Consider the following 50,274-nt stretch of genomic DNA (forward strand, 5'->3'; position numbering starts at 1 on the left):
TTCCATTTGTGACAGTTTTTTGACAGTTTCGTGACAGAGGGGGGGTCCGCTGTCGTTTTCGCTGTCAATCGGCTGTGCATTCCGGCCTTATCCATCCGTATACGGATGGTTCTTTCTCGGTCACGGCGCCTTCTTCAGGCCGCCCATCTGGCAGACGCGTTTCCACTCCGCGGCCGTCACCGGCTGCACCGAGAGGCGCGAGTTTTTCACCAGCACCATTTCGGCAAGCGCCGGCTCGGCCTTCACCTGCGCCAGCGTTACGGGCTTCAGCATATCCTCGACGGCTTCGATAACGACAAGGCCGAACTTGCCTTTCTCGTCGGTCGGGTCGGGGCGGTGTTCACCGATCACGCGGACAATGCCGACGACGCTCTTTTCGTCGCCCGAATGATAGAAGAAGCCGAGATCGCCCTTTTTCATCGCCTTCATGTTGTTGTTGGCCTGGTAGTTGCGCACGCCCGTCCAGGGTTCGCCTTTGGCGCCCTTCTTCTTCTGTTCGTCCCACGACCAGGTTTCGCGTTCGGATTTGAAAAGCCAGTAGGCCATTGCGCTCACTCCTTCGCGTTTATTCCTTGGGGCCGAGCAGCCATTTCCAGGCGCGCACATCGGTATGCGCGAAAAGGCCGGCCTTGTTGTAGGGATCGTTCTCGACAAGTTTCTCCGCCGCGGCGCGGCTTTCGACATCGATCACCAGCATCGAGCCGTTCATCACGGTTGCCTCGTCATTGGTGAAGGGGCCGCCGATTTTGACGCAAGCGGCCTCGCCCCAATATTTCAGATGCGCGTCGCGATTGGCGAGGCGGAGGTCGAGCGCGTTCGGCTTGTCGGTACAGATCAGGCAAAAGAGCATGGGCGCGATTCCGTTTCGTTCTGTTTGCTGTTTCAGGTTTCGCGGCCGATCGGGCGGGCAAGCAGCGCCGCAATCGCCTCGTCGACGCTTGCCTTGCCGGTGACGATGGCGGTGACCGCTTCGGCGATCGGCATGTCGGCCTTGTGTTTCTTCGCCAGCGCGACGACGGCCGAGGCCGAGAAGACGCCTTCGCTGACCGAGTTGCGCGCGCCCATGATTTCGTCGAGCGTCTTTCCTTCGCCCAGCGCCATTCCGAGCGACATGTTGCGCGACTTCGTCGAGTTGCAGGTCAGGATCAGATCGCCGAGGCCGGACAGACCCGTCAGCGTTTCGGCGCGCGCGCCCATCGCAAGGCCGAGCCGCGTCAGTTCGGCAAAGCCGCGCGTCGTCAGCGCGGCGCGCGCGCTGTCGCCGAATTTCTTGCCTTCGACAATGCCGCAGGCAATCGCGAGAACGTTTTTCACGGCGCCGCCGATTTCGGCGCCGATCAGGTCGGCGGAATAATAGGGCCGGAAGGTCGGCAGGCCGATCGCGCCGGCGAGCGCTTCGGCCATTTTCTCGTCTTCGCAGGCAAGCGTCACCGCTGTCGGCAATCCGCGTGCGACTTCGGTGGCGAAGCTCGGGCCCGACAGCACGGCGGCCAGCGCATGGGGCGCGGCTTCGGCCAGCACTTCGGTCAGGAGCTTGCCGCTTTCCTGTTCGATGCCCTTGGCGCAGAGAACGACCGGCGTGCCGGCGGCGATGAGCGGCGCCAGTTCCGTCAGTACACGGCGCATATGCTGGGCGGGCGTCACCATCAGGAGCGCGTCGGCGGTCGCGACCTCCGCCGCCTCGGTCGTCGCCCGGATGCCCTTGTCGAGCGCGATTCCCGGCAGGAAAAGCGCGTTCTCGTGGCGCGTATTGATCGCCTCGGCAACCTCGGCCTCATGCGCCCAGAGCGTCACCCGGCGGCCGGCCTTCGCCGCCACCTGCGCCAGCGCCGTTCCCCAGGCGCCGGCGCCGATGATGCCGATGTTCTCTATACTCTTGATCGGATTGGATTTTTTCTCGGCCAACAGGGCCCTCCGGCCCGCATTCTGTTGCAGGCGCTAACGATTGAACGGTTCGTTGATTATTTACTCGATCGCATTATTATCATTTGTATGACCGCACAGGACGCCACGCACCAGAAAATCATCGAGGCCGCCAAACGGCGCTTCACCCATTACGGCTACACCAAAACGACGATGGCCGAACTCGCCGCCGATTGCGAGATGTCGCCGGGCAATCTTTATCGCTACTTTCCGGGCAAGCTCGACATCGCCGAAGAGATTTGCCGCGAAGCCTCTATGCAGACGGCCGAAGACCTGTCGCGCATTCTGACGACGCCGGGCCGCAGCGCCGCGCAGCGTCTCCACGATTTCCTTTTCATGGATCTGCGCGAGACCTTTCACAAGCTTGAAGAGGATCGGAAGATCGTCGAGATGGCGCAGATCGTCACCGCCGAGCGGCCGGAGTTCCACAATGAGGGACTGAAACGCGAACGCGAGGTGCTGGCCCGCATCGTCGAGCTCGGCAACATGTCCGGCGAGTTCAAGGTGCCGGAACCCGAATTCGCTGCCGAGATGATCCAGGCGGCCACCCTGAAGTTCAGCTACCCGCAGCTTTTCACGCGGTTGCCGCTCGAAAAACTCGAAAGAGAACTCGAGGGCGTCTATCAGTTGGTGGTTGCGGGCTTGAAGGGCGGCGCGGCCTGTTGCGATCCGATGAAGCTGCTCGCGGAAGCTTGAGCCGCTCTAAATCTTCTCTCAACTCATTAGATTTATTGCGCTGCATTGTTTTGTGTGGCGGGGCAGTAGGCCGCCTAGCCTGCTGATTTTATTAACAAAACACACGATATGGCAGTGTTATGTGTTGCAGCGCGGCAACATAAATCCTGACGATTGAATATTTTTTATTTTGTTCATTGTTTTTTGCTGAAGGCCTCCTAAATCCCCTCTGTCAGCGGGACACCGGACCCGAACCGCCGACAAGGAACACAGGAGAAAGAGCCATGATCAACCTCACCAGCAAGCTGACCAACCGCGCCATCACCCTCGCTGTCGCCGGTTACTCGCTCGCCTTCCTGGCTCAGATCGCCTCCCAGTACGCGGCCTGAGCGGGAACGGTACCCCCATCAAGGGCGGCTCGGCCGCCCACCATTCGAAAGACTGTCGCCATGACGCAGAACCGGAAAGTTTTCCCCCTTGTGGAGCGCGTCGCCGCCAAAGCCATCGCCGCGCTGTTTGTGGTCTACACAATCGCCTTGATCGTGCAGACCTCGGGCGTCGCCACCATCGTCTGATTTGATTTCCCCGTCCGGGCTCCTCTCCCTCCCCTCAGGAAGCCCGGCGATCCCAAGGCCCTTGCCCCCCAAGGGCCTCTTGGCCCCGCCGCCTCCCCCGCGGCGGGGTCCTTTTTTGAGCCCGGCCCAGATAGTTCAGCCGAGGTGCTGGCGCGCGAAACGCACAATATGCGTGATCGCCTCGCGGGCTTCGGGAAGCATATCGGCGTTGAGCTGCCAGACGTGCCAGACCTTCGGCCATACTTCGAGCGTTGCTTCGGCGCCGGCGGTTTTGAGCGCGGCCGCCATGCGAACCGAATCGTCCCTCAATATCTCACGTTCGCCGACCTGAAAAAGCGTCGGCGGAAAACCTGATACGTCGCCGAAAAGCGGCGAAAGATACGGATTTTTCGTGTCGGCGCCCGGACAATAGGCCGGCATCAGGCTGGCCATGATCTCGGGCACGAACATCGCGTCCGCCTCGGCATTCGATTGCAGCGAAGCACCGCCGCCGGTCATGTCGGTGGAGGGCGACAGGCAGATCAGCGCTGCCGGCAGCGGCAGGCTCTCGGCCTTGAGACGCAGGGCGAGGGCCAGCGTCAGGTTACCGCCGGCCGAATCGCCGCCAACAACGATGGATTTCGAGGGCAGCCCCTTTTCCAGAAGCGCGCGATAGGCCGTCACGCAGTCGTCGAGCCCCGCCGGAAAGCAATATTCGGGCGCCAGCCGGTAATCGATCGCATAGACCGGTACGCCGATATCCTTTGCAAGGCGCCAGGTGAGCGGGCGATGCGTGCGCGGCGAACCGGCGACAAAACCGCCGCCATGAATGTAGAGAAGCGCCGCATCGCTGCGGGTATCCGGCGCCGACAGCCTTTCGGCCGGGACGCCGCCGAGGTCCAGTGCCTCACAGGCGATATCCGCCGGCAGTTTTGCGGCGCGTGGCTCCATCTGCAGCATCAGCGGCCGCAGCAGATTCACGTCGGGATTCTTGCGGAAGCGGCGTTTCACCTGCCAGCGGATCATAAGATTGATCAGGGGGAGCTGCAGACTCATTGGCTTTGTTCCTTTCAGGCCTTGGCGCCGGCGGCGGCCGCTTCAGGGTCGAGCGGCCAGCGGGCACGCGGGCCGACCGAGATCGGATCGACGAGACCGAGCGCAAGCCGTTCGGCGCCCGCCCATGCGATCATTGCCGCATTGTCGGTGCAGAGCTTCAGCGGCGGGACGACGATTTCATAGCCGCAGGCATGGGCCGAAACCTTCAGGCGCTCCCGCAGCAGGATGTTGGCCGCGACGCCGCCCGCCACGACGAGGTGGCGGTGGCCGGACGGAATCGTTTCCGAAGCAAGGGCCATTGCGTTTTCGGTGCGTTCGGCCAGCACATCGGCGACGGCGGCCTGAAACGAGGCGGCGATGTCGGCGCGGTCCTGGTCGCTCAGAGGGCCAAGATTTTCGGCTGTCTGCCGCACCGCCGTCTTGAGGCCCGAGAAGGAAAAATCGCAACCCGGGCGGCCCAGCATCGGCCGCGGCAGGGCGAAGCGCGTCGCATCGCCCTCCTGTGCCGCACGCTCGACCGCGGGTCCGCCGGGAAAGCCGAGACCCAGCAATTTTGCGACCTTGTCGAAGGCTTCGCCAACCGCGTCGTCGATCGTCGTGCCGAGGCGGCGATAGCGGCCGACGCCCTCGACCGCGAGGAGCTGGCTGTGGCCGCCCGATACCAGCAGCAGCAAATAGGGAAAGGGCAGGCCGTCGGTCAGCCGCGCCGTCAGCGCATGGCCTTCGAGATGATTGACGGCCAGAAGCGGCAAGCCACGGGCCGCCGCGATCCCCTTGGCCGTCATCAGGCCGACAATGACGCCCCCGATCAGGCCCGGTCCCGCGGTCACGGCCACGCCATCGAGATCGTCCCAGCCGGTGCCGGCTTCCTTCAGCGCGCGGGCGACCAGTCCGTCGAGATGTTCGACATGGGCGCGGGCGGCAATTTCGGGGACCACACCACCAAACGGCGCATGCTCTGCAATCTGGGAAAAAACGACGTTGGAGAGAATTTCACCCATGGCATCCGCGCCCGGCGCCCGGCGCACCACGGCGGCGGCGGTCTCGTCGCAGCTTGTCTCGATACCGAGCAGGGTGAGCGATTTCGTCACGGGTTTCCTTATCCCAAAAGGTCTGGCTTTCCCTCTGACAAAGGGCACAAACGGGCTATAAGAGCCCCAACGGCAAACTCGCCGCCCGAGAATTTCCTCGCTGGCATACAACCTTAGAGACCCCGCATGCAACGGCGCTACCGCATCGGCACCAGAGGATCCAAGCTCGCGCTTATCCAGGCCCATGAGGTCGCGCGGCGGATCGCGCAGGTCCAGCATCTGTCGGTCGAGCATGCGGCCGAGATCGTCGTCATCAGCACGCAGGGCGACCGCGTGCAGGATCGGGCGCTGTCGGAGATTGGCGGCAAGGGGCTCTTCACCGAGGAAATCGAGGAGCAGCTCTTCGACGCCAGGATCGACATTGCCGTTCATTCAATGAAGGACATGCCGACCCAGTTGCCAGACGGATTGACCATCGACTGTCTGCTGGAACGCGCAGATCCGCGCGATGCCTTCCTCTCGACGAAGGCAGCGACGCTGGCAGCACTTCCTCAAGGCGCGGTTGTCGGCACCTCGTCGCTCCGGCGTGCGGCGCAGGTCCGGGCGCTCAGGCCCGATATTCGCGTGGTGCCGTTTCGCGGCAATGTCGAGACGCGGCTCAAGAAGCTCGCCGACGGCGTTGCCGACGCGACGCTGCTTGCAATGGCCGGTCTCATCCGTATGGGATTTCAGGACAAGGCGACGGCGCCCCTTTCGCCGGAAGAAATGCTGCCAGCCGTCGCGCAGGGCGCGATCGGCGTCGAACGTCGCGCCGGCGATGACGAGGCGGCGCATCTTCTGGCCAAGATCCATCATCAGGAGACGGGTTTGCGCGTTGCCGCCGAGCGCGCCTTGCTCGCGGTGCTCGACGGTTCCTGCCGCACACCGATCGCGGCGCTCGCCGACATTTCGGGTGAGCGGTTGCAGCTTCGCGCCATGATCCTGACGCCGGACGGTTCGGAGGTCCTCGAAACGACGCGTGAAGGGTTGGCTGTGGATGGTATTGCCCTCGGCCAAGAAGCGGGGCTCGAACTCAAGTCGCGCGCGGGGCCGCATTTCTTCAGCGAGGTCTGAAGCAGGATGCGGCTTCTCGTCACCCGGCCCGAAGAAGATGCGGCGGCGCTTGCATCTGTTCTTGCCGCGCGCGGCCATGAGGTCGTGATGTCGCCCGTGATGTCGATCCGCTTTCTCGATGAGGCCGAATTCCCGCAACGCGTCTGGCAGGCATTGCTCGTCACCAGCGCCAATGGCGCGCGTGCGCTGGCGCGGCGGCGGGAGGCGGCGGCGTTGAAAAATCTGCCGGTCCTCGCCATCGGTCCGGCCACCGCGCAGGCGATGGCGGATGCCGGCTTTCGCCGAATTGAAGCGGCGGGTGGCGATGTCGAGACGCTGGCAGCCCTGGCTTGCCTCAGGCTTTCGCCCGATGGCGGGCCGTTGCTTCACGCGGCGGGCAGCGTGGTGGCCGGCGACCTCAAGGCGGCGCTGACCGCTCAAGGCTTCGAGATCGAACGCGCGGTTCTTTATGAAGCGGTGGCCTCCGATGCGCTGCCCGGTGCCGCGCACAGGGCTCTTGCCGAGAATCGTGCCGACGGGATTCTCCTCTATTCGCCGCGCACGGCACGGATATTTGTGTCGCTTGCGCGGGCAGCAGGTCTGGAGGCGGCCCTTGCCGGGATCACCGCCTATTGCCTGTCGCCAGCCGTCGCCGATGCGCTCGAAAACACAGCCTTTCTTACGGTGAAAATAGCAGAGCAGCCCGAACAGGCCGCGCTGCTGGCGTTGCTCGATGGCTGATTTCAGCGAAACTCGTCCTGACCGGGCGTGCGCGAGCCTCTATAGTGTCCGCCGGACCGGCATGACCCCCCAAGATGGTTCCTTATGACTGATTCAAACGACGCGGATGCGGGCAAAGGCCCCGAGCCAGAATTCCTCAAGCCCGATGCGGAGGCGCGCCATCATAATGAGAAGCCGCGCAAGGAGCCCCGTATCCTCGAGGGCACGGCGGAAGAGGTGGGCGACGGGCGCGCCGCCGACGAAGAGGCGAGCGAGCCCGAAGCGTCCGTGAAAACAGCCGCCGGGCCGTCAGGCGCGGGGATTGCGCTGGCCGCTGCAGCCGGTTTCAGCGGTGCCGCCATCGCCCTCGTCGCTGCCTGGTTTCTGGGTTTGGGCGCACCTGCGGCCGACACAGAGACCGCCGGCCGGCTGGCCGATCTTGCGGCACGGATCGAGGCGGTTGAAGACGGCAGCGACAGCGCGCGCAGCCTTGACGAGCGCGCGCAATCTCTTTCCGCGCGTCTCGATGCGGCGGAAGGAAAAATCGCCGCAGCCGAAAGTGCCGCGCCGGATGCGCAACTGGCTCAGCTCGCCGAAGAGCAGCAATCGCTGAAAGAAGCGCTCGACGATACAAGGCGCATGGCGCGCGCCGCAGAGAACAGGATTGACGCGCTGGCCGCCAACCTGCCGCCACCGGGCATTGCCGATCGCGTCGGCAGTCTCGATACGCTGGTGAGGGCGCTGGACGCTCGGCTTACAACGCTCGCACCGCAGATCGAGGCGATGGAATCGCGCGTGGTCGCGCTCGAAGAAAAGAAAGACGATCCCGACGCGGCCGCACGCGCGGCGCTCGGGTTGGCGCTCGCCAATCTCGCACGCGTCGCCGAGACGACGGGTCCGTTCAAGGCCGAGCTCGATGTTGTGGAGAGCTTCCTGCCCGGTGAGGCCGGTCTTGAGGCCTTGTCCGGCGCGGCGACGAGCGGCGTTGCAACGCGTGCCTCGCTCAAGGCGCGTTTTCCTTCGGTTGTCGAAAGCGTATTCGATGCGGAGCGCCGCGCGGATGAAGAGGGTCTCTGGTCGCGCTTTGTCGCCAATGCGAAATCGCTGGTGACGATCCGGCGCACCGGTGAAATTTCGGGCGAGACGACAGAGGCCGTTGTCGCGCGCATGGAAGAACGCCTGAAGACCGACGATCTGGCAGGTGCGGTCAGCGAAGGGGAAGCGTTGCAGGGGCCGGCGCGTGAAGCGGCATCGACGTGGCTTCGCGACGCACAGGCGCGGCTCGAAACCGAAACCCTGTTGCGCGATCTATCGGCCCATGTCGCGACGCAGCTTTCTCCGGATAAAGGGTAACGCCTTCCATGTTGCGCGCGCTTTTCATTTTTATCGTCATTGCGCTTCTGAGCGCGCTTGCGATCTGGCTTGCCGACAATCCCGGCGATCTGACGATGCATTGGCGCGGCTACGAAATCCGGACCAGTTTCGTCGTCGGCGTTGGCGTGATGGCGCTGGCGGCCTTTCTGGTGCTCCTTGCCTATCGCATCGTTTCGAGTTTCATTGACACGCCTGCCAGTGTTTCGGCCTTTCTCGAAAAGCGGCGCCAGCACAAAGGCTTTCTGGCGCTGTCGCGCGGCATGGTGGCGGTTGCCGCTGGCGATGCCGCCGATGCAAAGCGTTATGCGGCCCAGGCGCACAAGCTTCTCGATGCGCCGCCGCTGACGCTGCTGCTCGCCGCGCAGGCCGCCCAGCTCGAAGGCGATGAGACATCCGCCACCGGCTATTTCGAGCGCATGCTCGATGCACCGGAGACCGAGTTTCTGGGTTTGCGCGGCCTCTTCATTCAGGCGCGGCGCGCCGGCGACCGGGAACAGGCGCTCGCCCATGCGCGGCGCGCCTTCGAGCTCAGGCCGCAAACCCCCTGGGCGGCGCAGGCTGTCTTCGAGATCGAAGCTGCCGAAGAAGATTGGGATGCGGCGCTGAAGACGCTCGATCGCGAAGTGTCGGTACGGGTTATTTCGCGTGACAAGGCGCGCCGCCGCCGCGCGGTACTGCTGACCGGCAAGGCGATGACTGCGGTCGAAGCGGCGCATGGGCAGACAGGCGAGGCACGAAAGACGGCACTTGAAAAGGCCGTCGCGCTGGCGCTCGACGCGGCGGCGCTTGAGCCGGCATTCGCGCCGACGGTCGCGCTTGCGGCGCGGCTTTGCGGCGAGACCGGACGTGCGCGAAAGGCCGCACGTTTGGTCGAATCCGCATGGAGTGCATCACCTCACCCCGAACTTGCGGATGTCTGGCTCGACATAATCGACGGCGAGAGTGGTTATGATCGCGCCGCGCGCGCGCGTTTGCTTGCCGCGCGTAATCCGGATCATATCGAAAGCCGTATTCTCGCCGCGCGCGGTGCCATCGGCGCGCGCGACTGGCCGGCGGCGCGCGAAGCGCTTGGTGCTTATGTCGGAGCCGATGCACGTGAAATGCCGACGCAACGCGTCTGCGAGCTGATGGCTGAAATCGAGGAGGGCGCGTTCGGCGACCGGGGCGCGGCACGCGGCTGGCTTGCCCGCGCGCTTCACGCGCCGGAAGACCCGCACTGGACAGGCGAAGGCTATCGCTCGTCGCGATGGTCGCCGATCAATCCAATGACGGGTGCTTTCGACGCGCTGGTCTGGACAACACCTGTCGTCGCGCTTGCCCGTGAGGAACGGCAACCAGTGGATCCCGAGATCGGGGCGGCCGGTGCCGAAACGCCGAAGGCGCAGACGGCGGCGGTTGTTTCGCTGCCTGAGCGAGCCGCCAGCAAGGAGGCGCTTGCCTTTCAGCCGCCTCTGCCCGACGATCCGGGTCCTGACGGTGCGGCCGAAGAGGCGCAAGAGGGGGAACGCAAATGGTGAAGCGGATATTGCTTGGTATACTGACGCTGGTCGTGCTGGCGTTTGTGGTGATCGTCGTTTCGGTCGTGCGGTTCGATGTGCCGCGCGAGGAGCTTGTCGGGAAATATGCCGGCGGCGCCTCGCAATTCGTCACACTGCCCTCCGGCGCCAGTGTTCATTTCCGCGATGAGGGCAATCCGGACGGTCCCGCGCTGGTGCTGGTTCACGGCTCCAATTCCTCGCTGCATACATGGGAGCCCTGGGTCGCCGAACTCGGCGGCACCTATCGCATCGTCAGCATGGACCTGCCGGGCCATGGCCTGACGGGCCGGGTGCCTGGCGACGATTACAGCCGCGAGGGCATGGCGGCGTCGGTGCATGAGTTGACGGAGGCGCTGGGGCTGACCCGGTTCGCGATCGGCGGGAATTCGATGGGCGGCGGCGTCTCGGCGCTTTATGCGCTGGAACATCCCGAACGTGTGTCGGCGCTGATCCTGGTCGACTCGGGCGGTGTGCCGGTGGCGCGCGACGACACCGATCCGCCGCTGGCCTTCCGCCTCGCTCGGATGCCCGTTCTCAGCAAGGTCATGCGCTACGTGCTGCCGCGTTCTGTCGTTGAAGAGGGCGTGCGCAAGGTTTTTGTCGACCAGTCCAAAGTGACCGATGAAATGGTGGCGCGCTATTTCGATCTGTCGCTGCATGAGGGCAATCGCGACGCGACGCGGATGCGCTTTGCGAGCTACGCCGGGCGCAACGAGGTGGCTTTTGCCGAGCGCCTTGGCGCCATTGAAATGCCGACCCTGATCATCTGGGGCGACAAGGATCTGCTCATTCCGGTTTCTGCCGCCTCCACCTTCAAGGAACGCATCCCGCACGCGGAACTCGTCGTCTTTGAGAATGTGGGGCATGTGCCGATGGAGGAAGTAGCCGAGGAAAGTGCGGCGGCTGTGGCGGCCTTTCTCGGGGCGGCACTGGCCGAGCCGACGCCTGCCCCGGAGCCCGAGGCTGTTGCCGAAGAGCCCGAAGAGGCGGAATAGGGCTGTTGCCAAAGGGCGCGGGGCGGGGTATCTCAAGCCCTTGGGCGGCCGGGCTTTTTCAAGGCATCGGCCGCTCCGGCGCCGCTTTAGCTCAGTTGGTAGAGCACCTCATTCGTAATGAGGGGGTCGGGTGTTCGAGTCACCCAAGCGGCACCACACCCCCCTCTGTCACCGAACTGTCAAAAAACTGTCATAAATCTTTCGCGGACGGAATTCCGGCCGGGCACGAGATCGAGGCAAGTCATGGCGTCCGACATCAAACATGCCCGTTTCGAGGGGCGCATCGTCATTGTCGGTTTCGGCAGCATCGGGCAGGGCGTGCTGCCGCTGCTCTTGCGGCATATCGATGTGGCGCCGGCGCAAATCTCGATCCTGACGGCCGACGAGAGCGGGCGAGATGTCGCCGAGGCCTATGGCGTCGGGTTCGCGGTGACGCCGTTGCGCAAGGGCAATTACCTGTCGGTGCTCGACCCGCTGCTTGCGAAGGGCGATTTTCTGCTCAATGTTTCGGTCGATGTGTCGAGCCTGGCGCTTGTCGAGTTCTGCCGCGCGAAAGGTGTGCTCTATCTCGACACCTGCATCGAGCCCTGGAGCGGTCAGTACACGGATACGTCGCGGTCGCCGTCGCAGCGCTCCAACTATGCGTTGCGCGAAGGGGCGATGGCGTTGAAGGCGAAACATGCGGATGGGCCGACCGCGATCCTGACCCATGGCGCCAATCCCGGCCTCGTCTCGCATTTCGTCAAGCAGGCGCTGCTCAACATCGCGGCCGATACGAAGGCCGCAGTTTCAAAACCGGCAACGCGCGAGGACTGGGCGCGGCTTTCGGCGCGGCTCGGCGTCAAGGTCGTCCATATTGCCGAGCGCGACACGCAGGTCTCGCCGACGCCAAAGCGCATCGGCGAATTCGTCAATACCTGGTCGGTCGACGGTTTCGTCAGCGAGGGCTGCCAGCCGGCCGAACTCGGCTGGGGCACGCATGAGCGGCATTTTCCGACGGACGGGCACCGCCATCCGAGCGGGCCGGGCTGCGCGATCTATCTGGCGCGGCCGGGCGCCTCGACGCGGGTCCGGAGCTGGACGCCGAACGAGGGTCCCTATCACGGGTTTCTGATCACACACGGCGAATCGATTTCGCTGGCCGATTACTTCACCGTGCTCGAGAACGGCGCCGCGCAATACCGGCCGACCGTTCACTACGCCTATCACCCCTGCGACGATGCCGTTTTGTCGGTGCATGAATTTGCCGGCAAGAACTGGCAGCTCCAGAAGGCGAAACGCCTGATGATGGAAGAGATCAGCGCCGGTATCGACGAGTTGGGCGTGCTGCTGATGGGCCATGCGCGGGGCGCCTACTGGTACGGCTCGCAGCTCTCGATCGAGGAGGCGCGCCGCCTGGTGCCGCATAACAATGCGACCAGCCTGCAGGTGACGGTGGCGGTGCTGGCCGGTGTCGTCTGGGCGATCGAAAATCCCGAACGCTGGATCGTCGAACCGGAGGAGATGGATTTCGAGCGCGTGCTCGAAATCTGCCGGCCCTATCTCGGAAAAATGGTCGGTGCCTATAGCGACTGGACGCCGCTGCTTGATCGGGGCCTCCTTTTCGAGGAGGAACTCGACGAGAGCGATCCCTGGCAATTCCGGAATTTCCGCGTCGTTTGATCCTTCCGGAACGGAAAAGGCCGCCCCTCGTACAAGGAACGGCCTTGACCCGCCTATCGAAGCCCGCGCGCCGGATGCCTGTCGGGGACGGCAACCCTCCAACGGTGGCAGGGGCGGCGGTTTCCTCAGTCGTGCTGCGGAATGCCCCGATAGCGCAGACCGGTGTGGTTTGCCTTCGGCTTGTCGTGATGCGCGGCACGGTAGCTGGCGCCGCGATAACGCAGGGCCGCGCTGCCGGCGGGCCCGGCTGTCTTTTCACCGTGATGGGCGATGCCGCGGTAAGTGAGGTCGGTCATTTGAAGTCTCCTGTTGCCCGTCCCAGCCTTATGTCTTCTGCCTTAATATGAGTAAGATGTGTAAGTTTGTCAATATGCATAAAGAATTCACATACACATTCTTTGGACAGGTCCCCGGTGGCCTGTTACAAATGGCCGAACGGCTTGAATTTTCTCGCGTTTCGGGGCTCACCGGCAGCGGGCCTCGCCGCTTTCAGGTGGTGCCAGGAAGAGCGTAAAATATTATTATGGAAAAACTAGACCAGAGAATTCAGCTTGTTGCCTCGACCGAGTTCAACAATCTGGTTGATCGCTGGCGCCGCGAACAGGCCGATCTGCCTTCCCGGTCGGAGGCGATCCGTCGCCTCGTCCTTCACGGTCTCGAATATGAGAAGAGTTTTCCGATGCGCATGATTACCGCGATTATCCGGCCCCATAAATATGAGGAGCTTCGCGATGCGCTGATCGCGCTCGGCATCGAGGGGATCACGGTGACGCAGGTTTCGGGCTTCGGCCGCCAGCGCGGCCAGACCGAGATTTACCGCGGCGCCGAATACAGCGTCGCCGAAGTGCCGAAAGTCCGCATCGATGTGGCGGTCAGCGCCGCGCTTGTCGAGAAGGCGGTGCGGGAAATCGAAAGGGCCGCGAATACCGGCAAGATCGGTGACGGCAAGATCTTCGTACAACCGCTTGAACAGGTTGTCCGTATTCGCACCGGCGAGACCAACGAGACGGCGCTCGGCTGATCCTTTCCGCCATTAATTCCTCTGAAATCAAGGTTTCCGGCAACCTCCCGTTTACTTCCGGGCAAGGTGGCGGACCGTATGCTGCGGTTCGAACTTTTTCTCGGGCAGGATGCCGAAAACCGCAATGCACGGTCAGAAACACATAGCGCCGCCGCGCCGGAAGTCGCTGCTGGCGGATTACTCGACCGATCTCGGCCAGCTGATGTCGCGCCGGCAGTCGGAGGCCGCGCTGCGCGCCGCCAAGACCGAATCCGACGCGGCAAGCCGGACCAAGTCCGAATTCCTCGCCAATATGAGCCATGAGCTCCGGACGCCGCTCAATGCGATCATCGGCTTCTCGGAGTTCATCCAGCATATCGCCGCGACCGGCAAGCCGTCGGAGAAGACCGGCGAGTATGCCGAACACATCGCCGATGCGGGGCGCCATCTCCTCAACATCATTTCCGATATTCTCGATATCTCGAAAATAGAGAGCGGGACTTTCACATTGTCGCCCGAGCTCTACAGCCTGCGCGAGGTGATCGACGCCTGCACGGTGCTGATCGAGCCGCGCGTGCGCGAGAAGAACCAGATTCTCGAAATCAAGGCCGATAAGGACCTGCCGCAGGTGCCGGTCGATGTCCGGCGCGTCAAGCAGGTGCTGATCAATCTCCTTTCCAACGCCCACAAGTTTACGCCCGAAGGCGGGCGCATCGTGCTGGTCGCAACGCGCGCGCCCGATGGCGGCGCGACGGTCGCCGTGGCCGACAGCGGCATCGGTATGAGCGACAAGCAGCTTGCCTATGCGATGACGCCGTTCGGCCAGGTGCAATCGAGCTATGCACGCGGCCATGAAGGAACAGGCCTCGGCTTGCCGATCGCGGCGGCGCTTGCGCGTCTTCACGGCGGTGAGTTTCACGTTCACAGCGAGTTGGGCAAGGGGACGACCGTCTTCTTCACGCTGCCGCCGCTGCTTGCCGATGGTACAAATCCTTCCGTACAAGGTATATTGCAATGAGTGTCGCCGTTCCGCCGCCTGCATCGCAGGCCGAAGTCGTGCCGGCCGCATCCGTCGAACCGGAAGCGCCGCCCTTCGTCGAGCGCCGTGGCGTGCCGGCGGTGCCGCCGCGCCGGATCGCGCATATCGTTTCGGTGTCGGGTTCGCAGGCGATCGCCGTTCTCGAACGCGACAAGACGCCGGGCGCCGTGGCGGCGCGTGTCGAGATCGGCCAGCTTGTCAAGATGCCGACGCCGACCGCGACGGTTGTCGGTCTCGTTTCGGCGGTCAGCGCACCGTCGCCGACGATGGGCGGCGGAGAAGATATCGGCCTCATCGAAATCAATCTCGCCGGCGAGGTTGCGCCCGATCCTAAGGACGGGCGGCTCTCCTTTCACCGCGGCGTCGCCAGCCTGCCGTCGCTGGGCGACGCGGTGTTGCTCGCCGACCGCCACGACCTGACGCGCGTCTACACACAACCCAATGTCGCGACAATCGAAGTCGGGTCGCTCTACCAGGATTCGGCGGTGCCGGCGCGCCTGCTGACCGACGATCTGCTCGCCAAGCATTTCATCGTCGTCGGCACGACCGGCTGTGGCAAATCCTGCGCGCTCACGTCCATTTTGCAACGCGTACTGGCGCAGCACGATCACGCGCATATCGTCGTGCTCGACGTGCACAATGAATATCCGACGGCGTTCGGCGAGCGCGCGGAACTCATCAACCCGACCAATCTGAACCTGCCGTTCTGGCTCCTGAACTTCCAGGAACTGGCATCGGCACTGACCAGCGGCGACGCCGATCGCGACGCCGAGATCGAGATTCTCGGCGATGCCGTGCTCACCGCGAAACGGCGCTATTCGGACGCCTCGTCGAGCCGCCAGCTGGCGCGCCGGCCGGGCGATCTCAGCGGACTGACGGTCGATGCGCCGACGCCGTTCCGGCTTTCCGACGTGCTGGCCGTCATCGACGAGCAGCTCGGCAAGCTGGAGCGCACCCAGAAAACGCTTCCCTACCGGCGGCTCAAATCGCGCATCGAAACGCTGGCGAGCGATCAGCGTTACAGCTTCATGTTCGGCAGCCTGACCGTGCAGGACACGATGACCGACATTCTCGGCCGTTTGTTCCGCGTACCGAATGATGGGCGGCCGATCACCGTGATCGATCTTTCGACCGTGCCGCCCGAAATTCTCGATGTGGTGATTTCGGTGATCGCGCGGCTTGCCTTCGACCTTGCGGTCTGGAGCAAGGGCGGCTTGCCGATGCTGCTCGTCTGCGAAGAGGCGCATCGTTATGCACCGGCAGCGGCGGGAAAGGGCTTCGAGCCGACGCGCCAGGCGCTGTCGCGCATCGCCAAGGAAGGCCGCAAATACGGATTGTCGCTGGCGCTCGTGACGCAGCGACCATCGGAACTCGATACGACGATCCTTTCGCAGTGCAGCACGGCGATTGCGATGCGCCTGTCGACCGAGCGCGACCAGCAGGTGATGCGCGCCAATACGCATGACGGGGCGCTCGACCTGCTCGACTTCCTGCCGCTTCTCGGCGACCGCGAGGCGATCGTGCTGGGCCAGGGCGTTGCCATGCCGATGCGCATCCGCTTCAACGATATCGCCGACAAGGGCGTGCCGCGCAATCTCAACAGCGCCTTCTCCGATTCCTGGAGCCGCCCTAATCTCGACCGGGCGGGGCTTGAAGCCATCGTCACGCGCTGGCGCCATGCAGGCCGCGAACGGCCCTGAGCGGACCGCGACGGAATGTCGTCGGCGCTCGGGCGGCCTGCCGGGTGCGGTGACAGCAATTTGGCGCTAGGCTGAAGGCATCGCAGCCCTTCCGCCGAAAGCTCTTCCAATGACCTTGCCTGCCCTTCGCGCCACCGCAATCCTGTTTCTTGCCATTGCCGCTCTTGCTGCCCCTGCGCTCGGGGACGAGAAGGGTATTCGCGTCGACGATGCCTGGGCGCGGGCCAGCGTGACGGCGACGGGTGCCGCCTATCTGACCATCGAGAATACCGGTGCGAGCGACGACGCACTTGTCGAGGTGCGCTCGGATGTGGCGGAAAAGCTCGAGATTCACGACATGACGATGGAAGATATGGTGATGCGGATGCGCAAGCTCGACCGCCTCGCCCTGCCGGCCGGCGAAACGGTGCGGCTCATGCCCGGCGGCATGCATGTCATGCTGATCCGTCTTCGCGCGCCCCTTGCCGAGGGCGATGTGGTGCCGCTCACGCTGGTGTTCGAGAAGGCCGGCGCGATCGAGGTTTCGGCGGCGGTACGCGCCGCCGGGTATCGCGGCCACTAAAGGAACAAATCGATTCGCCGCCGTGAACCTGCTGCGCCGCATATAGTCAGTGTGCGGTGCAACAAATTTAACGTTATCCCGCGTTATACATTACACCCGTGTCATTATTGCAATAGTGCGCGGCAATGTTGCCTGCGGGCGCGCGCATGATCCCGGCCAGCCTTGACTCGAAGCGCCAATGAAGGTGGGCTAGCGCTTGAGGGATGCTGACTGGCCGGGGGGACCAGTCGGAACTCGTTCCGAACCACCTCCCGATCCAGCTGCAAAGTTAGTGAAGCCATCGAGGATCGAGGAGGATCGCTCCATGATAAGAGGAAGCTTGCGCACGGCGCTGCTCAGCAGCGCCGCGGCGACGATGCTGATCGCATCGGCAGGCACCGCCAACGCTATCGAATATAATTTCGGCAGCGTTCAGGTGTTTTTCGACACCACACTCAGTGCCGGCGTTTCGATGCGGACGTCGGAGACGAACACCGCCTATCTGCCGGCGTCGAACGGCGGCCCGGCACAGGTCACAACGAACAATGTCAATTTTGCTTTGCTGCCGACGAGTGCGTCGCCCGCTGGCGGCGATGGTCTGACGCTTCTTACCGATCCGACCACGCCTGCGGGTTCGATCAATGGCGATGACGGCCGCCTCAACTTCGATCAGGGCGACCTGACCAGCGGTATCGCCAAGATGACCAACGACATCCAGGTCAAATGGGAAAACTTCACGTTATTCTCACGCATCAATTCCTATTACGATGCCGTGCTGGACAGCGACAGTTCCTATGCCCGTTCGAACCTGGTCGACGGTCAGGCCGACGCGGCGCGCGACATTCGCCTGCTCGATCTTTATGTCGCCGGCAATTTCGATGTCGGTGGGCTGCCACTGACGGTTCGCGCCGGCAAGCAGGTCATCAACTGGGGTGAAGGCACGTTCCTCCTCAACGGCGTCAACGGCTCGATGCCGATCGACGTCGGCGCGTTCCGCCGTCCGGGCGCCGAGGTGAAGGAAGGCCTGTTGCCTGTCTGGGCGCTCGACGCCTCGATCGGCCTGCCCTTCAACCTGTCGCTCGAAGCCTTCTACCAGCTTCAGCAGGCCGAGTATCAACTCGACCGGCCGGGTACGCCTTTCTCGACCTCCGACGTCGTATCCTACGGATCGGGCGTCGGCGGTAACGAGAATGCCGTTTCGTTCCTGACCGGCAGCTATGGCGGCACGAACTGCAACACCAACAACGTCATCGCTGTGGCGATGCAGGGTGCGCTGCCGGTAGGCGATCTGCGCAATTGCGCCGATCTGACCGGCATCAATCAATATCTGCACTACGAGAACAAGATCCCGACCGGACAGACGGAAGCCATCCGACTTGCGCTTTCCGACTCGTCGATCGTGGCGCGCGATCAGGATCGCTATGCGAAGGATTCCGGCCAATACGGCATTGCCGCACGCTGGTATTCGGAAGAGCTGAACAATACCGAGTTCGGCTTCTACTTCACCAACACGCATTCGCGTCTGCCGATCGCCGGCGAGCGGGTCTCTGTCGATCCGACGGCCGCGGGCAACACCTGGGCGCCCTTCACGACCGGCGAGAATGCCTCTGGCACCGGTCGCGGTGCGGCGTTCTCGGGCTGTAACGGCCTTGCGGGCAGCCCCTTCGCTCCCGCCGCGACGTCAACCGACCCGTCGACCAACCTGTTCTACGGCGTTCCGCTCGGGCTGACGGCGGAAATGGTTGCACAGCTCAACCAGACCGTCGGCGGCGGCACCGATCCGGTGATGGATGCCATGGAAGCGCTGGCGGTGCAGTATTACCTCAACGAGGTGGGGGGTGACTTCGCGGCCTACACGATCCCGGCGCCGGTGGCCACGGGGTTTGATGCGCTTACGGGTGGTTATTTGACCGCCAACAGAACTTTCGCGGGCATGGATCTGTCGGCACTTGCCGCGACTCTGGCGCCCGCGGGCGCCGGTGCATTGGCCGGCGTCACGGTTGCCGCGAATTCGGGCCTGCAGGCGGCTCTCATCAACTGTGCGCTCGTCGCGCTTCAGTCCAACGCCGCCATCGGCGCCACCGTTCTGACCGACGGCGCGCAGGTTATGATCGCGTCAACCGGTTTTGGCGGACCTGCCTCGCTGGGGCTCTATCTCGAATATCCGGAAGATATCCGTATGTTCGGCTTCAGCTTCAACACGACGGTGGGCACCTGGGGCCTGCAGGGCGATTTCACCTATCGTCCGAACCAGCCGGTCCAGCTCGACACGGACCAGATCACCATTGCCGCGCTGAACAGCACCTGCCTGTTCCACGGCATTCTCGGGGCGACCACCATGTCCTCGCTGGTGGCGAGCGACACTTACGGTTCGTCGTGCGGCGATTTGGGCGTCGGTGCCAACTCGCTCGATCTCAGCGGTGTTGAACGTACGAAAATCTACACCGCTCAGGTCGGCACAACCGCAACCTTCACCAATTCGAACCCGCTTGTCGGTATGACGGGCGCCGATCTCGGTATCCTGGTGACGGAAGTCGGCATGATGTACGCGCCGGACGCACCTGAAGCAGTCGGCAACGCACGTCGTTGGGGCAATGTCTGCACCAATGGCGGTACGGACCTGCCTTTGGGCGGTTTCCTCTCGCTCGCCTCGCGTCAGGGCTGCCGTCCGACGACGACGTCCTGGGGTTATGTGCTGCTCGGCCAGCTCCAGTACAACAACGCCTTCGGCACGGCTTTCTCGCTGCAGCCGACGATTGCCTGGAACCACGGTGTGTCGGGCAACAGCCCGGCGCCGCTTTCCAACTACCGCGAGGGCGCCAAGTCGCTGAGCCTCCAGCTCAACGGCAACTATCTCGGCAACTGGCGTGGCGGCATTTCCTACACGGCCTTCATGGGCAATGAGAAGTATGTCGGCAACAACGACCAGGACTTCGTGTCGGCTAACATCTCCTACGCCTTCTGATCTTCAGAAACGCGTAACGCGAAACGAAACCCGGCGGTGGCGACACCGCCGGGTTTTTCTTTTCGGGGGCGTATGGGGAGGGGTGGCGGGCGATCGTCAAGCCCGGCAAAGACAAGTGAGAAGCGTGTCCCTCGCTATGCTGCACCGCAACGTAGCGATGCCGCGACCGGACCGCAGGCCGCCTGAATCATCCGTAGACGGATCAGTGGTCTTTCCGGCGGTGCCGCGCCCTCTGCGATCCACATTAAAAAGATTTAATGAAACCAAGGCGAAAAGGCCGTCAAAACGGCCTGAAAAGCGGCCCGGAAGACACACAATCGCACAGCTCGCGATTTGCGCGGGCAAGGCAATTTGGTATCATTCCGCGAGAGTAAGGCGGGGAAACCGGCCTCGGTGCGCAGTCGCAACGTGTCTTTTCAATATGAAAAGATTTCGGTCGTGCCTGACATCGAAAGCCCGATAAGAAATCCAGTGGAGGGAACGTATATGAAAAGGACGACCATGTTGGTGTCCGCCCTTGCGATCAGCGCTCTTGCAACGAGTGCGCTGGCCAAGGTTCCGGATGCCCAGGTGAACCGTCTCGGTCAGGATCTGACCCCGATGGGTTCGGAAAAGGCCGGCGATGGCGACATCCCCGCATGGACCGGCGGCCTGCCGACCGTGCCGAGCAATGTCACCTACACGCCCGGTGACAAACTGCAGAATCCGTTTGCCAGCGACTCGATCAAATACACGGTCACCGGCGCGAATCTGGGTCAGTACGAAGATATTGTCACGGAAGGTTACAAGGCGCTGCTGAAGACCTATCCGTCCTACAAGATGAATGTTTACGAGACGCGCCGCAGTTGCGCGTTCCCGGACCGTTTCTATGAAGCCAACAAGCGCAACGCGGCGGTCGGCGAACTTGTCGGCGGTGGCGCGGGCATCAGCCAGGCGATCTTCGGTTCGCCCTTCCCGATCCCGAACAACGCGCTCGAAATCATCTGGAACCACACGCTGCGCTATCGCTCGTTCAAGGCGGTACGCCAGTTCGCGGCAGCGCCGGTGACGCGCGGCGGCGATTACACGCTGCTGATCGTGCAGGACGAAGCCATCCTGCAGTGGTCGGATCCGTCGGCGACCAAGGCCGAAGATCTCGAGAACATCTCGATCTACTACATCGCCAACACGATCGCGCCGGCCCGTGCCGCGGGTAACGTGATCCTGGTGTATGAGGCCCTCAACGCGCAGGTTCAGCCGCGTCAGGCCTGGCAGTACAGCCCCGGCACACGCCGCGTGCGCCGCGCGCCGAACATCGCTTATGACAACCCGGGCACCAATTCGGACGGCCTGTCGACGTCGGACTCGTTCGATGGCTACAACGGCGCGCCCGACCGCTACGACTGGACCGTGCTCGGCAAGACCAGCAAACTCGTTTCGGCCAATGCCTATGAAGGCGAATCGACACCCTACAAGGACTATCTGGGTGCCCTTCACCTGAACCAGGACAAGGTTCGCTACGAGCTGCGCCGCGTCTGGGAACTGGAAGCCAAGCTTCGCCCCAATACGCGTCACGTCTATTCGCGCCGCGTCTATGCGAACGAGGAAGACGCCTACCAGATGTCGACCGTGGCGCTCTATGACGGCCGTGGCCAGCTCTGGCGCGTCCAGGAAATGCATCAGATCCAGCGCTACAACGTGCCGCTTTGCGGCTCGGCGGGCGAGATCGTCTACGACCTGCAGGCCGGCCGCTATCTGGCGCTCGCGCTGCAGAACGAAGAGCCGCCGGTCAACTACTTCGCCGACGAGCTGGACAAGAACCGCTACACGCCGAACTCGATCCGCCAGCTTGGCGTTCGCTAAAACGGCTGTCGTGTGAGTTTTGAGGCCGGGCTCCGGGAAACCGGGGCCCGGTTTCTTTTTGGCGGCTTCCCTGTCTCTTCCTTCCCACCCTCCCTCTGCGGGAGGGTCAAACGGTCGAAGACCGTTTGGGGGTGAGAAGCGTTTTGCCGAAGGCAAACGAAAAGGCCCGGTGGGCCTTTTCGAGCTTCGAACGCCCGGAGCGTAAGCGAAGGGCAATGCCACACGCTTTCGTTCGCGGTTCAAAAAGGTCCACCGGACCTTTTTGTTCGCTTTGCGAAGCACCCCGAACCCCCGAAAAATCTTTCGCTTCGCTCGAATTTTTCGACCCTCTCGCAGGGGGAGGGTGGGAAGAAGGGAGCGGTGGCGGTCCATCGCGCCGGCTTTGCTGCCCGTCTGTCGCCTTCTTGACCCTGATCCAGTGTCTTTCGCTCCGGATCACGTAGGCCAAGACCACGCTCGAAAAATGCGCTATAAGGAAAAAAACGTTATAAAAGACCATCAAAACAGGAGGCTCGCCGGGGGGGACCCATACGGCTCCGGCTATCCGCCGGAGCCCGGTTCCGCCACGACGATCCAAACGCCCGAGTGAGGAGCCAAAGGTAATGTCAGCGTCCTTTATCGAAACCCTTTCCAGCGGCATGCCGCGTCTTCGCAGCGCCGCGATCGCGCTCATCGCGACCGCTTTCGCGATCGTCATGCCGGCCGCCGCTCAAGACGAGATGGACGGCCCGAAAAAGCCCGCCTATGCAATGCAATCGGCGCTTGCGCCTGAATCACTGCTGCTCGATGCGACCTATGCCGATGGCCGCCTCGTTGCGGTCGGCGAGTTCGGACATGTCGTCTATTCGGACGATCGCGGCCAAACCTGGACGCAAGCCGCCTCTGTGCCGACACAGGCGACGCTCACCGGCGTCACCTTCATCAATGCCAAGCTCGGCTTCGCCGTCGGACACGACGCCACGATCATCCGCACGCGCGACGGCGGCGAGAACTGGGATCTCGTCTATCACGATCCCGAATCCGAAATGGCGTTCATGGCCGTCTATTTCGAAAACGAGAACCGCGGTTTCGCGGTCGGCGCTTTTGCCTTCATGGTCGAGACGCAAGAAGGCGGTGAGGAAGGAAGCTGGGAGGAGCGCTCGCTCAGCGAGGGGCTGCTCGACGACTATCACCTCAACAAGCTTTTCACGGACAAGGATGGGGATCTCTACATCGCCGCCGAATTCGGCATCGTCTACTACTCGAACGACAAGGGCCGCACCTTCACCAGCATACAGACGCAGTATGAAGGTTCCTTCTGGGGCGGCTTCGGCATGAGCGACGGCTCGGTAATGGTGTTCGGCATGCGCGGCAACGCCTTCCGCTCATGGGACAAGGGACAGAGCTGGACCAAGGTCGATACCGGCACCGACAAGTCGATCGCCGGCGGCGTTCAGCTCGGCGGCGGCAAGATCGTACTCGTCGGGCTTCAGGGCTATATCGGCTACAGCGACGACAACGGCAAGAGCTTCGTCGAAGTCACGCGCGCCGACCGTCTCGGTTATGCCGCGGTTGCCGATGGTCCCGAGGGACAGATTGCCGTCTTCGGCGAGCCGGGCGCCAAATTGATGCCCGACGATCCCGAGAAGGCGCGCGAGGCCGTTGGCGCGCGGATCACCGCCGCCTCGGAAGGCGGCAGCTAGAACGCCGATCTGTCTCCCGCAATCGAACGACCCCGGCCTTGCGGCCGGGGTTTTTCGTTTGGTGTGCGCCTCACGGCAATCGCCTTCTTTTCATTGTCTCTTTCCATTGCCCGGGGCGCGGGCCACAATCCCGGAAACGAAAACGGGAGAGAGAGCATGCCGGAGGGCGTCGATTTCGGCCGCTACAAGCGGATCAAGGCGAGCCGGCAGGGCCGCGTGCTGACACTCGCCCTCAGCAATCCGGCGCTGATGAATGCGGTCGATGGCGAGATGCATCGCGAACTCGCAAGCATCTTTCTCGACGCGGCCGACGATCGCCAATCGGATGTGATCGTGCTCACCGGCGAGGGTGCGGCTTTTTCGGCCGGCGGCGACCTCAACTGGATGAAGCGCAGCTTCGAGGCCGGCGACAAGGGACCCGATGCCGCCGAAGCCAAACGCATCGTCTTCTCGCTGCTCGATCTCGAAAAACCGATCATCGCCAAGGTGCGCGGGCCGGCGGTCGGTCTCGGCGCGACGATTGCCTTGATGTGCGACGTGATTTTTGCCGGCGAGAGCGCGCGCTTTGCCGATCCGCATGTGCGCGCCGGGATCGTGGCGGGCGACGGCGGCGCCATCATCTGGCCGCAGCTTGTCGGTTATGCGCGGGCCAAGGAATATCTCATGACCGGCGATCCCGTTCCGGCAGCCGAGGCCGAGCGCATCGGGCTCGTCAATCACGTCGTACCGGACGATGAACTCGACGCCCGCGTCGATGCGTTCGCGGCGAAGCTTGCCGGCGGTGCCACCCAGGCGATCAAATACAGCAAGGTGTCGGTCAATATCGGGCTGAAGCAACTTGCGCACACGATCCTCGATACCTCGATCGGCTACGAGATGCTGACCTTCACCACCGAGGATCACAAGGAAGCGGTCAATGCGTTTCTCGAAAAACGCAAACCGGCCTTCACGGGGAAGTAACCGGCATGGATGCGGCGATGAGCGACATGCCTCTCAATTTCGACGAGCCGGAGCATGTGCGGCTGTTGCGCGACAGCATGCGGCGTTTCGTGGAAGCAGAAATGCCGCGCGGCCAAGCGCGCGAATGGGACCGCGGCAATATTTATCCCGCCGAGGTGATGAAGAAGCTCGGCGCGATGGGCATGATGGGGCTGACCGTCGAGGAGCGTCATGGCGGCGCGGGTATCGACATCTATGCGACGATGGCCGTGATCGAGGAAATCGCCAAACGCTCGGTTGCGGTTGCCTGTCCCTACATCATGGCCGTCTGCTATGCCGGCATGAATCTCGGCGAGAGCGGTAGCCCGGCGCAGAAGCGCGATCTGTTGCCGAAAGTCGCGGCGGGCGATCTTCTTTTTGCCTATGGATTGTCGGAACCCAATGTGGGCGGTGATCTCGCAGCCGTCGAGACGACCGCACGGCGCGAGGGCGAGGAAATCGTCATCAACGGTGCCAAGCGCTGGTGCACGGGCGCGCATATTGCCGACTATATTTTCTGCCTGTTGCGGTCGGGTCCGAAGGAAGAGAAATACAAGAACCTTTCGATTGTGCTGGTGCCGCCGACGCTTCCCGGCATCGCGATCACGCCGCTCGGTCATCTCGGCATTCGCGGCGTCGAGACCAAGGATGTCACGTTCGACGATGTGCGGGTGCCGGCGGCCAATATTCTCGGCGGCGAGGAGATGTGGGACAAGGGCTGGCAACAGCTGGCGGGCCGCGCGCTCGAGGTCGAGAAGCTCGAGCTTTCGGCTTGCGCATTGGGGCTCGCCGAAGCGGCGGTTGCCGATGCATGGGCTTATGCCGAAGAGCGCGAACAGTTCGGCCGCGCCATTGCCGGGCATCAGGCGGTCCGGCACATGCTGGCGGAAGCGCGCACACGCGTTCGCGCGATGCGGCTGATGCTCTACAGCGCGGCCTGGCTTGCCGATCAGGGGCGTCCCTGCTCGGTCGAAACCTCGATGGCCAAGCTTTTCTGCTGCGAGGGCGCGGCGGAGGTGACGCAAACCTGTATGCGCGTCACCGGCGCTTATGGCCTCTCGGACGAAATGGATATGGAGCGCTATGTGCGCGATGCGATCAGCCTGCCGATCGTCGGCGGCTCATCGAACATGCAGAAAAACAATATCGCGAACCGGCTGAAGCTCGGCGCCTGAGAACCAGCGCCTGGAAGGAAAAATCATGAGCGATACGCAAACGCGATCAGGCACGAGCATCGATTCGGTTGCTGCGGCGGAGGGATTTGCTGAAGAGATTGCGGCGCGGGCCGCCGAGATCGAGGCCAATCGCTTTCTGCCGCAGGACATTGCGCGGCGTTTTGCCGAGGCGGGCCTTTACCGGCTCTGCATTCCAACGGTCTATGGCGGGCTTGAGGCGCATCCTTCGGTGCTGTTCGAGACGGTCGAGCGGATGGCGCGCGCCGACGGGTCGGCCGCCTGGTGCGTCTTCATCGGCGCGACATCGGGTGTCGTTTCGGCGTTTCTTGCGCCAGAGGAAGCGCGCGCCGTGTTCGGCGATCCGCTGACGATCACGGCGGGCGTCTTCGCGCCGCGCGGCAAGGCGGTGCATGCGGTCGAGAAGGGTGTTGCGGGTTACCGCGTCAACGGGCGCTGGCAATGGGGCTCGGGCTCGCGCAATGCGCAATATATTTCGGGCGGCGCAATGATCCTTGGTGCAGACGGAAAACCCGAAATGGCGGCTGAAGGCATCCCGCAGAACCGGATGATGATGTTCGATGCGAAAGATGTGGCGCTGCACGACACATGGGACGTGTCGGGCCTGTGCGGGACCGGCAGCACCGATTTCGAGGTGCAGGATCTTTTTGTGCCCGCGACGCGGGCGGTCAGCCTCATCAGCGACAAGCCGCTGGCGCGGCCGCTCTACTGTTTCCCGACCTTCGGCCTGCTCGGTATCGGCATCGCCGCCGTCGCGCTCGGCCTCGCACGCGGTTCGATCGAGACGCTGGTCGAACTTGCCGGCGGCAAGACACCGCAAGGATCGTCAAAGCCGCTGGCGCTTCGCGCCAAGGCGCAGCTCGATGTGTCGCAGGCCGAGGCGCTGACGCGTTCGGCGCGGGCCTGGCTTCTGGAGACGGTCGACACGGCCTTCGAGGCGGCCGAGAAGCACGGCGAGATGACGGTTGCTCATCGGCGCGACATTCGCCTCGCAACGACGCATGCGGTGCAGTCGGCGGCGCGTGCGGTCGATCTCATGTACACGCTGGCCGGCGGCAGCTCGGTCTATCGCGGTTCGCCCTTGCAGCGGCAGTTCCGGGACGTGCATGTCGCCACCCAGCACATGATGGTATCGGACGCGACCTATGAGCTGACGGGGCGGCTGCTGCTCGGCGTGCCGACCAACACGGCGATGCTCTAATATATTGATTTTGTTGTATTTCTGAGGAAAGAATCGAAATGAACGAAGAGAGAAAAGGCCGCGTCGCCGGCAAGATGGCTTTCGTCACCGGCGGCGCGCAGGGGCTCGGCAAAGCCTCCGCCATTATGCTGGCGCGCGAAGGTGCCAAGGTCACGCTTGCCGACATCAACGAGAAGGGCGCGCAGGCCGTTGCCGACGAGATCAACGTAGATCGTCCGGGTACGGCCTTTGCGGTCGGTCTCGACGTCACGCGCGAGGATCACTGGAAGGACGCGCTTGCCGAAGCCGACAAGGCGATGGGCGGCATCAATGTGCTGTTCAACAATGCCGGCATCGGCGGCGGCACGACGGTTGAGGAAACCGATTTCGAGACCTACAAAAAGGTGATGGCGGTCGATGTCGATTCGGTCTTTCTCGGCTGCAAATACGCGATCCCCTACATGGTGCCCCATGCGCCGGGATCGATCATCAACACCTCGTCGATCGCCGGGCTGATCGCCGGCCACAACATGGCCGCCTACAATGCGGCCAAGGCGGCTGTCTGGCTGCTGTCGAAATCGGTGGCGCTGCATTGCGCCAAGCGCGGCTACCGCATCCGCTCCAACTCGATTCATCCGACTTTCATCGACACGCCGATCCTCGACGGCATGGCGCGCGGCATGTCGAAGGAAGAGCTCGTCAGGAAGCTCGCCAAGCAGGTGCCGCTTGGCGTCGTCGGCGAACCGGACGATGTCGCTTATTGCGTGCTTTACCTCGCTTCCGACGAGTCGAAATTCATCACCGGCTCGGAAATCAAGATCGATGGCGGCATTAGCGCGATGTAAGGAGTTCTGTGCTTAAGCTTTCTCGTCGGGTCTTGCGGGAAGGCGGGACCGGTCCCATATCGGTCAGCAATCATGACCCGTCGTGTCCTCATCCTGCTCCATCAGGAGCGTTCGAATCCCGGCCGGGTGGCGCAGCAACTGCTGCGCCGCGGCTGCGAACTCGACATTCGCCGGCCCGCGCTCGGCGACCCTCTGCCGGAGACGATGGCGGCGCATGATGCCGCCATCATTTTCGGCGGGCCGATGAGTGCCAATGACGACCTTCCATTCATCAAGGCCGAAACCAACTGGATCGGCGTGCCGCTGAAGGAAGGAAAGCCCTATCTCGGCATCTGCCTTGGCGGGCAAATGCTGGCGCGGCATCTCGGCGCCCGCGTCTGGAGCCATCCGGAAGCCCGCGTCGAGGCCGGCTATTATCCGATCCGGCCGACAGGCGACGGGGCGTCTCTTTTCGACAATCCCCAATATGTCTATCAGTGGCACCGCGAGGGTTTCGACTTGCCGGAAGGCGCGGTGCAGCTTGCCGAGGGGACCGGCGATTTCCCGGTCCAGGCCATGCGTTACGGCGACAGCGCCTATGGCATCCAGTTTCATCCAGAGCTGACGACGCCGATGATGGACGCCTGGCTGACGCTCGCGGCCGAGCGGCTGACGCAACCCGGCGCGCAGCCCGCCGAGGCGCATCGCGAAGGCCGACAGAGCCATGACGGGGCGCTAAAGCTCTGGCTGTCGCGTTTCCTCGACCACTGGCTGCCGCCGGAAGATGAAGCCCGCCAGAGCGCCTGAAATCCGCCATACGTGAAATTGTGGGGGAAGGGATGCTCCGGAAATGGTGGAGCCGAGCGGGATCGAACCGCTGACCTCCTCATTGCGAACGAGGCGCTCTCCCAACTGAGCTACGGCCCCGGAGCCCGACGCTTTTCCAGCACCGGAGCCGCTTCTTAGGCGGCGGCGGGCGAGGTGTCAAGAGAGCGGGGCCGCCACGCCGCATTGGACGGAAACCCGTCCTTGAACGCCGTCCCGCGCCCGTTTACACCTTGAACAACGGATTCGTTGCGGCATCGTTCGCGCCGCTTTCCGGGCGGTCGGCCCTCCGGCCCCGAACAATCAAAAAGGGGAGGCCCCATGATTGCCCTGTTGAACCTGATCGCCTCGGCCATCACCATCTATGTCTGGATCATCGTGGTCGGCGTGGTGCTGAGCTGGCTGGTCGCCTTCAACGTCGTCAACACCCACAACCGCTTCGTCTTCACGGTGGTCGACACGATCAACCGGCTGACGGAGCCGGCGCTCAGGCCGATAAGAAATCTGCTGCCCAATCTCGGCGGCATCGACATCTCGCCGATCATTCTGATCCTGCTGCTCTTTTTCCTGCGCAATCTGATCGTCTATGACCTGCCGATCTGGCTCGGGCTCGGATACTGAGCGGCGAGAGCGCATTGAAGGCGGTCAAGGACGGTGTCTCGGTCCGGCTCCGCGTCACGCCGCGCGGTGGCGGTGACAGGGTCGAGGGGCTGGTATGTGACGCCAATGGTGGAAGCTTCCTCAAGCTGCGTGTTTCGGCTGTTGCCGAAAAGGGCCGAGCCAACGAGGCGGTGGTGAAACTGCTCGCGAAAACATGGCGGTTGCCGCGCACGGCGCTCTCGATCACCGCCGGCGAGACGGGCCGCAACAAGGTGGTGACGATTGCGGGCGACAGGGCGAAGCTGATGGCCGATCTCGGCGCTTGGCTTGCCGATATCGAAAAGACGTCATGATGAACCAAGCTGCGGTCTTGTCTTTGCGGGGGCGTCCTCACTATAGTGCCGCTATCCCGCGTGACTGGCGAGAAGAGGTGGAGATGACCACCGTGGAGCGCGGGACTTCAGCGCCGTTCGCCTGGGCACCCCTTCCAGACATCGAGGTGCCCTCATGACCAGAACCGCAACCATCATCGACGGCAAGATCATCGCAACGGAACTGCGCGCGCGCGTTGCCGTCGAAGTCGCGCGGCTGAAGAAGGAGCATGATCTCACGCCCGGCCTTGCCGTCGTTCTTGTCGGCAACGACCCCGCCAGCGAAGTTTATGTCCGCAACAAGGGCATAGCGACGCTCGAAGCGGGCATGAATTCCTTCGAGTACAAATTGCCTGCCGATACGAGCGAGGCGACGGTGCTCGCCAAGGTGCGCGAGCTCAATGCCGACCCCGCCGTTCACGGGTTTCTCGTCCAATTCCCGGTGCCCGATCACATCAGTCAGCAGGCGGTGATCGACACGATCGATCCTGCGAAGGACGCGGATGGCCTTCATCCGCTGAATGCCGGACGGCTTGCCAGCGGTCTCCCCGCGATGGTGCCGGCGACGCCTGAAGGCTGCGTCATCATGGCAAAGCGCGCGGGCGGCGATCTCGCCGGCAAGCATGCCGTCATCATCGGCCGTTCCAATCTTGTCGGCAAACCCGTCGCGCAATTGCTGCTGAAGGAAAACTGCACCGTCACCATCGCGCATAGCCGCTCGCGCGATCTCCCGTCGATTGCGCGGCAAGCAGACATTCTCGTCGCCGCTGTCGGCCGTCCCGGCATGGTGCGCGGCGATTGGGTGAAGCCCGGCGCCATCGTCATCGACGTGGGCATCAACCGTGTGCCCGCCCCGGAGAAAGGCGAAGGCAAGACGCGTCTTGTCGGTGATGTCGCTTTCGACGAAGCGGTCGAGGTCGCGGGCGCCATCACGCCGGTGCCGGGCGGTGTCGGGCTTATGACCGTTGCCTGCCTGCTTCGCAACACCGTCATCGCTGCCTGCCGCCAGCAGGGCATCGCTCTGCCGGAAGATTTCTGAGGAACGTCCATGGAAATACGCCAACTCGGAGCCCTGTGGCCGGTCAGCGCGCTGACGCTGGGTGGCGGTGGCCTCGGCCAGATATGGGGGGAGACGACACGCGACGAAGCGGTCGCCACGGTGCGCGCGGCGGCCAATGCCGGCATAACGCTTTTCGATATGGCGCCGCTTTACGGGCGCGGCGAGGCCGAAGCGGTCATGGGCGCGGCCTTCGACGGTAAATGGCCTGACGGCCTCCGCGTCACGACCAAATGCATGATCGGGCAGCGTCACTTTCCCGATGTCGGGGCGCGGCTCGAAACGTCGCTCGCGCGCAGCCTCGCCACGATGAAACGCGAGCAGGCCGATATCTTTCTGCTTCACTCCAACATCGCGCCCGAGGGATATGTCTATGAACGCGATCCCGATTTCGCGCAGCATGGAGTAGTCACGCGGACGCAGTTTGCCGATATCGTCGTGCCGACCTTCGAGAAGCTGAAAGCGCAAGGGCTGATCGGCGCCTGGGGCGTCACCGGCACGGGTTTGCCGCGCGCGATCATGGATGTGCTTCGCGATGGGCCGCGGCCGGCCGTCGTTCAGGCGGTCACCAACCTGCTCGATTCACCCGGCGGCATGCGCCGCTACGAGGAGCCGGCCGAACCGCGCAATATCATCCGCACTGCGAAGAACAACGATGTCGGCGTGATGGGCATCCGCGCCGTGCAGGCGGGTGCCCTGACTTCCGCCATCGACCGCAAGATGGACGATAGCGAACCCGAGATGCGGGATTATGCCAGGGCTGCGCCCTTCCGCGCGCTTTGCCGCGACATCGGCGAGGACCCGGCCATCGTCGCCCATCGCTACGCGCTGGCAATGTCGGGTGTCGACACGCTGGTGCTCGGCGTCAAGAACCGCAGCGAACTCAAAAGCATCGTCGATGCGGTCGCCCGTGGACCGATCGAACCCGATCTCGTCAAGCGCATCGATGCGCTGCGCCTGAACTTCCAGATGCCGCGCATGCCGATCGACGGGGAGGACATGCAGTGATGCCGCTCCCCGTGTCATCGCTACCGGTTGTCGAGCTGTGCCCGGACCGCATGAAGACCGTCACGCGTGATGCGATACGGGCTGCCGTCGCGCGAGGCGATCAGGCCACGTCTGCGCAAACGGCGGAAGGTTGCCAATGAGCAGTCGCTCAAAACCCAGCCCTCGCGTGTGACGCAGATGACGGTGCGGATTTTTCCCTTTTCATCTTTTTCGACGCGGATCGTACCGCCACGCGCCAGTGCATGGAGCGTGCGCTGCTCGAACTTCGAGACGTTCATTGGAAGATACCTGGAGAAAAGCCAAAGCGAGACAAGCGGCGCGGCGGGCGCAGGCAATCGCGCTGCGCTGGCGGCGGCCCGTCTTTTCAAATGGCTCGTCCGAGAAGGAAACCCCGTCTCAGCGGCCGTGCTTTTCTCCGGCGACAGACATCAACGCTCCCTTGGGCGTGGTGTCTTATCCCTAGCCGACAAGGCCGACAACCGTCAATCCGCTTGGACACTGCTGGCCGCGGCGCTGCTTGTTTTTGCCGCCTTGTTGCCCTCCGGCGACGCCCGCGCCGTCGATCACGAAATCGCCGGCGGCATGGTCGGCTGGCCGGAACACGAGATGGAGCGCGCGCTCGATTTCCTGATCGAGCGGCGAATGACGGAGCTCGACGTGCGCGGCGTCTCGGTCGCCGTTGTCACCGATGGCAGGCTCGTCTTCGAGCGCGGCTACGGGGTGGGCGATATCGGGGGTGACGTCGCCGTCACCGAGCACACGCTTTTCGAAGCCGCCTCGCTCGGCAAGCCCGTCGTTGCCTTCGGCGCGATGCTGCTGGCGCGGGAGCGGAAGATTTTTCTCGATGCGCCTCTGGCCGAGGCCTTCGGCGTGCCCTGGCTCAAGAATGCTCGCGACCGTGAGACGGTGACACCGCGCCACTTGCTGTCGCACCGGTCGGGCCTTTCCAACAATCTGCGTTTCGGCTCGCGCAGCACCAGCTTCGAACCCGGTTCGCAATTTTCCTATTCGGGCCTCGGCTACATGTATCTCGCCGATGCGATGGCCGGAATCGAGGAAACGGGATTCGACCGGCTGATGCGCGCGCGTGTTTTCACGCCGCTCGGCATGCATTCCTCGGGCTTTGCGATACCGGATGCGCTGGTCGACACGGTGGCGCGGCCGCATGTGCCGCTCTGGATGCCGATCGTCGCTCTTGTCGGGCCGACGCTCTGTTTTTTCGCGATCCTTGCATTTGCGACACTGCTGATCGTTCGCTTCGGATTTGAACGGTTGCGTGTCCGGCCGGTCGAGTTTCTGCCGGCGATCGTGCTGTCGCCCTTGCTGGCGGGCGGCCTTGTCTTCGTGACATATGGGTTCTGGGCCCTGTTCTTCAGCCTTGGCTATCTGCTCGTCTGGCTCGCGGCGCTCATCGTCGTCGCGTTTTCGCTGCAGTATCTTCGGGTGGTTCTCGATCAGGGCCGCAGCGACCGGGTGGTGTCGCGCGGCCGCGCGCGGCGGCACGGTCTCGATCCGGCGATGACCGGTATTGCCTTCGCCGCCAGCCTGATTTTCATGTTCTGGCAGGTGCCGGGGCCGATGCGCGACGGCGACGATCTCAACGCGGCCGCGTCCTTGCGCTCGAGCGCTCACGATCTCGGGCTCTTCATGGCGGGCTTCATCAATGGCGCGGTGATTGGGCCGGAATGGCGCGCCCGCATGGTTTCGGAGCGCGTCGAGATCGGCACGCGCGACGGCGCCGTCGTCGGCTGGGGCCTCGGTTTCGGCACGCGCGAAACGGCGACGAGCCTCACCGTCTGGCAATGGGGCTCCAATGTGGGTTCGAAAAGCCTGATGGTGATCGATCCGTCGCGGCGCGCCGGTGTCGTCGTCCTGACCAATGCCGAAAGCGGCGCGCGTCTTGCTCAGGATATCGCCGGCCATGTACTCGGTATCGATGGCGCGTGGCGGCTGCCCTGAGGCCGGGATAGGCTTTGGCACGGGAGGCTCGCATCATGGAAAAATTCGAGAAGATTTTTGCCCGCGCGGCTAGGCGCCATGGCGGCGCCAAAGCGGTGGAAGCGAACCTTTCCAGGCCGAAAGGCACTGCAGCGCTCAAAAGGATTTCCGACGATCGCTGGCTTGCCGGCATGACCAAGGCCGTCTTTCAGGCCGGTTTCGTGTGGAAGATCATCGAGAACAAATGGCCCGGCTTCGAGGAGGCCTTTGACGGCTTCGATCCGCACCGCGTCGCCTTCTACACTGACGAGAAGATTGGCCGCCTCGCCAGCGATGCCCGTATCGTGCGCAACGGGCAGAAAATCATGGCGACGCGCGACAATGCGCGTTTCATCGTCGAACTGGCGAAGGAGTACGGTTCGGCGGGCGCCTTCTTTGCCGGCTCGAAACCGGAACAATTTGCAGGCTTGCTCGAAATCCTGAAGAAACGCGGCAACCGGCTTTCCGGCGCTTCGGCACAGTTTTTCCTGCGTCAGATGGGCGTCGACAGCTGGGTCATGTCGCCCTCCGTCGTCGCCGCGCTCGTGCAAGCAGGTGTCGTCGACAAGGCGCCCACCTCGCGCAAGGCCATGGATGCGGTGCAGGCGGCTTTCACGCAATGGCGCAAGGAAAGCGGTCGTTCGTTGACCGAAATCAGCCGGACGCTGGCGCTGTCGGTGGACGGGTGACGTCTAGCCGGCGTTCTTCCCCGCCTCGATCGCTTTCATGATGAGGCCGCGTGCGACATCCGCGTCTTTCCAGCCGTCGACCTTTACCCATTTGCCTTCCTCGAGATCCTTGTAGTGCTCGAAGAAGTGCGTGATGCGCTTTATCAGAATGTCCGGCATGTCGGTGTAGCTCTGGACATTCTTGTAGTAAGGATTGAGCTGTTCGACGGGCACGGCGAGGATTTTTTCGTCCTGTCCGGCCTCGTCATGCATCATCAAAACGCCGATCGGGCGCGAACGGATGACGGCGCCCGGCACCACCGGAATGCGGCTCACCACCAGCACGTCGACGGGGTCGCCGTCGTCCGACAGCGTATGCGGCACAAAGCCGTAATTGCAGGGATACTGCATCGCCGTATGCATAAAGCGATCGACGAAGAGCGTGCCCGATTCCTTGTCCATCTCGTATTTCACCGGATGGCCGCCATGCGGCACCTCGACGATGACGTTGATGTCGTCGGGCGGGTTCTTGCCGATGGGGATGGCGTCGATACGCATTTACTTTTCGGTCCGTTTGTTGCGCGCGGCGAGCAGACGCAACCTGAGTGCGTTAAGCCTGATGAAGCCTGCCGCGTCCTTCTGGTCGTAGGCGCCGGCATCTTCCTCGAAGGTCACATGCGCCATCGAATAGAGCGAGTAGGGCGACGAACGCCCGACGACCGCGACGGAGCCCTTGTAGAGTTTCAGGCGCACGCTGCCCGTCACCATTTCCTGGCTCTTGTCGATCAGCGCCTGCAGCATCTCGCGCTCGGGGCTCCACCAGAAGCCGTTATAGATCAGCTCCGCATAGCGCGGCATCAGCTCGTCCTTCAGATGAGCCGCGCCGCGGTCGAGCGTGATCGATTCGATACCGCGATGGGCGGCAAGCAACACGGTGCCGCCCGGCGTCTCGTAGATGCCGCGCGACTTCATGCCGACAAAACGGTTTTCGACGAGGTCGAGCCTTCCGATGCCGTTTGCGCCGCCGAACTCGTTCAGCTTCGTCAGCAGCGTGGCCGGGCTCATCTTTACGCCGTCGATGGAAACCGCGTCGCCCTTCTCGAAGCCGACTTCGATATAGGTCGGCGTGTCGGGGGCGTCCTCGGGTCGGACACTGCGGCTATAGACATATTCCGGCGCTTCCTCGGCCGGATCTTCCAGAACTTTGCCTTCCGCGGAAATGTGCAGCAGGTTCGCATCGACCGAGAAGGGCGCTTCGCCGCGCTTGTCCTTCGCAATCGGGATCTGGTGCTTCTCGGCGAATTCGATGAGCCTCGTGCGCGAGGTCAGGTCCCATTCGCGCCAGGGCGCGATGATCTTGATTTCGGGGTTGAGAGCGGCATAGCCGAGCTCGAAACGGACCTGATCGTTGCCCTTGCCGGTCGAGCCGTGGCAGACCGCGTCCGCGCCGGTTTCGCGCGCGATCTCGATCTGGCGTTTGGCGATCAGCGGCCGGGCGATCGAGGTGCCGAGCAGATAGACACCCTCATAAACCGCGTTGGCGCGGAACATCGGAAAAACGAAATCGCGGACGAATTCCTCGCGCAAATCCTCGATGTAGATTTCCTTGACGCCGAACATCTCGGCCTTCTTGCGCGCCGGCTCCAGCTCCTCGCCCTGGCCGAGATCGGCGGTGAAGGTCACCACCTCGCAGCCATAGGTTTCCTGCAGCCATTTCAGGATGACCGAGGTGTCGAGCCCGCCCGAATAGGCCAGCACCACCTTCTTGACGGATTTGTCGGCGCTCATTGCGTCACCTTATGAAGGGTCGATTTTGCGGCGCACTATAGGGAAAAGCCGGGGTGACACAATGGATGGATTGCGGGCGGACCGAGGGCGCGGAAGCAATTTCCTTGATCGGGGGAGAGGCGTTCGTTATATTGAGTTTAACTCAATAAGGAGACGGACATGTCCGATGGGAAGCTCTTTCCGGAGGTCGAAACACTGGCAGCGCTGGGGAGCGACCTTGCCGGGACCTACAAGGCAAGCCGCAGTGAGGCGGCGGCGAAGGTCGACCCCGAGCAGCTTGCGCGGGACATGCGACAGCTCGAAGAAGACGGCTACCTCGTCATCGAATCGCTGCTGAGCGAAGAGGAGATCGCGGCGATCAAGGCGGCGCTGCTGCCGCTCCTCGGTCACACCGGGCGCAATGCCTTCGAGGGACACAGCACACAGCGCCTCTATGCGGTGCCGGAAAAGACCCGCGCGACCGACCGGCTGATCGAGCATCCCCGCGTGCTGGCGCTGCTCGATCGCCTGTTCCTGCCGAACTATCTTCTCTCGCAATGTCAGGCGATCAACATCATGCCCGGCGAGGAGGCCCAGTATCTTCATTCCGATGACGGCTTCTACCGCGTGCCGCGTCCGCGCCCGCCGCTCGGCGCGGCGACGGTCTGGGCCATCGACGATTTTACCGAGGAGAACGGTGCGACCGTCGTCGTGCCCGGCAGCCACACATGGCCGGACGGGCGCATGCCCGGCGCGGGCGACAGGCAGATCAAGGCCGTGATGCCGGCGGGATCGGTCGTCTTCTATCCCGGTACGCTCTGGCATGGTGGCGGGGCGAACCGTTCCGCGGCGCCGCGTCTTGCGGTCACCTGCCAATATTGCGAGCCCTGGCTTCGAACGCAGGAGAACTATTTTCTTTCGCTTTCGAAAGAGACCGCGCAGAGCGTTTCGGAGGATATGCGGCGAATGCTCGGCTACAGCATCTATCCCCCCTTCATGGGCATGGCGAACGGGATGCATCCGAAGCGGGTGCTCGAAGAAAGCGGGCTTTCGTGAACGCTCCGACGTCGCGGAAACGGCGATCGCCGCGCGAGGCACGCCGCCTCATCATCGATGCCGCGCGCGACAGGCTGCTCGACGGCGCGGGCGATCTGGAAATGGTGGAAGTCGCGAAACGGGCGGGCGTGTCCGAAGGGCTCGCCTATTATCATTTCGGCAGCAAATCGGGACTTCTCAACGCCGTGGTGAAAGATTTCTACGAGCGGCTCGATGAGGCCGTGCTGGCGGTGCCTTACGAAGGCGCGAGCTGGCGGGAGCGCGAGCGGGCGCGTACGCATGAATTCGTGCGCCTCATGTATGAAGATCCGGTGGCGCGTCTCGTCGTCGATGTGGTGCGTGCCGACCCTGCCTTCGCGGTGGAGGAGGCCGAGCGCCGCCGCCGGCTCAACCTGCTCGGCGCGCGGAATATCGCCGAGGCGCAGAAGGCAGGCGAGATCGACAAGTCCTGCGATCCCGGCCTCCTGGTTGCGATGATCCTTGGCGGCGTCACGGCCGGTGTCAGCCATGCGCTTGCGGCGAAGCCGCCCACACCGCTCGCCCAGGCGCAGAAAGAAATCTGGTCATTCGTCGAACGCGCGGCGGGGATCGCTCCTGGCTGAGGGCGGAGGTCGCCGTCTGCTTCCGTCCCGCCACCGGCAAGGGGGGACGGGACGCGATTTGCCTGTCATAATCGGCGGCAAGAGGCCATTTCGGGGGAGTATCATGGATTCATCGGTCGCCTTTCTCGTCCTGCTGGGGTTCCTGCTTGCGGGCGGCTATATCTGGTACGCAAGCCTCATCACGCGGCGCAACGAGGTGCGCGAGGCGATGGGTTCGATCGACGTCCAGCTCAGGAAACGTTTCGACCTCCTGCCCAATATCGTGGCGCTGGCGCAGAAATTCATGACGCATGAAAAGGCGCTGCTCAGCGAGTTGACGGCCCTCAGGGCGCAGGTCGAGGCGCCTTATGCGAAGGACGATCCGGCCGCGGCCGGCGCGCATCTCGACGCCTCGAAGAAGCTCGAGGCGGGCATGATGCGGCTCTTCGCGGTGGCCGAGAACTATCCCGAGCTTCGCTCCGCCGAAACGATCACGACGGCCCAGCACAGCTTCGAGGAAGTCGAAGGCAACATCGCGGCGGCGCGGCGCTTCTACAATTCGGCGGTCACGCGCCTCAACAATGCGGTCGAGATTTTCCCGGGTTCGATCATCGCCAACATCGCCAATGTGCAGAGCTTCCCGTTCTACGAGGTCGAAGACCCGGCCATGCGCGAGCCGGTCGACGTCAACAAGCTGATGGCGTGAGGCTGTCATGACGCCGGAGCCGGATGCTGGCTTCGAGAAATTCTTTGCGCGCGAAATCGCGCCCTGGATCGACGAAAAGGAAGCCGAGCGGAAGCTCGTCCTTCGCCGCGCGCTGTGGCGCGCCCTGCCGGTGATTGGTCTTGGCCTTGCCGCTTTCGGCGCTTCCTCGCAAATGATCGCGGATGAAGATATGCGCGGCTTCGCGCTCTTCGCGAGTGTCGCGGTGATGATCGTCGGCGCGTTGCTCCTCACATCGGTCCTCACATGGGGACGAAACTTCGCCGAGGAACTCTCCGCGAAGGTCTTCGGTCATTTCGGCTACGAATATGCGCCGGCGCCGCCGGAAGGCTTTCTCCTCCCCTTCGACCGTTGCCATCTTCTTCCCGGTCACGACCGCGTCTCGCTTGAGGATCACGTGCGCGGAGATGTGGATGGTGTGCCCTTCGAACTCGCCGAAGCCTTTCTTGAAAAGAAAGTCCGGCGCGACAAGCGCGACGATTACGATCTCGTCTTTCGCGGCCTTGTCGCGCGCTACCGCTTTCCGAAGCGGTTTTCCGGCCGTACCTATATTCTCGGCGACCGCGGGCTGTTCAATGCGCTCGGCCATGCAGGCGCCGGGGCTGAGCGCGTGCGGCTCGAAGACCCGCGCTTCGAAGAGCGTTTCGAGGTCTTTTCCGGCGACCAGGTGGAGGCTCGCTATCTCCTCACGCCGGCTTTCATGGAACGGCTCGTCCGGCTTTCCGACGTGAGCGGCGGGCCGATGCAGGCAGCCTTCGATGGCGACGAACTGCTCCTCGTCATCGACGGCCGGCGAGGCTATTTCGCGCAGCCCTCGCCCTGGCGCGATCTTCGCCGCAACGACCATATTCATGCCTTCGTGGAAGACATCGCCTTCATCCGCGAGATCGCGGAAGTGCTGAAGCTCGATACGGAAACCCGGGTCTAGGCTCCGCAGCATGTCTTGCGCGAATTGGCCCTAGGCGGCGGTCGCCGGCCGGGGCACCATCGCGCAATCCAAATCACGAGGACGTCATGAAGGTCGAGTTCTGGTACGAGTTTGCGAGCACTTATTCATATCCTGCGGCAATGCGTGTCGAGCGGGCGGCGGCCGAGGCGGGAGTCGATCTCGTCTGGCGGCCGTTCCTGCTCGGGCCGATCTTCGGCGCGCAGGGCTGGAACGACAGCCCCTTCAACATCTATCCGGCCAAGGGCAAGTATATGTGGCGCGACATGGCGCGCATTTGCGCGGCCACGGGGCTGACGTTGAAGACACCGCTCGCGCGTTTCCCGCAGAACGGCTTGAAGGCGGCGCGCCTCGCGCTTCTCGGGCAGGACGAGGCTTGGGGGCCGGCGTTCACGCGCCGCGTCTATCTCGCGAATTTTGCGGAGCAAAAGGATATTTCGGACGAGGCGGTGCTCACCGGAATTCTCGCCGCGCTCGGTCTCGATGCGGCGGCGCTCCTCGTACGTTCGAACGAACCCGCCAACAAGGACCGCCTGAAGACGCAGACGGCCTCGGCCATCGCGAAAGGCATTTTTGGTGCGCCCTCCTTCGTCGTCGGCGAGGAACTTTTCTGGGGCAATGACAGGCTCGAAGCGGCGCTCGACTGGGCGCGGCGCTGAGGACCAATTCCGGAATGCGTTCGGGGCCAAGCGCTGCGGCGGGTTGCATGACGCGGTCGCCGTCCCGATGTCGGGTCGAGTTCGATTGCCACCGCGGGAGTTTGCCGATGACCGAGATCGTTTTTCACTCGCAGCCCGTCAGCGTCTATCTTTGGACGGCGTCGCTCGTTGCGGCGGAGAAGGGCGTCTCCTGGTCGGTCGACCCGGTCGAGCCCGGCAGCGCCTCGCATCGCGCGCTCAATCCCTTCGCCAAATCGCCGGTGCTGCAGCATGGCGATGTCTATATCTACGAGACGCTTGCCATTGCGCATTACATCGACCGTGCTTTTGACGGGCCGGCGCTCCAGCCTGCCGATCCGCGCGGCCAGTCGCAAGCGCTGCGCTGGGCGAGCCTCGTCAACGCCTATATCTTCCCGACCATGACCAATGGCATCGCCAAGGAGCGGCTGCTGGTGCCCGCGCAGGGCGGCACGACCGACGAGGCGCGCGTTGCCCAGGCCGCAAAGGACATGGCGATGCAGCTCGGTGTCGTCACGCGCGATCTGGAAGCGCACCCGTTTCTCACCGGCGACACGCTTTCCATCGCCGATTGCTTCCTGCTGCCGCATGTTCATCTCGCTTCGATGACGCCGGAGGGCGCGTCGGCAATCGAAGCCGCACCGAAGGTCGCGGCCTGGCTCGAGGTGATGCGCGCCCGGCCGAGTTTCGCGGCGGCCGATCAATTCGCGCGGCGCGCGGCCTGAGTTACCTGAAACGTTCCGGTAGCTCGGCTTCGGGGATCAGCAGGTCGTCCTCGATTTCGAGCCAGATCTCTTCGATGAGTTCGGCGCGCCCTTCGCGTTGCGGCGTCGAATGCTTTGCCGAATAGTCGCTGAAGGCCTTGTCGCGCGCTTCCTTTGAAGGCCAGCGCGCATAGGCGACGAAGTCGCCGTTTTCCGCCCGGTGCAGCCGCGAGCCACCGCCGCCATGATCGCGCATGATGTCGAGGGTAATGTCGTGCCAGCGGCGCCTGAAGTCGTCTTCGTTTTCCGGCGCCACGCGCCAGCGATAGATGGCGGCGTGCATGGGAATTCTCTCCGTCGTCAGGCCCCTGCTTCCGCCCGCGCCTCTTTGAATCTCTCGCTTGCGCGCACCTTCACCGTCTCGCTCTTCAACTGCCCGCAGGCCGCCATGATGTCGCGGCCGCGCGGCGTGCGCACAGGGCTCGCATAGCCCGCGCGGTTCACGACGTCGGCGAATTTCTCGATCGTCTCCCAGTCGGAGCATTCGTAAGGCGAGCCCGGCCAGGGGTTGAAGGGGATCAGGTTGATCTTGGCCGGAATGTGCTTCAGCAGCCGCACCAGCGCCTTGGCATCTTCGAGCGAATCGTTGACGCCTTTCAGCATCACATATTCGAAGGTGATGCGGCGCGCGTTGGAGACGCCGGGATAGTTGCGGCAGGCTTCCAGCAATTCCTTGATCGGATATTTCTTGTTCAAGGGCACCAGTCTGTTGCGCGTCTCGTCGTTTACGGCATGCAGCGAGATCGCCAGCATGCAGCCGATTTCGGCACCCGCCTTTTCGATCATCGGCACGACGCCCGACGTCGACAGCGTGATGCGCCGCTTCGACAGCGACAGGCCTTCGCCGTCCGAGACGACTTCCAGCGCGTCGCGCACGTTCTCGAAATTGTAGAGCGGCTCGCCCATACCCATCAGCACGATGTTGGTGATGAGGCGATCCTCGGAGTTGCGCCCGCCATCCGGCCATTCGCCCAGCGCGTCGCGCGCAATCAATATCTGGCCGACGATTTCGCCGGCGGTGAGATTCCGAACGAGCTTCTGCGTGCCGGTGTGGCAGAAGCTGCAGGTCAGCGTGCAGCCGACCTGGGAGGAGACGCAGAGCGTGCCGCGGCCCTCTTCGGGGATATAGACGGTTTCGATTTCGGGGCCCGGCACGCCCGGCCGGTCGGCGGGAAGCCGCAGCAGCCATTTGCGCGTGCCGTCGACCGATTTCTGTTCGGTGATGATTTCGAGCCGCGACAGGTCGAAAGCCGCGTTGAGCTTGCCGCGCAGTTCCTTCGACAGCGTCGTCATGCCGTCGAAGTTCGTCAGCCCGCGATTGTAGATGCCGTTCCAGATCTGCCCGGCGCGCATCCGCAGCTGACTGTCGGGCAGGCCGAAATCCCTGAGCGCCTCGGCGAGCTGCGGCCGCGTCAGCCCGACAAGGCACGTCCGCGCAACCGCCGCCTTCGCAGGTGTCCGCGTGTCGTTGGTCTTGTCATGGGCGATGTCGAGGCGCGTCATGGCCGCTTCATATCACAGACGGCATGACGGGGGCCAATGGCCCCCGTTTTCCGCAGGAATCCGGCGTTTGTCCGCCTATTTGCAGGTCTCGTCGATCTTCTTCAGCGCGGCCGAGGAGCCCTTCAGCGAATAGGTGTCGGTGGTCAGCGTGTCGCGTGAGGAGGTGCCCTTGATTTCCATCGAGCTTCCGGCCTTCAGGGCCTGCACCATCTTGCCTTCCTCGGACGGGGTTTCGAGCCAGGCCCAGTACTGGTGCTCGCCGCCTTCCTTGACGCCGTTGAACATCTGGAACTTGTCCGCGCCGATGGTGGCGAAGGGGCGGCTCGTCGGTTTGAAGGCATAGCCGGCGCGCATGCTGATTTCGTTCTTCGTGTTGCGGCCCGGGCGGTGCGTCACCATGAAATAGACATCGCCACGATTGGCGCCAGCCGGCAGCATCCGGGTGGGGGCGCTCATCGCGTAGCACATGCGGTCGCCGCCGGCGCCATAGCTGTAGGCCGACCAGTCGTCATACTTGCCGAGCAGCTTCGGCGCTTCCTGTGCGGCCGCGATGCCCGATGTGACTGCCGTCAGCAGGAGGGCCGACAGGGCAAGGGTCGTGGCGCGGGCGAAGCTCGCGGACGGGCGCTGGCGTCTTGGCATGATCTTCAACTCGTTGGCTTTCTCTTGTTGTCCGGGGTCGCGGCCGCCTGACCATAACGGCCCATAAGCCCGATTTCCAGACGGACAGCCCGGAAACACGGCAAATTCCGGCCGGCGGGGATTGGCGGCCGGGCGGAAAATTCCCCGATTCTTGTGGCGGAAGCATGGCGGCGGCGGGCGGAAGGGCGGTGCCATGGCGTCAATCTGGCGAATGCGGGCCTCGTCGTGCTAAGGGAGAGGCAGCGATATTTCCAGAAAACGCCCATACAACGCCAAATCAGGGGGAGACGACCATGAAAGCCGTGCTGTGCAAGGAATATGGCCCGCCCGAAAGCCTCGTCATCGAGGAGGTGCCGAGCCCTCAGCCCAAAAAGGGCGAGGTGCTGCTCGAGGTTCATGCGGCGGCCGTCAATTTCCCCGACGTGCTGATCATCGAGAACAAGTACCAGTTCAAGCCGCCACTGCCCTTCTCGCCGGGCGGCGAGGTCGCGGGCAAGGTGATCAAGGTGGGCGAGGGCGTCACCAAGGTGAAAGTCGGCGACCGCGTCATCGGGTCGTGCGGCTGGGGCGGTTTTGCCGAGGAGATTGCGCTCGACGAGGCCCGCGTCACGCCGATCCCCGACGAGATGGATTTCGTGACCGCGTCCGCCTTCCTGATGACCTACGGCACCTCGCATCACGCGCTGAAAGACCGCGCCCACATCAAGCCGGGCGAAACGCTGCTGGTGCTCGGGGCCGCGGGCGGCGTCGGGCTTGCCGCCGTCGAGCTCGGCAAGGCGATGGGCGCGCGCGTCATCGCGGCGGCCTCGTCCGAAGACAAGCTGCAAGTCTGCCGCGATCACGGCGCCGACGAGACGATCCTCTATCCGACGGGCGCGCTCGACCGCGACCAGCAAAAGGCGCTGACCGACCAGATCAAGGCGCTGACCGGCGGCCAGGGTGCCGATGTCGTCTATGACCCCGTCGGCGGCGATTATTCGGAAGCAGCCCTTCGCGCCACCAACTGGGAAGGGCGCTTTCTGGTCGTCGGCTTTGCCGCCGGCCCGATCCCGAAAATCCCGCTCAATCTGGCGCTCCTCAAGGGCTGCCAGATCGTCGGCGTTTTCTGGGGCGCCTTCACGGGCCGCGAGCCGAAGCGGCATCAGGAAAACCTGAAAGAGCTGATCGCCTGGTTCAAGGCCGGCAAGCTCAAGCCCCATGTGTCGCGGCAGTACAAGTTCGAGGAAGCGGCCGAAGCGCTCAACGACATGGCCGCGCGCAAGGTCAAGGGCAAGATCGTTCTGGTGCCGGCGCGATGAGCGCCGCCGCTTGAGGGGGCTTCCAGCATGGGACGGCGGCTGATGGAGACGCGCGCATGAGGCGCGGGGTGGCGGCGCTCGGCGCGGCGTTCGGCCTTGTCGTGCTGGCGCTTTTCGCCTTTCTGATCCATGTGCTGCTGGCGTCCGGCGATCCGGCCTATTGGGAAGGCGAGATCGCGGCTTTCGAGCGCCGCGACGTCTCCAACCCGCCGCCGCCGGGCGCCGTCCTTTTTGTCGGCGGGCGCGACGTCCGGCTCTGGCCGCAGCTTGCTGCCGACATGGCGCCGGTGCCCGTCATCCAGCGCGGTTTCGGTGGCGCGCAGATCGCCCATGTCACGCATTACATGTCGCGCATCATCCTGCCCTATCACCCGCGCGCCATTATCGTGATGGCGGGCGAGGCCGATCTCGCCGATGTCTATGGCCGGCGGCCCGAAGACGTGCTCGACGATTTCCGCACGCTGGTGCTGTCGCTCCGGGCCGAAGGCAGCCGGGCGCCGATCTGGTTCGTCTCGCTCCGGCCGCAGCCGGCGCGCCAGGAACGCTGGTACGGCGCCCATCGCGCCAATGCGCTCGTCGCCGATTTCATCGCCACGCAACGCGACATGCATTACATCGATGCGAGCGCGGCCATGCTCGACGCGGCCGGCAATATCCGCCGCGGCTTCCATCGCTGGGACGGGCTGACGCTCAACGACAAGGGCTATGCCGCCCTGACCGCCGCGATCCGGCCGGTGCTGATCGAGGCCGGTTACGGGGGCCTGCGCTCGACCAGATAGATTTCACGACAAACAGCAAGAAACAGGGGGCCCATATGGCCGAGACGCTTTCAAGAGAGACAAGGGCCGGCAAGGTCGAAGGCAGCTTCGACGCGAAATTCAAGCCGGTCGTCGATGCCTTTATCGAGAATTGCGAAACGCGCGGCGAGGTCGGCGCCAATGTCGCGATCACGCTCGAAGGCAAAACCGTCGTCGACATCTGGGGCGGGAAGAAGGCGCCGGAGGGCGAGGCCTGGGACAGGGATACCGTCTCCATCGTCTTTTCCTGCACCAAGGGCGCCACCGCCTTGTGCGCGCATATGCTGGCCGACCGGGGCAAGCTCGATCTCGACGCGAAGGTCGGCCAATACTGGCCCGAATATGCGAAGAACGGCAAGGAAGAGACCACCGTCTCGATGATGCTCGACCATTCGGCCGGCCAGCCGCATCTGCGCACGCCGCTGAAAGATGGCGGCTATTACGATTACGATTACATGGTGAAACTCCTCGAGGACGAAGAACCGTTCTGGAAGCCCGGCATCCGCAACGGCTATCACGGCGTCACCTTCGCCTGGACGGTCGGCGAGCTGGTGCACCGCGCGGCGGGCAAGCGCCTCGGCCGCTTCTTCGCCGATGAGGTCGCAAAGCCGCTCGGCCTCGACTTCACCATCGGCACGCCCGAAGCGACCGAACCGCGCATCGCGCCGATGATCTTCGCCGAGCCCGATCCCGCGGCCGCCAATTCGAAATTCACGCAAGCGCTCCTCACCGATCCGGCAAGCCCCGCGCATCTCTTTCTGCTGAACAGCGGCAATGCCAATTTCAATTCGCGCGAGGCCCATGCGTCCGAAATGGGTTCGGCCAACGGCATCACCAATGGCCGCGGCCTGGCGGGCATGTATCAGCCGCTCGCCAATGGCGGCGGCAAACTCGTCGGCGCCGACACGCTTGCCCGCATGAGCCGCGTCGCCATGGGTACGCATGAGGATGCGACGCTCCTCATCCCGACGCGTTTCGCGCTCGGCTTCATGAAGTCGATGGACAATCGCAAGCTGAAGGACGAACCGAATTCGAGCTGCATCATGTCGGATGCCGCCTTCGGCCATGTCGGCATGGGTGGCTCGCTCGGCTTCGCCGATCCCTCATGCGCCATGAGCTTCGGCTACAACATGAACCGCATGGGCTCAGGCATTCTCCTCAACAGCCGCGGCCAGGCGCTGGTCGACGCAACCTATACAGCACTCGGCTACCGCTCCAACGCGTCGGGCGTCTGGGCGATGTGATTTGGCCGGTCTTCACACGGCGCCATCGCCGGTTGGTCAAGCAGACTCGGTTGCAGGGGTGTTGCATTTTTCACAACCCACGATCGTCATGGCCCGATTTATTCGGGCCATCCACGTCTTGGCGTCATGGAAAAGCTGAAAAGAAGCAAGAAAGACGTGGACGGCCCGCCACCTTGATTACAAAGGAGGGCCGGGCCGTGACGATTAAAGGTTGAGGACAGACGACCGCGACAGTCTAAACCCCTCAGTCCTTCGCTTCCTCCGCCGGCGGAAGATTGAACGCCGCGCGCGCGGCTTTGCGATGCCGCGGCAGGATGTGGCTCGAGACGAGGCCGATCGCGGCCATCAGCACGGCGGCGTCGTCGGTGAAGCCGAAAGCGGCGACGACATCGGGAATGAAATCGACCGGCGTCACGAAATAGGCCAGGGCCGCCAGCAGCGTCGCCTTGACGCGAACGGGCGTCTTCGGGTCGCGGGCGCAGAACCAGGCGGCGGCCGCTTCCTCGGCAAAGGGGACGCGGCCGGCAAAGCGCGCCATTTTCCGCCAGAAGCCGTCGCGCACGGTTTTTTCGTTGCGGGCGATCACGGCCGGCAATTGATGAGCCGGATCGAGGGCGGCGCCCGTTTCCGTTTGTCCTTGCGATGTCGCCATGGCCGTTTCCGCTGTTTCGTGCCCTCGCCTCCCGGCAAAAGATGGGCGCTCGCCGGTCCCCTTGCAAGCGGCGGCGACGTAGCGTCAGGGCGGGGCGCGGCGCAACTGCCGCTGTTTCAGGACTTTTTGGGGATTTTTGGCTCGCAAGCGCGGCCGCAAATTTGTAAAACCGGCGCCAATCGGGCGCTGGAGCATTCGCGTCCCAGAAGACGGTTCATCAAGGAGACGACCCATGAAACTCGATTCCGGCATCAGCGCCATCATCACCGGCGGCGCTTCGGGCCTCGGCGCGGCCACCGCGCGGCGTCTGGCGAAAGAAGGCGTGAAGATCGGCATTTTCGATCTGCAGGAAGACAAGGGCGAGGCGCTGGCGAAGGAACTGGGCGGCGTCTTCGCGAAAGTGAACGTCACCGACGAAGCGAGTGTCGATGCCGGCTTCGAGAAGGTCCGCGCCGCCATCGGCCAGGAGCGCATCCTCGTCAACTGCGCCGGCACCGGCAACGCGGTCAAGACCGCGTCGCGCAACAAGGAGACGGGCAAGCCCGAACACTTCCCGCTCGACAAGTTCAACCTCATCATCCAGATCAATCTCGTCGGCACTTTCCGCTGCATCGCGAAGTCGGCGGCCGGCATGCTGACGCTCGATCCGCTTTCGGACGGCGACCGTGGCGCCATCGTCAACACCGGCTCGGTTGCCGCGCAGGACGGCCAGATCGGTCAGGCGGCGTACTCCGCTTCGAAGGCCGGCGTCGTCGGCATGACGCTGCCGATCGCGCGCGATCTTTCCCGCGAAGGCATCCGCGTCAACACAATTTTGCCCGGCATTTTCGACACGCCGCTTCTCGCCGGCGCACCGGAGAAGGTGCGTCAGGCCTTGGGCGCGCAGGTGCCGTTCCCGGCCCGTCTCGGCAACCCGGACGAATATGCCTCGCTCGCCTGCGAGATGATCCGCAACGGCTACTTCAATGGCGAAACCGTCCGCCTCGACGGCGCGATCCGCATGGCGCCGCGCTGACGCGCGGCTGGGGCCGCATGGCGCCGCGCCAAACCCAACGCCCGAACAAATGCGAAAGCCCCGGTGGAAACACCGGGGCTTTTTGTTGGGAGGGACACGGATTCATTAAACAGAACAAACTCAAAACCGTCATGGCCCGGCTTGTCCGGGCCATCCACGTCTTTCTTTCTTCCTTCTTTTGACTATGCGGACATCATCCATTCCCGCAAAATATTCCGATGAAAGGCGGCTGGGTCTACATCGTCACGAACAAGCGTGACGGCACTCTCTATGTCGGCGTCACCTCCGACATTGGACGCCGCGCGTGGGAACATCGCGAGGCCATGTATCCGGGCTTCACAAAACGCTATGGCCTCAAGCGCCTTGTCTACATGGAACGCCACGAAGAAATCGAAAGTGCGATAGCGCGCGAAACGCGCATCAAGAAATGGCCGCGTGCATGGAAAGTGCGCTTGATCCACGAGTTTAATCCCGACTGGGATGATCTGTATGAAACGCTGAATCATTGAGGCCAATATATACAACACGTCATGACCCGGCCCTCCTTTATAATCAAGGTGGCGGGTCATCCACGTCTTTCTTCTTCTTTTGGTTGCCGCAAAGACGTGGATGGCCCGAATAAATCGGGCCATGACGGTTTTCTTTTGGTTTTATGATTCATCAAGTTCGGCCAATGCTTTCGCTCCTCGCAATGACGATGAAAATGAAGAACGCGAACCCTTCCACCGACCCCAGCTTCACGGCAGCTCCGTCGAGCCCGTAATCAGCCGCACGCCCTGCCGCAGCGTCACATAGGCCCAGATCCAGTGCAGCATCACGATCAGCCGGTTGCGGAAGCCGATCAGGAAATAGATATGCGCCGCGCCCCAGATGAACCAGGCGAGGAAACCCTTTATCCGTATCCGGCCGAAATCCACGATGGCGCTTGTGCGGCCGATGGTGGCGAGATTTCCCTGATGACGGTAGCGGAAGGGCGCGGGCTCGCCGCCCTTGATGCGCGTACGGATCGCTTTTGCCGCATAGGCGCCCATCTGCTTGGCCGCCGGCGCGATGCCGGGCACGAGACCGCCGTCCCGCCATGTCACGGCGGCGGTATCGCCGATCGCCAGAACATGGTCGTCGCCGGGCAGCGTCAGGCGATCCGTCACGGCGACGCGCCCGGCGCGGTCGCCCGCGACGCCGAGCCATTTCGCCGCGGGCGAGGCTTCGACGCCGGCCGCCCATATGATCGTGCGCGCGCCGATCGACGTCTCGCCCATTTCGACGCCGGCGGCGCTGCAGCGCGTGACCGCCTCGCCGAGCTTCACCTCGACGCCCTTGCGGGTGAGCGAGGCTTGCGCGAAGGCGGAGAGGGTTTCGGCAAAGGCGGGGAGCAGGCGCGGGCCCGCCTCGATCAGCAGCACGCGCGCCGATGACGGATCGATATGGCGGAAGTCGCTCACCAGCGTCTTGCGCGCGAGCTCGATGATCGCGCCGGCCATTTCGACGCCGGTCGGGCCGCCGCCGACGATGACGAAGGTGAGGAGGTTGCGGCGCGCCTCCGGATCGGTTTCCGTCTCGGCCTTCTCGAAGGCAAGCAGAATGCGCCGGCGGATTTCGGTCGCATCGTCGATCTTCTTCAGGCCGGGTGCGAAGGGCTCCCATTCGTCATGCCCGAAATAGGCATGTCGCGCGCCGGTCGCGACCAGCAGATAGTCGTAAGGGACGTGGCGCCCGTCGGCGAGCACGACGGCGCGCGCCGCGCGGTCGACGGTCTCCACCTCGCCCAGAAGCACGCGTGTGTTCTTCTGGTCGCGAAAGGTCGAACGGATCGGCACCGCGATGTCGGCCGGCGACAGCGTGGCGGTCGCGACCTGATAGAGCAGCGGCTGGAAAAGATGGTAGTTCTGCCGGTCGATCAGCGTCACGTCGACAGGCGCGCGGCCAAGGCTTTTCGCCGCCATCAGTCCGCCGAAGCCCGCGCCCAGAATGACGACGCGCGGCCGGCCGGAAGCGGGTGCGGGCATGATCGGTGCTCCCCTATTTCTTCGCCACCGTCCCGGCCTTGCCGGCCCATTTGTCCATCAGCGTTGCGAGCTTCACATCCTTCTCGCTCAGCCCGCCCGCGTCATGCGTCGTCAGGATCACGTCGAGGCGGTTATAGACATTCGCCCATTCGGGATGGTGGTCCATCTTCTCGGCGACGAGCGCCACGCGCGTCATGAAGCCGAAGGCCTCGTTGAAATTCCTGAACTTGTAGGTCTTCTCGATGGCGTCGCGGCCCTTTACTTTCGTCCAGCCCTTGAGGCCCGTGAGCGCTTTCTCGCGGGCTTTTCCCGTCAGCTTCTCCGTCATCTCCGCCTCCTTGAAATTTGCAGCCTGAGCCTCGCGCTCCTGGAGCATTTTCCGGTCAAGTGGACGCCGGTTGACCGCAGAAAATGCGACAAAATAAAAATCGAAAGCATGATCCGATTCTTTTCGATCGGATCATGCTTTAGTCTTGCCGCGCAAGAGGAGAGAGCAGGCGATGGACTGGAAAGACGCGCACGCGCCGACGCT

General features: G+C 63.5%; 52 protein-coding genes, 2 tRNA genes and 1 riboswitch. Of the genes, 38 read left to right on the forward strand and 16 right to left on the reverse strand.

Going from position 1 to position 50,274, the window contains the following annotated elements:
* Nucleotides 1–120 precede the first annotated feature (120 nt).
* The 3 genes from WEB61_RS15975 to WEB61_RS15985 are packed head-to-tail and all read right to left on the reverse strand — an operon-like array spanning nt 121 to nt 1,905.
* Nucleotides 121–546, reverse strand: a complete 426-nt coding sequence (locus WEB61_RS15975; RefSeq protein ID WP_368065336.1) for an EVE domain-containing protein — start codon at nt 544–546, stop codon at nt 121–123.
* A 19-nt stretch (nt 547–565) separates the two neighbouring features.
* Nucleotides 566–850 (reverse strand): YciI family protein, encoded by a 285-nt coding sequence (locus WEB61_RS15980; RefSeq protein ID WP_368065337.1) that lies wholly within the window; start codon nt 848–850, stop codon nt 566–568.
* A 32-nt stretch (nt 851–882) separates the two neighbouring features.
* Nucleotides 883–1,905 (reverse strand): NAD(P)H-dependent glycerol-3-phosphate dehydrogenase, encoded by a 1,023-nt coding sequence (locus WEB61_RS15985; RefSeq protein ID WP_368065338.1) that lies wholly within the window; start codon nt 1,903–1,905, stop codon nt 883–885.
* An 87-nt stretch (nt 1,906–1,992) separates the two neighbouring features.
* On the opposite strand from WEB61_RS15985, the gene WEB61_RS15990 reads away from it, so the two are divergent.
* Nucleotides 1,993–2,619 (forward strand): TetR/AcrR family transcriptional regulator, encoded by a 627-nt coding sequence (locus tag WEB61_RS15990; RefSeq protein ID WP_368065339.1) that lies wholly within the window; start codon nt 1,993–1,995, stop codon nt 2,617–2,619.
* 428 nt (nt 2,620–3,047) lie between these two features.
* Entirely contained in the window at nt 3,048–3,173 is a 126-nt protein-coding gene (locus WEB61_RS15995; RefSeq protein WP_368065340.1) for a hypothetical protein, read from the forward strand.
* 135 nt (nt 3,174–3,308) lie between these two features.
* Here the strand turns inward: WEB61_RS15995 and WEB61_RS16000 are convergent, their stop codons facing one another.
* Both WEB61_RS16000 and tsaD read right to left on the reverse strand, forming a co-directional pair.
* On the reverse strand, nt 3,309–4,208 hold the full coding sequence (locus WEB61_RS16000) for an alpha/beta hydrolase (RefSeq protein ID WP_368065341.1): 900 nt from the start codon (nt 4,206–4,208) through the stop codon (nt 3,309–3,311).
* A 14-nt stretch (nt 4,209–4,222) separates the two neighbouring features.
* The gene (gene tsaD / locus WEB61_RS16005) at nt 4,223–5,299 is read right to left on the reverse strand and encodes a tRNA (adenosine(37)-N6)-threonylcarbamoyltransferase complex transferase subunit TsaD (RefSeq protein ID WP_368065342.1); all 1,077 of its coding nucleotides are present in this window, start codon (nt 5,297–5,299) and stop codon (nt 4,223–4,225) included.
* Between the two features lie 126 nt (nt 5,300–5,425).
* Between tsaD and hemC the strand changes: the two genes are divergently transcribed.
* The 7 genes from hemC (at nt 5,426) to WEB61_RS16040 (ending at nt 12,620) form a co-directional block, all read left to right on the forward strand.
* On the forward strand, nt 5,426–6,352 hold the full coding sequence (gene hemC, locus WEB61_RS16010) for a hydroxymethylbilane synthase (RefSeq protein ID WP_368065343.1): 927 nt from the start codon (nt 5,426–5,428) through the stop codon (nt 6,350–6,352).
* Between the two features lie 6 nt (nt 6,353–6,358).
* Entirely contained in the window at nt 6,359–7,072 is a 714-nt protein-coding gene (locus tag WEB61_RS16015) for a uroporphyrinogen-III synthase (RefSeq protein WP_368065344.1), read from the forward strand.
* Nucleotides 7,073–7,156: 84 nt separating this feature from the next.
* A complete protein-coding gene (locus tag WEB61_RS16020) occupies nt 7,157–8,404 on the forward strand; it encodes a COG4223 family protein (protein ID WP_368065345.1) in 1,248 nt (415 codons plus the stop codon).
* Between the two features lie 8 nt (nt 8,405–8,412).
* Nucleotides 8,413–9,942, forward strand: coding sequence for a heme biosynthesis protein HemY (locus WEB61_RS16025; protein ID WP_368065346.1), 1,530 nt, complete (start codon nt 8,413–8,415; stop codon nt 9,940–9,942).
* On the forward strand, nt 9,936–10,958 hold the full coding sequence (locus WEB61_RS16030) for an alpha/beta fold hydrolase (RefSeq protein WP_368065347.1): 1,023 nt from the start codon (nt 9,936–9,938) through the stop codon (nt 10,956–10,958). Before WEB61_RS16025 ends, WEB61_RS16030 begins: the two co-directional genes overlap by 7 nt.
* Nucleotides 10,959–11,038: 80 nt before the next feature.
* Nucleotides 11,039–11,114 (forward strand) — tRNA-Thr (locus WEB61_RS16035).
* A gap of 87 nt (nt 11,115–11,201) precedes the next feature.
* Nucleotides 11,202–12,620, forward strand: a complete 1,419-nt coding sequence (locus WEB61_RS16040; protein WP_368065348.1) for a homospermidine synthase — start codon at nt 11,202–11,204, stop codon at nt 12,618–12,620.
* A 125-nt stretch (nt 12,621–12,745) separates the two neighbouring features.
* Here the strand turns inward: WEB61_RS16040 and WEB61_RS16045 are convergent, their stop codons facing one another.
* Nucleotides 12,746–12,916 carry a DUF4278 domain-containing protein gene (locus tag WEB61_RS16045; RefSeq protein ID WP_368065349.1) on the reverse strand — a complete coding sequence of 57 codons (171 nt, stop codon included), beginning with the start codon at nt 12,914–12,916 and terminating at the stop codon, nt 12,746–12,748.
* 383 nt (nt 12,917–13,299) lie between these two features.
* On the opposite strand from WEB61_RS16045, the gene WEB61_RS16050 reads away from it, so the two are divergent.
* The 12 genes from WEB61_RS16050 to WEB61_RS16105 all read left to right on the forward strand — a co-directional run bounded on the left by WEB61_RS16050 (nt 13,300) and on the right by WEB61_RS16105 (nt 28,371).
* Nucleotides 13,300–13,641, forward strand: coding sequence for a P-II family nitrogen regulator (locus WEB61_RS16050; protein WP_293510625.1), 342 nt, complete (start codon nt 13,300–13,302; stop codon nt 13,639–13,641).
* A gap of 124 nt (nt 13,642–13,765) precedes the next feature.
* A complete protein-coding gene (locus WEB61_RS16055) occupies nt 13,766–14,638 on the forward strand; it encodes a sensor histidine kinase (protein ID WP_368065350.1) in 873 nt (290 codons plus the stop codon).
* The gene (locus tag WEB61_RS16060) at nt 14,635–16,359 is read left to right on the forward strand and encodes an ATP-binding protein (protein WP_368065351.1); all 1,725 of its coding nucleotides are present in this window, start codon (nt 14,635–14,637) and stop codon (nt 16,357–16,359) included. Before WEB61_RS16055 ends, WEB61_RS16060 begins: the two co-directional genes overlap by 4 nt.
* 109 nt (nt 16,360–16,468) lie before the next feature.
* A complete protein-coding gene (locus tag WEB61_RS16065; protein WP_368065352.1) occupies nt 16,469–16,921 on the forward strand; it encodes a copper chaperone PCu(A)C in 453 nt (150 codons plus the stop codon).
* Between the two features lie 304 nt (nt 16,922–17,225).
* Nucleotides 17,226–19,865, forward strand: coding sequence for a DUF1302 family protein (locus WEB61_RS16070; protein ID WP_368065353.1), 2,640 nt, complete (start codon nt 17,226–17,228; stop codon nt 19,863–19,865).
* Between the two features lie 486 nt (nt 19,866–20,351).
* Nucleotides 20,352–21,707 carry a DUF1329 domain-containing protein gene (locus tag WEB61_RS16075; protein ID WP_368065354.1) on the forward strand — a complete coding sequence of 452 codons (1,356 nt, stop codon included), beginning with the start codon at nt 20,352–20,354 and terminating at the stop codon, nt 21,705–21,707.
* A 602-nt stretch (nt 21,708–22,309) separates the two neighbouring features.
* A complete protein-coding gene (locus WEB61_RS16080) occupies nt 22,310–23,389 on the forward strand; it encodes a WD40/YVTN/BNR-like repeat-containing protein (protein ID WP_368065355.1) in 1,080 nt (359 codons plus the stop codon).
* A 156-nt stretch (nt 23,390–23,545) separates the two neighbouring features.
* Nucleotides 23,546–24,349: an enoyl-CoA hydratase/isomerase family protein gene (locus tag WEB61_RS16085; protein ID WP_368065356.1), complete on the forward strand. Its 804-nt coding sequence runs from the start codon at nt 23,546–23,548 to the stop codon at nt 24,347–24,349.
* Nucleotides 24,350–24,366: 17 nt separating this feature from the next.
* Complete coding sequence (locus WEB61_RS16090) at nt 24,367–25,542, forward strand: acyl-CoA dehydrogenase family protein (RefSeq protein WP_368065357.1); 1,176 nt, start codon at nt 24,367–24,369, stop codon at nt 25,540–25,542.
* Nucleotides 25,543–25,567: 25 nt separating this feature from the next.
* Nucleotides 25,568–26,761 (forward strand): acyl-CoA dehydrogenase family protein, encoded by a 1,194-nt coding sequence (locus tag WEB61_RS16095; RefSeq protein ID WP_368065358.1) that lies wholly within the window; start codon nt 25,568–25,570, stop codon nt 26,759–26,761.
* Nucleotides 26,762–26,799: 38 nt separating this feature from the next.
* On the forward strand, nt 26,800–27,585 hold the full coding sequence (locus WEB61_RS16100; RefSeq protein WP_368065359.1) for an SDR family oxidoreductase: 786 nt from the start codon (nt 26,800–26,802) through the stop codon (nt 27,583–27,585).
* 72 nt (nt 27,586–27,657) lie between these two features.
* Nucleotides 27,658–28,371, forward strand: coding sequence for a glutamine amidotransferase (locus WEB61_RS16105; RefSeq protein WP_368065360.1), 714 nt, complete (start codon nt 27,658–27,660; stop codon nt 28,369–28,371).
* A gap of 44 nt (nt 28,372–28,415) precedes the next feature.
* On the opposite strand, the gene WEB61_RS16110 is transcribed toward WEB61_RS16105, so the two are convergent.
* Nucleotides 28,416–28,491: transfer RNA gene (locus tag WEB61_RS16110), tRNA-Ala, on the reverse strand.
* A 219-nt stretch (nt 28,492–28,710) separates the two neighbouring features.
* Here WEB61_RS16110 and WEB61_RS16115 point away from each other — a divergent pair.
* From WEB61_RS16115 to WEB61_RS16130, 4 genes are all read left to right on the forward strand, one after another.
* Entirely contained in the window at nt 28,711–29,010 is a 300-nt protein-coding gene (locus WEB61_RS16115; RefSeq protein ID WP_368065361.1) for a YggT family protein, read from the forward strand.
* Nucleotides 29,011–29,024: 14 nt separating this feature from the next.
* A complete protein-coding gene (locus WEB61_RS16120; RefSeq protein ID WP_368065362.1) occupies nt 29,025–29,342 on the forward strand; it encodes a DUF167 family protein in 318 nt (105 codons plus the stop codon).
* Nucleotides 29,343–29,392: 50 nt separating this feature from the next.
* Nucleotides 29,393–29,476: riboswitch (ZMP/ZTP riboswitch) on the forward strand.
* A gap of 20 nt (nt 29,477–29,496) precedes the next feature.
* Nucleotides 29,497–30,399 (forward strand): bifunctional methylenetetrahydrofolate dehydrogenase/methenyltetrahydrofolate cyclohydrolase FolD, encoded by a 903-nt coding sequence (gene folD, locus WEB61_RS16125; protein WP_368065363.1) that lies wholly within the window; start codon nt 29,497–29,499, stop codon nt 30,397–30,399.
* A 9-nt stretch (nt 30,400–30,408) separates the two neighbouring features.
* Complete coding sequence (locus WEB61_RS16130; protein ID WP_368065364.1) at nt 30,409–31,425, forward strand: aldo/keto reductase; 1,017 nt, start codon at nt 30,409–30,411, stop codon at nt 31,423–31,425.
* 20 nt (nt 31,426–31,445) lie between these two features.
* On the opposite strand, the gene WEB61_RS16135 is transcribed toward WEB61_RS16130, so the two are convergent.
* The gene (locus WEB61_RS16135) at nt 31,446–31,703 is read right to left on the reverse strand and encodes a YjhX family toxin (protein ID WP_339833911.1); all 258 of its coding nucleotides are present in this window, start codon (nt 31,701–31,703) and stop codon (nt 31,446–31,448) included.
* Between the two features lie 127 nt (nt 31,704–31,830).
* On the opposite strand from WEB61_RS16135, the gene WEB61_RS16140 reads away from it, so the two are divergent.
* Nucleotides 31,831–33,384 (forward strand): serine hydrolase domain-containing protein, encoded by a 1,554-nt coding sequence (locus tag WEB61_RS16140; protein ID WP_368065365.1) that lies wholly within the window; start codon nt 31,831–31,833, stop codon nt 33,382–33,384.
* Between the two features lie 35 nt (nt 33,385–33,419).
* On the forward strand, nt 33,420–34,091 hold the full coding sequence (locus WEB61_RS16145) for a DNA-3-methyladenine glycosylase I (RefSeq protein WP_368065366.1): 672 nt from the start codon (nt 33,420–33,422) through the stop codon (nt 34,089–34,091).
* A 3-nt stretch (nt 34,092–34,094) separates the two neighbouring features.
* Here the strand turns inward: WEB61_RS16145 and ppa are convergent, their stop codons facing one another.
* Together ppa and WEB61_RS16155 are read right to left on the reverse strand one after the other, a co-directional pair.
* Nucleotides 34,095–34,628: an inorganic diphosphatase gene (gene ppa, locus WEB61_RS16150; RefSeq protein ID WP_368065367.1), complete on the reverse strand. Its 534-nt coding sequence runs from the start codon at nt 34,626–34,628 to the stop codon at nt 34,095–34,097.
* Nucleotides 34,629–35,858 (reverse strand): argininosuccinate synthase, encoded by a 1,230-nt coding sequence (locus WEB61_RS16155; protein ID WP_368065368.1) that lies wholly within the window; start codon nt 35,856–35,858, stop codon nt 34,629–34,631.
* Between the two features lie 159 nt (nt 35,859–36,017).
* Between WEB61_RS16155 and WEB61_RS16160 the strand changes: the two genes are divergently transcribed.
* The 6 genes from WEB61_RS16160 (at nt 36,018) to WEB61_RS16185 (ending at nt 40,546) form a co-directional block, all read left to right on the forward strand.
* On the forward strand, nt 36,018–36,893 hold the full coding sequence (locus WEB61_RS16160) for a phytanoyl-CoA dioxygenase family protein (RefSeq protein ID WP_368065369.1): 876 nt from the start codon (nt 36,018–36,020) through the stop codon (nt 36,891–36,893).
* Entirely contained in the window at nt 36,890–37,495 is a 606-nt protein-coding gene (locus WEB61_RS16165; protein ID WP_368065370.1) for a TetR/AcrR family transcriptional regulator, read from the forward strand. Before WEB61_RS16160 ends, WEB61_RS16165 begins: the two co-directional genes overlap by 4 nt.
* Nucleotides 37,496–37,598: 103 nt before the next feature.
* Nucleotides 37,599–38,180 carry a LemA family protein gene (locus tag WEB61_RS16170; protein WP_368065371.1) on the forward strand — a complete coding sequence of 194 codons (582 nt, stop codon included), beginning with the start codon at nt 37,599–37,601 and terminating at the stop codon, nt 38,178–38,180.
* A gap of 7 nt (nt 38,181–38,187) precedes the next feature.
* Complete coding sequence (locus WEB61_RS16175; RefSeq protein WP_368065372.1) at nt 38,188–39,126, forward strand: DUF3137 domain-containing protein; 939 nt, start codon at nt 38,188–38,190, stop codon at nt 39,124–39,126.
* Between the two features lie 86 nt (nt 39,127–39,212).
* Nucleotides 39,213–39,803, forward strand: coding sequence for a 2-hydroxychromene-2-carboxylate isomerase (locus tag WEB61_RS16180; protein WP_368065373.1), 591 nt, complete (start codon nt 39,213–39,215; stop codon nt 39,801–39,803).
* A gap of 107 nt (nt 39,804–39,910) precedes the next feature.
* Complete coding sequence (locus WEB61_RS16185; protein WP_368065374.1) at nt 39,911–40,546, forward strand: glutathione S-transferase family protein; 636 nt, start codon at nt 39,911–39,913, stop codon at nt 40,544–40,546.
* 1 nt (nt 40,547) lies between these two features.
* Here WEB61_RS16185 and WEB61_RS16190 read toward each other — a convergent pair whose 3' ends face one another.
* The 3 genes from WEB61_RS16190 to WEB61_RS16200 all read right to left on the reverse strand — a co-directional run bounded on the left by WEB61_RS16190 (nt 40,548) and on the right by WEB61_RS16200 (nt 42,730).
* Complete coding sequence (locus WEB61_RS16190) at nt 40,548–40,868, reverse strand: hypothetical protein (protein ID WP_368065375.1); 321 nt, start codon at nt 40,866–40,868, stop codon at nt 40,548–40,550.
* Between the two features lie 17 nt (nt 40,869–40,885).
* Complete coding sequence (gene rlmN / locus WEB61_RS16195; protein ID WP_368065376.1) at nt 40,886–42,088, reverse strand: 23S rRNA (adenine(2503)-C(2))-methyltransferase RlmN; 1,203 nt, start codon at nt 42,086–42,088, stop codon at nt 40,886–40,888.
* A 75-nt stretch (nt 42,089–42,163) separates the two neighbouring features.
* On the reverse strand, nt 42,164–42,730 hold the full coding sequence (locus WEB61_RS16200; RefSeq protein ID WP_368065377.1) for a hypothetical protein: 567 nt from the start codon (nt 42,728–42,730) through the stop codon (nt 42,164–42,166).
* Nucleotides 42,731–43,023: 293 nt separating this feature from the next.
* Between WEB61_RS16200 and WEB61_RS16205 the strand changes: the two genes are divergently transcribed.
* From WEB61_RS16205 to WEB61_RS16215, 3 genes are read left to right on the forward strand one after another with little or no spacing between them, the layout of a single operon-like run.
* On the forward strand, nt 43,024–44,028 hold the full coding sequence (locus WEB61_RS16205) for an NADPH:quinone oxidoreductase family protein (RefSeq protein WP_368065378.1): 1,005 nt from the start codon (nt 43,024–43,026) through the stop codon (nt 44,026–44,028).
* 56 nt (nt 44,029–44,084) lie between these two features.
* Nucleotides 44,085–44,807 carry a GDSL-type esterase/lipase family protein gene (locus WEB61_RS16210; protein ID WP_368065379.1) on the forward strand — a complete coding sequence of 241 codons (723 nt, stop codon included), beginning with the start codon at nt 44,085–44,087 and terminating at the stop codon, nt 44,805–44,807.
* Between the two features lie 35 nt (nt 44,808–44,842).
* Nucleotides 44,843–46,069, forward strand: a complete 1,227-nt coding sequence (locus WEB61_RS16215) for a serine hydrolase domain-containing protein (protein WP_368065380.1) — start codon at nt 44,843–44,845, stop codon at nt 46,067–46,069.
* 244 nt (nt 46,070–46,313) lie between these two features.
* On the opposite strand, the gene WEB61_RS16220 is transcribed toward WEB61_RS16215, so the two are convergent.
* On the reverse strand, nt 46,314–46,721 hold the full coding sequence (locus WEB61_RS16220) for a YkvA family protein (RefSeq protein ID WP_368065381.1): 408 nt from the start codon (nt 46,719–46,721) through the stop codon (nt 46,314–46,316).
* Between the two features lie 232 nt (nt 46,722–46,953).
* Here WEB61_RS16220 and WEB61_RS16225 point away from each other — a divergent pair, with 232 nt between their 5' ends.
* Both WEB61_RS16225 and WEB61_RS16230 read left to right on the forward strand, forming a co-directional pair.
* Nucleotides 46,954–47,736, forward strand: a complete 783-nt coding sequence (locus tag WEB61_RS16225) for an SDR family NAD(P)-dependent oxidoreductase (protein ID WP_368065382.1) — start codon at nt 46,954–46,956, stop codon at nt 47,734–47,736.
* Nucleotides 47,737–47,954: 218 nt separating this feature from the next.
* Nucleotides 47,955–48,245 (forward strand): GIY-YIG nuclease family protein, encoded by a 291-nt coding sequence (locus WEB61_RS16230; protein ID WP_368065383.1) that lies wholly within the window; start codon nt 47,955–47,957, stop codon nt 48,243–48,245.
* A gap of 228 nt (nt 48,246–48,473) precedes the next feature.
* Here the strand turns inward: WEB61_RS16230 and WEB61_RS16235 are convergent, their stop codons facing one another.
* Nucleotides 48,474–49,742 carry an NAD(P)/FAD-dependent oxidoreductase gene (locus tag WEB61_RS16235; RefSeq protein WP_368065384.1) on the reverse strand — a complete coding sequence of 423 codons (1,269 nt, stop codon included), beginning with the start codon at nt 49,740–49,742 and terminating at the stop codon, nt 48,474–48,476.
* 13 nt (nt 49,743–49,755) lie between these two features.
* Nucleotides 49,756–50,118, reverse strand: a complete 363-nt coding sequence (locus tag WEB61_RS16240) for a 4a-hydroxytetrahydrobiopterin dehydratase (protein WP_368065385.1) — start codon at nt 50,116–50,118, stop codon at nt 49,756–49,758.
* Between the last annotated feature and the right edge of the window lie 156 nt (nt 50,119–50,274).

It is taken from the genome of Parvibaculum sp., assembly GCF_040882025.1.
In the GTDB taxonomy this organism is placed as follows: Bacteria; Pseudomonadota; Alphaproteobacteria; order Parvibaculales; family Parvibaculaceae; genus Parvibaculum.

Coding starts and splice junctions, on each gene's coding strand:
- WEB61_RS15975 (WP_368065336.1), bottom strand. CDS start 546: ATGGCCTACTGGCTTTTCAAATCCGAACGCGAAACCTGGTCGTGGGAC.
- WEB61_RS15980 (WP_368065337.1), bottom strand. CDS start 850: ATGCTCTTTTGCCTGATCTGTACCGACAAGCCGAACGCGCTCGACCTC.
- WEB61_RS15990 (WP_368065339.1), top strand. CDS start 1,993: ATGACCGCACAGGACGCCACGCACCAGAAAATCATCGAGGCCGCCAAA.
- WEB61_RS15995 (WP_368065340.1), top strand. CDS start 3,048: ATGACGCAGAACCGGAAAGTTTTCCCCCTTGTGGAGCGCGTCGCCGCC.
- WEB61_RS16000 (WP_368065341.1), bottom strand. CDS start 4,208: ATGAGTCTGCAGCTCCCCCTGATCAATCTTATGATCCGCTGGCAGGTG.
- hemC (WP_368065343.1), top strand. CDS start 5,426: ATGCAACGGCGCTACCGCATCGGCACCAGAGGATCCAAGCTCGCGCTT.
- WEB61_RS16015 (WP_368065344.1), top strand. CDS start 6,359: ATGCGGCTTCTCGTCACCCGGCCCGAAGAAGATGCGGCGGCGCTTGCA.
- WEB61_RS16020 (WP_368065345.1), top strand. CDS start 7,157: ATGACTGATTCAAACGACGCGGATGCGGGCAAAGGCCCCGAGCCAGAA.
- WEB61_RS16025 (WP_368065346.1), top strand. CDS start 8,413: ATGTTGCGCGCGCTTTTCATTTTTATCGTCATTGCGCTTCTGAGCGCG.
- WEB61_RS16030 (WP_368065347.1), top strand. CDS start 9,936: ATGGTGAAGCGGATATTGCTTGGTATACTGACGCTGGTCGTGCTGGCG.
- WEB61_RS16040 (WP_368065348.1), top strand. CDS start 11,202: ATGGCGTCCGACATCAAACATGCCCGTTTCGAGGGGCGCATCGTCATT.
- WEB61_RS16045 (WP_368065349.1), bottom strand. CDS start 12,916: ATGACCGACCTCACTTACCGCGGCATCGCCCATCACGGTGAAAAGACA.
- WEB61_RS16050 (WP_293510625.1), top strand. CDS start 13,300: ATGCGCATGATTACCGCGATTATCCGGCCCCATAAATATGAGGAGCTT.
- WEB61_RS16055 (WP_368065350.1), top strand. CDS start 13,766: ATGCACGGTCAGAAACACATAGCGCCGCCGCGCCGGAAGTCGCTGCTG.
- WEB61_RS16060 (WP_368065351.1), top strand. CDS start 14,635: ATGAGTGTCGCCGTTCCGCCGCCTGCATCGCAGGCCGAAGTCGTGCCG.
- WEB61_RS16065 (WP_368065352.1), top strand. CDS start 16,469: ATGACCTTGCCTGCCCTTCGCGCCACCGCAATCCTGTTTCTTGCCATT.
- WEB61_RS16070 (WP_368065353.1), top strand. CDS start 17,226: ATGATAAGAGGAAGCTTGCGCACGGCGCTGCTCAGCAGCGCCGCGGCG.
- WEB61_RS16075 (WP_368065354.1), top strand. CDS start 20,352: ATGAAAAGGACGACCATGTTGGTGTCCGCCCTTGCGATCAGCGCTCTT.
- WEB61_RS16080 (WP_368065355.1), top strand. CDS start 22,310: ATGTCAGCGTCCTTTATCGAAACCCTTTCCAGCGGCATGCCGCGTCTT.
- WEB61_RS16085 (WP_368065356.1), top strand. CDS start 23,546: ATGCCGGAGGGCGTCGATTTCGGCCGCTACAAGCGGATCAAGGCGAGC.
- WEB61_RS16090 (WP_368065357.1), top strand. CDS start 24,367: ATGAGCGACATGCCTCTCAATTTCGACGAGCCGGAGCATGTGCGGCTG.
- WEB61_RS16095 (WP_368065358.1), top strand. CDS start 25,568: ATGAGCGATACGCAAACGCGATCAGGCACGAGCATCGATTCGGTTGCT.
- WEB61_RS16100 (WP_368065359.1), top strand. CDS start 26,800: ATGAACGAAGAGAGAAAAGGCCGCGTCGCCGGCAAGATGGCTTTCGTC.
- WEB61_RS16105 (WP_368065360.1), top strand. CDS start 27,658: ATGACCCGTCGTGTCCTCATCCTGCTCCATCAGGAGCGTTCGAATCCC.
- WEB61_RS16115 (WP_368065361.1), top strand. CDS start 28,711: ATGATTGCCCTGTTGAACCTGATCGCCTCGGCCATCACCATCTATGTC.
- folD (WP_368065363.1), top strand. CDS start 29,497: ATGACCAGAACCGCAACCATCATCGACGGCAAGATCATCGCAACGGAA.
- WEB61_RS16130 (WP_368065364.1), top strand. CDS start 30,409: ATGGAAATACGCCAACTCGGAGCCCTGTGGCCGGTCAGCGCGCTGACG.
- WEB61_RS16135 (WP_339833911.1), bottom strand. CDS start 31,703: ATGAACGTCTCGAAGTTCGAGCAGCGCACGCTCCATGCACTGGCGCGT.
- WEB61_RS16145 (WP_368065366.1), top strand. CDS start 33,420: ATGGAAAAATTCGAGAAGATTTTTGCCCGCGCGGCTAGGCGCCATGGC.
- ppa (WP_368065367.1), bottom strand. CDS start 34,628: ATGCGTATCGACGCCATCCCCATCGGCAAGAACCCGCCCGACGACATC.
- WEB61_RS16155 (WP_368065368.1), bottom strand. CDS start 35,858: ATGAGCGCCGACAAATCCGTCAAGAAGGTGGTGCTGGCCTATTCGGGC.
- WEB61_RS16160 (WP_368065369.1), top strand. CDS start 36,018: ATGTCCGATGGGAAGCTCTTTCCGGAGGTCGAAACACTGGCAGCGCTG.
- WEB61_RS16170 (WP_368065371.1), top strand. CDS start 37,599: ATGGATTCATCGGTCGCCTTTCTCGTCCTGCTGGGGTTCCTGCTTGCG.
- WEB61_RS16175 (WP_368065372.1), top strand. CDS start 38,188: ATGACGCCGGAGCCGGATGCTGGCTTCGAGAAATTCTTTGCGCGCGAA.
- WEB61_RS16180 (WP_368065373.1), top strand. CDS start 39,213: ATGAAGGTCGAGTTCTGGTACGAGTTTGCGAGCACTTATTCATATCCT.
- WEB61_RS16185 (WP_368065374.1), top strand. CDS start 39,911: ATGACCGAGATCGTTTTTCACTCGCAGCCCGTCAGCGTCTATCTTTGG.
- WEB61_RS16190 (WP_368065375.1), bottom strand. CDS start 40,868: ATGCACGCCGCCATCTATCGCTGGCGCGTGGCGCCGGAAAACGAAGAC.
- rlmN (WP_368065376.1), bottom strand. CDS start 42,088: ATGACGCGCCTCGACATCGCCCATGACAAGACCAACGACACGCGGACA.
- WEB61_RS16200 (WP_368065377.1), bottom strand. CDS start 42,730: ATGCCAAGACGCCAGCGCCCGTCCGCGAGCTTCGCCCGCGCCACGACC.
- WEB61_RS16205 (WP_368065378.1), top strand. CDS start 43,024: ATGAAAGCCGTGCTGTGCAAGGAATATGGCCCGCCCGAAAGCCTCGTC.
- WEB61_RS16210 (WP_368065379.1), top strand. CDS start 44,085: ATGAGGCGCGGGGTGGCGGCGCTCGGCGCGGCGTTCGGCCTTGTCGTG.
- WEB61_RS16215 (WP_368065380.1), top strand. CDS start 44,843: ATGGCCGAGACGCTTTCAAGAGAGACAAGGGCCGGCAAGGTCGAAGGC.
- WEB61_RS16220 (WP_368065381.1), bottom strand. CDS start 46,721: ATGGCGACATCGCAAGGACAAACGGAAACGGGCGCCGCCCTCGATCCG.
- WEB61_RS16225 (WP_368065382.1), top strand. CDS start 46,954: ATGAAACTCGATTCCGGCATCAGCGCCATCATCACCGGCGGCGCTTCG.
- WEB61_RS16230 (WP_368065383.1), top strand. CDS start 47,955: ATGAAAGGCGGCTGGGTCTACATCGTCACGAACAAGCGTGACGGCACT.
- WEB61_RS16235 (WP_368065384.1), bottom strand. CDS start 49,742: ATGCCCGCACCCGCTTCCGGCCGGCCGCGCGTCGTCATTCTGGGCGCG.
- WEB61_RS16240 (WP_368065385.1), bottom strand. CDS start 50,118: ATGCTCCAGGAGCGCGAGGCTCAGGCTGCAAATTTCAAGGAGGCGGAG.